The sequence below is a fragment of the Nocardia sp. 852002-51101_SCH5132738 genome (assembly GCF_001665695.1).
Taxonomy (GTDB): Bacteria; Actinomycetota; Actinomycetes; order Mycobacteriales; family Mycobacteriaceae; genus Nocardia; species Nocardia nova.
On record NZ_LZML01000108.1, the window covers coordinates 1 to 56,652 of the forward strand.

At 69.2% G+C, this 56,652-nt stretch carries 56 protein-coding genes, 1 tRNA gene and 1 riboswitch (1 of these 58 only partly in view); of the genes, 39 read left to right on the top strand and 18 right to left on the bottom strand.

Annotated features, from left to right (window positions below; all coding sequences use genetic code 11):
• Positions 1–107: 107 nt before the first annotated feature.
• Positions 108–2,264: a glycogen debranching protein GlgX gene (gene glgX / locus A5789_RS16215; RefSeq protein WP_064904678.1), complete on the bottom strand. Its 2,157-nt coding sequence runs from the start codon at positions 2,262–2,264 to the stop codon at positions 108–110.
• A 128-nt stretch (positions 2,265–2,392) separates the two neighbouring features.
• The gene (locus A5789_RS35670) at positions 2,393–3,478 is read right to left on the bottom strand and encodes a bifunctional helix-turn-helix transcriptional regulator/GNAT family N-acetyltransferase (RefSeq protein WP_227463177.1); all 1,086 of its coding nucleotides are present in this window, start codon (positions 3,476–3,478) and stop codon (positions 2,393–2,395) included.
• A gap of 120 nt (positions 3,479–3,598) precedes the next feature.
• Here A5789_RS35670 and A5789_RS16225 point away from each other — a divergent pair, with 120 nt between their 5' ends.
• The 7 genes from A5789_RS16225 to A5789_RS16255 all read left to right on the top strand — a co-directional run bounded on the left by A5789_RS16225 (position 3,599) and on the right by A5789_RS16255 (position 10,835).
• On the top strand, positions 3,599–4,870 hold the full coding sequence (locus tag A5789_RS16225; protein ID WP_064904676.1) for an adenosylmethionine--8-amino-7-oxononanoate transaminase: 1,272 nt from the start codon (positions 3,599–3,601) through the stop codon (positions 4,868–4,870).
• 148 nt (positions 4,871–5,018) lie between these two features.
• Positions 5,019–5,864, top strand: a complete 846-nt coding sequence (locus tag A5789_RS16230) for an SAM-dependent methyltransferase (protein WP_197516621.1) — start codon at positions 5,019–5,021, stop codon at positions 5,862–5,864.
• 74 nt (positions 5,865–5,938) lie between these two features.
• Positions 5,939–7,291, top strand: coding sequence for an FAD-dependent monooxygenase (locus A5789_RS16235; protein ID WP_064904674.1), 1,353 nt, complete (start codon positions 5,939–5,941; stop codon positions 7,289–7,291).
• A gap of 67 nt (positions 7,292–7,358) precedes the next feature.
• Positions 7,359–8,507 (top strand): 8-amino-7-oxononanoate synthase, encoded by a 1,149-nt coding sequence (locus tag A5789_RS16240; RefSeq protein WP_063012942.1) that lies wholly within the window; start codon positions 7,359–7,361, stop codon positions 8,505–8,507.
• 31 nt (positions 8,508–8,538) lie between these two features.
• Positions 8,539–9,219 carry a dethiobiotin synthase gene (bioD, locus tag A5789_RS16245; RefSeq protein WP_030514668.1) on the top strand — a complete coding sequence of 227 codons (681 nt, stop codon included), beginning with the start codon at positions 8,539–8,541 and terminating at the stop codon, positions 9,217–9,219.
• 58 nt (positions 9,220–9,277) lie between these two features.
• On the top strand, positions 9,278–9,616 hold the full coding sequence (locus A5789_RS16250; RefSeq protein WP_064904672.1) for an MmcQ/YjbR family DNA-binding protein: 339 nt from the start codon (positions 9,278–9,280) through the stop codon (positions 9,614–9,616).
• Between the two features lie 73 nt (positions 9,617–9,689).
• Positions 9,690–10,835, top strand: a complete 1,146-nt coding sequence (locus A5789_RS16255) for an alpha/beta fold hydrolase (RefSeq protein WP_063012947.1) — start codon at positions 9,690–9,692, stop codon at positions 10,833–10,835.
• A gap of 9 nt (positions 10,836–10,844) precedes the next feature.
• Here A5789_RS16255 and A5789_RS16260 read toward each other — a convergent pair whose 3' ends face one another.
• From A5789_RS16260 to A5789_RS16275, 4 genes are all read right to left on the bottom strand, one after another.
• Entirely contained in the window at positions 10,845–11,867 is a 1,023-nt protein-coding gene (locus tag A5789_RS16260; protein ID WP_064904707.1) for an ABC transporter substrate-binding protein, read from the bottom strand.
• 220 nt (positions 11,868–12,087) lie between these two features.
• Positions 12,088–12,951 carry an ABC transporter ATP-binding protein gene (locus A5789_RS16265; protein ID WP_082940752.1) on the bottom strand — a complete coding sequence of 288 codons (864 nt, stop codon included), beginning with the start codon at positions 12,949–12,951 and terminating at the stop codon, positions 12,088–12,090.
• Positions 12,948–13,979 carry an iron ABC transporter permease gene (locus A5789_RS16270; protein ID WP_064904670.1) on the bottom strand — a complete coding sequence of 344 codons (1,032 nt, stop codon included), beginning with the start codon at positions 13,977–13,979 and terminating at the stop codon, positions 12,948–12,950. Before A5789_RS16270 ends, A5789_RS16265 begins: the two co-directional genes overlap by 4 nt.
• A 55-nt stretch (positions 13,980–14,034) precedes the next feature.
• Positions 14,035–14,115: riboswitch (cobalamin riboswitch) on the bottom strand.
• A 48-nt stretch (positions 14,116–14,163) separates the two neighbouring features.
• On the bottom strand, positions 14,164–14,748 hold the full coding sequence (locus A5789_RS16275; RefSeq protein ID WP_030514662.1) for a TetR/AcrR family transcriptional regulator C-terminal domain-containing protein: 585 nt from the start codon (positions 14,746–14,748) through the stop codon (positions 14,164–14,166).
• Positions 14,749–14,920: 172 nt separating this feature from the next.
• On the opposite strand from A5789_RS16275, the gene bioB reads away from it, so the two are divergent.
• From bioB to A5789_RS37345, 4 genes are all read left to right on the top strand, one after another.
• On the top strand, positions 14,921–15,934 hold the full coding sequence (gene bioB, locus A5789_RS16280; protein WP_064904668.1) for a biotin synthase BioB: 1,014 nt from the start codon (positions 14,921–14,923) through the stop codon (positions 15,932–15,934).
• 83 nt (positions 15,935–16,017) lie between these two features.
• Positions 16,018–16,242, top strand: coding sequence for a hypothetical protein (locus A5789_RS16285; RefSeq protein WP_030514660.1), 225 nt, complete (start codon positions 16,018–16,020; stop codon positions 16,240–16,242).
• A complete protein-coding gene (locus A5789_RS16290) occupies positions 16,242–16,868 on the top strand; it encodes a DUF2567 domain-containing protein (protein WP_064904666.1) in 627 nt (208 codons plus the stop codon). The genes A5789_RS16285 and A5789_RS16290 overlap by 1 nt, the downstream gene beginning before the upstream one ends.
• A 154-nt stretch (positions 16,869–17,022) precedes the next feature.
• Positions 17,023–17,199, top strand: a complete 177-nt coding sequence (locus A5789_RS37345) for a hypothetical protein (RefSeq protein ID WP_181065140.1) — start codon at positions 17,023–17,025, stop codon at positions 17,197–17,199.
• Between the two features lie 16 nt (positions 17,200–17,215).
• On the opposite strand, the gene A5789_RS16295 is transcribed toward A5789_RS37345, so the two are convergent.
• Positions 17,216–17,860: a DedA family protein gene (locus A5789_RS16295; protein ID WP_030514658.1), complete on the bottom strand. Its 645-nt coding sequence runs from the start codon at positions 17,858–17,860 to the stop codon at positions 17,216–17,218.
• A 110-nt stretch (positions 17,861–17,970) separates the two neighbouring features.
• Entirely contained in the window at positions 17,971–18,747 is a 777-nt protein-coding gene (locus tag A5789_RS16300; protein ID WP_030514657.1) for an NUDIX domain-containing protein, read from the bottom strand.
• A gap of 94 nt (positions 18,748–18,841) precedes the next feature.
• Between A5789_RS16300 and nadA the strand changes: the two genes are divergently transcribed.
• Genes nadA through nadC form a run of 3 tightly spaced genes read left to right on the top strand, consistent with a single transcriptional unit; the run spans position 18,842 to position 22,549 of the window.
• A complete protein-coding gene (gene nadA / locus A5789_RS16305; RefSeq protein ID WP_030514656.1) occupies positions 18,842–19,873 on the top strand; it encodes a quinolinate synthase NadA in 1,032 nt (343 codons plus the stop codon).
• Positions 19,874–19,917: 44 nt separating this feature from the next.
• Positions 19,918–21,654 carry an L-aspartate oxidase gene (locus A5789_RS16310; RefSeq protein WP_064904705.1) on the top strand — a complete coding sequence of 579 codons (1,737 nt, stop codon included), beginning with the start codon at positions 19,918–19,920 and terminating at the stop codon, positions 21,652–21,654.
• 34 nt (positions 21,655–21,688) lie between these two features.
• Positions 21,689–22,549, top strand: coding sequence for a carboxylating nicotinate-nucleotide diphosphorylase (gene nadC / locus A5789_RS16315; protein WP_030514654.1), 861 nt, complete (start codon positions 21,689–21,691; stop codon positions 22,547–22,549).
• 7 nt (positions 22,550–22,556) lie between these two features.
• Here the strand turns inward: nadC and A5789_RS16320 are convergent, their stop codons facing one another.
• Positions 22,557–23,729, bottom strand: coding sequence for a winged helix DNA-binding domain-containing protein (locus tag A5789_RS16320; RefSeq protein WP_064904664.1), 1,173 nt, complete (start codon positions 23,727–23,729; stop codon positions 22,557–22,559).
• Between the two features lie 173 nt (positions 23,730–23,902).
• On the opposite strand from A5789_RS16320, the gene A5789_RS16325 reads away from it, so the two are divergent.
• The 8 genes from A5789_RS16325 (at position 23,903) to hisH (ending at position 33,317) form a co-directional block, all read left to right on the top strand.
• Positions 23,903–24,769 carry an arylamine N-acetyltransferase gene (locus tag A5789_RS16325; RefSeq protein ID WP_064904662.1) on the top strand — a complete coding sequence of 289 codons (867 nt, stop codon included), beginning with the start codon at positions 23,903–23,905 and terminating at the stop codon, positions 24,767–24,769.
• 65 nt (positions 24,770–24,834) lie between these two features.
• On the top strand, positions 24,835–26,601 hold the full coding sequence (locus tag A5789_RS16330) for a penicillin-binding transpeptidase domain-containing protein (protein WP_064904704.1): 1,767 nt from the start codon (positions 24,835–24,837) through the stop codon (positions 26,599–26,601).
• 233 nt (positions 26,602–26,834) lie between these two features.
• Entirely contained in the window at positions 26,835–28,400 is a 1,566-nt protein-coding gene (locus A5789_RS16335; RefSeq protein ID WP_063012985.1) for a serine/threonine-protein kinase, read from the top strand.
• Positions 28,401–28,494: 94 nt separating this feature from the next.
• Complete coding sequence (locus A5789_RS16340; RefSeq protein ID WP_063012987.1) at positions 28,495–29,100, top strand: maleylpyruvate isomerase family mycothiol-dependent enzyme; 606 nt, start codon at positions 28,495–28,497, stop codon at positions 29,098–29,100.
• Positions 29,101–29,594: 494 nt separating this feature from the next.
• Positions 29,595–30,932, top strand: coding sequence for a histidinol dehydrogenase (gene hisD, locus A5789_RS16345; RefSeq protein WP_030514647.1), 1,338 nt, complete (start codon positions 29,595–29,597; stop codon positions 30,930–30,932).
• Positions 30,929–32,062, top strand: coding sequence for a histidinol-phosphate transaminase (locus A5789_RS16350; RefSeq protein ID WP_063012988.1), 1,134 nt, complete (start codon positions 30,929–30,931; stop codon positions 32,060–32,062). Before hisD ends, A5789_RS16350 begins: the two co-directional genes overlap by 4 nt.
• The gene (hisB, locus tag A5789_RS16355; protein WP_030514645.1) at positions 32,059–32,691 is read left to right on the top strand and encodes an imidazoleglycerol-phosphate dehydratase HisB; all 633 of its coding nucleotides are present in this window, start codon (positions 32,059–32,061) and stop codon (positions 32,689–32,691) included. Before A5789_RS16350 ends, hisB begins: the two co-directional genes overlap by 4 nt.
• Positions 32,688–33,317, top strand: a complete 630-nt coding sequence (gene hisH, locus A5789_RS16360; RefSeq protein WP_063012990.1) for an imidazole glycerol phosphate synthase subunit HisH — start codon at positions 32,688–32,690, stop codon at positions 33,315–33,317. The genes hisB and hisH overlap by 4 nt, the downstream gene beginning before the upstream one ends.
• A gap of 11 nt (positions 33,318–33,328) precedes the next feature.
• Here the strand turns inward: hisH and A5789_RS16365 are convergent, their stop codons facing one another.
• Positions 33,329–33,805: a hypothetical protein gene (locus A5789_RS16365; RefSeq protein ID WP_064904660.1), complete on the bottom strand. Its 477-nt coding sequence runs from the start codon at positions 33,803–33,805 to the stop codon at positions 33,329–33,331.
• Positions 33,806–34,036: 231 nt separating this feature from the next.
• Here A5789_RS16365 and priA point away from each other — a divergent pair, with 231 nt between their 5' ends.
• From priA to hisI, 4 genes are all read left to right on the top strand, one after another.
• Positions 34,037–34,768 (top strand): bifunctional 1-(5-phosphoribosyl)-5-((5-phosphoribosylamino)methylideneamino)imidazole-4-carboxamide isomerase/phosphoribosylanthranilate isomerase PriA, encoded by a 732-nt coding sequence (gene priA / locus A5789_RS16370; RefSeq protein ID WP_030514642.1) that lies wholly within the window; start codon positions 34,037–34,039, stop codon positions 34,766–34,768.
• A 1-nt stretch (position 34,769) separates the two neighbouring features.
• Positions 34,770–35,612 carry an inositol monophosphatase family protein gene (locus A5789_RS16375; RefSeq protein WP_063012994.1) on the top strand — a complete coding sequence of 281 codons (843 nt, stop codon included), beginning with the start codon at positions 34,770–34,772 and terminating at the stop codon, positions 35,610–35,612.
• Entirely contained in the window at positions 35,609–36,382 is a 774-nt protein-coding gene (hisF, locus tag A5789_RS16380) for an imidazole glycerol phosphate synthase subunit HisF (protein ID WP_030514640.1), read from the top strand. The genes A5789_RS16375 and hisF overlap by 4 nt, the downstream gene beginning before the upstream one ends.
• Before the next feature lie 61 nt (positions 36,383–36,443).
• The gene (hisI, locus tag A5789_RS16385; protein ID WP_064904658.1) at positions 36,444–36,791 is read left to right on the top strand and encodes a phosphoribosyl-AMP cyclohydrolase; all 348 of its coding nucleotides are present in this window, start codon (positions 36,444–36,446) and stop codon (positions 36,789–36,791) included.
• Positions 36,792–36,796: 5 nt separating this feature from the next.
• Here hisI and A5789_RS16390 read toward each other — a convergent pair whose 3' ends face one another.
• From A5789_RS16390 to A5789_RS16400, 3 genes are all read right to left on the bottom strand, one after another.
• Positions 36,797–37,321, bottom strand: coding sequence for a MarR family winged helix-turn-helix transcriptional regulator (locus tag A5789_RS16390; RefSeq protein WP_227463178.1), 525 nt, complete (start codon positions 37,319–37,321; stop codon positions 36,797–36,799).
• A gap of 149 nt (positions 37,322–37,470) precedes the next feature.
• Positions 37,471–38,067, bottom strand: coding sequence for a hypothetical protein (locus A5789_RS16395; RefSeq protein ID WP_063012996.1), 597 nt, complete (start codon positions 38,065–38,067; stop codon positions 37,471–37,473).
• 131 nt (positions 38,068–38,198) lie between these two features.
• Complete coding sequence (locus tag A5789_RS16400; protein ID WP_064904654.1) at positions 38,199–38,675, bottom strand: peroxiredoxin; 477 nt, start codon at positions 38,673–38,675, stop codon at positions 38,199–38,201.
• A 96-nt stretch (positions 38,676–38,771) separates the two neighbouring features.
• On the opposite strand from A5789_RS16400, the gene A5789_RS16405 reads away from it, so the two are divergent.
• From A5789_RS16405 to A5789_RS16445, 9 genes are all read left to right on the top strand, one after another.
• Positions 38,772–40,349 (top strand): anthranilate synthase component I, encoded by a 1,578-nt coding sequence (locus A5789_RS16405; protein WP_369817545.1) that lies wholly within the window; start codon positions 38,772–38,774, stop codon positions 40,347–40,349.
• Positions 40,350–40,399: 50 nt separating this feature from the next.
• Entirely contained in the window at positions 40,400–41,362 is a 963-nt protein-coding gene (locus A5789_RS16410) for a TIGR02234 family membrane protein (RefSeq protein WP_321190276.1), read from the top strand.
• 151 nt (positions 41,363–41,513) lie between these two features.
• Complete coding sequence (trpC, locus tag A5789_RS16415) at positions 41,514–42,338, top strand: indole-3-glycerol phosphate synthase TrpC (RefSeq protein ID WP_030514633.1); 825 nt, start codon at positions 41,514–41,516, stop codon at positions 42,336–42,338.
• A complete protein-coding gene (gene trpB, locus A5789_RS16420; protein WP_064904652.1) occupies positions 42,335–43,609 on the top strand; it encodes a tryptophan synthase subunit beta in 1,275 nt (424 codons plus the stop codon). The genes trpC and trpB overlap by 4 nt, the downstream gene beginning before the upstream one ends.
• Positions 43,606–44,397 (top strand): tryptophan synthase subunit alpha, encoded by a 792-nt coding sequence (gene trpA, locus A5789_RS16425; RefSeq protein WP_064904650.1) that lies wholly within the window; start codon positions 43,606–43,608, stop codon positions 44,395–44,397. The genes trpB and trpA overlap by 4 nt, the downstream gene beginning before the upstream one ends.
• An 83-nt stretch (positions 44,398–44,480) precedes the next feature.
• On the top strand, positions 44,481–45,716 hold the full coding sequence (gene lgt, locus A5789_RS16430) for a prolipoprotein diacylglyceryl transferase (protein ID WP_155525933.1): 1,236 nt from the start codon (positions 44,481–44,483) through the stop codon (positions 45,714–45,716).
• Positions 45,717–45,747: 31 nt separating this feature from the next.
• On the top strand, positions 45,748–46,233 hold the full coding sequence (locus A5789_RS16435; RefSeq protein ID WP_064904649.1) for a TM2 domain-containing protein: 486 nt from the start codon (positions 45,748–45,750) through the stop codon (positions 46,231–46,233).
• Between the two features lie 103 nt (positions 46,234–46,336).
• Positions 46,337–47,758, top strand: coding sequence for a pyruvate kinase (gene pyk / locus A5789_RS16440; protein ID WP_082856921.1), 1,422 nt, complete (start codon positions 46,337–46,339; stop codon positions 47,756–47,758).
• Between the two features lies 1 nt (position 47,759).
• Positions 47,760–48,665 (top strand): acyl-CoA thioesterase II, encoded by a 906-nt coding sequence (locus tag A5789_RS16445; protein WP_062966168.1) that lies wholly within the window; start codon positions 47,760–47,762, stop codon positions 48,663–48,665.
• A gap of 24 nt (positions 48,666–48,689) precedes the next feature.
• Here A5789_RS16445 and A5789_RS16450 read toward each other — a convergent pair whose 3' ends face one another.
• The 4 genes from A5789_RS16450 to A5789_RS16465 form a co-directional block, all read right to left on the bottom strand.
• Positions 48,690–49,094: a hypothetical protein gene (locus A5789_RS16450; protein ID WP_030514626.1), complete on the bottom strand. Its 405-nt coding sequence runs from the start codon at positions 49,092–49,094 to the stop codon at positions 48,690–48,692.
• Between the two features lie 107 nt (positions 49,095–49,201).
• A complete protein-coding gene (locus A5789_RS16455; RefSeq protein ID WP_369817544.1) occupies positions 49,202–49,927 on the bottom strand; it encodes a low molecular weight phosphatase family protein in 726 nt (241 codons plus the stop codon).
• 51 nt (positions 49,928–49,978) lie between these two features.
• Entirely contained in the window at positions 49,979–50,560 is a 582-nt protein-coding gene (locus tag A5789_RS16460; RefSeq protein WP_063013012.1) for a phenylacetaldoxime dehydratase family protein, read from the bottom strand.
• 113 nt (positions 50,561–50,673) lie between these two features.
• A tRNA-Leu gene (locus tag A5789_RS16465) sits at positions 50,674–50,760 on the bottom strand.
• 196 nt (positions 50,761–50,956) lie between these two features.
• On the opposite strand from A5789_RS16465, the gene A5789_RS16470 reads away from it, so the two are divergent.
• The 4 genes from A5789_RS16470 (at position 50,957) to A5789_RS16485 (ending at position 56,283) form a co-directional block, all read left to right on the top strand.
• Positions 50,957–51,583 carry an ANTAR domain-containing response regulator gene (locus A5789_RS16470; protein ID WP_030514623.1) on the top strand — a complete coding sequence of 209 codons (627 nt, stop codon included), beginning with the start codon at positions 50,957–50,959 and terminating at the stop codon, positions 51,581–51,583.
• A 302-nt stretch (positions 51,584–51,885) separates the two neighbouring features.
• Entirely contained in the window at positions 51,886–54,666 is a 2,781-nt protein-coding gene (polA, locus tag A5789_RS16475) for a DNA polymerase I (RefSeq protein WP_369817543.1), read from the top strand.
• 138 nt (positions 54,667–54,804) lie between these two features.
• Complete coding sequence (locus A5789_RS16480) at positions 54,805–55,449, top strand: bifunctional 2-polyprenyl-6-hydroxyphenol methylase/3-demethylubiquinol 3-O-methyltransferase UbiG (RefSeq protein WP_064904645.1); 645 nt, start codon at positions 54,805–54,807, stop codon at positions 55,447–55,449.
• A 405-nt stretch (positions 55,450–55,854) separates the two neighbouring features.
• On the top strand, positions 55,855–56,283 hold the full coding sequence (locus A5789_RS16485) for an alpha-isopropylmalate synthase regulatory domain-containing protein (RefSeq protein ID WP_064904643.1): 429 nt from the start codon (positions 55,855–55,857) through the stop codon (positions 56,281–56,283).
• An 89-nt stretch (positions 56,284–56,372) separates the two neighbouring features.
• On the opposite strand, the gene trxA is transcribed toward A5789_RS16485, so the two are convergent.
• Positions 56,373–56,652: the 3' portion of a thioredoxin gene (gene trxA, locus A5789_RS16490; protein ID WP_030514619.1), read on the bottom strand. Its footprint extends 86 nt past the window's final position; 280 of the gene's 366 nt are visible here — the last part of the coding sequence; its start codon lies beyond the right edge, outside the window; its stop codon occupies positions 56,373–56,375.

A 56,652-nucleotide genomic window follows, 5' to 3' on the forward strand; every position in this document is an offset into this window, starting at 1 on the left:
GCTGCGCAACGGCAAGAATTCGAAATTCGCGCATTTCTTCGACATCGACTGGAGCCCGGGTAACGGCGCGGGCGGGCCGGTGCGGTGTTCAGGGGAAGGGGTGTCTGTCATCTCGATATCGGTGTGGATTCGGTACGGCGGAGAACGAGCAGGCAGCGAGCGGGTACGGCGACCGTAGCCGCTGCGGGGTAGGTGGCATCTGTGCGCCCGGTGGGTGTCGAGCAGTCCAGCGCCACCGTCCAGTGCGCGCCGAATTCCGGTCCGGGTACGGCGAATTCGAGGGGTGCGTCGTGGGCATTGAAACACAGCAGGAAGGAATCATCGCGCACTCGTTCCCCGCGCGGGCCCGGTTCGGCGATCGCCTCGCCGTTGAGGAACACCGCCAGGGAGCGGGCGAAGCCGGTATTCCAGTCGGCGGTGGTCATCTCCGTGCCGCCGGGGGTGAACCACGCGATATCGCCGGCGCTGGGGAGTTCGTCGGGTGCGGCGTCGGGGAGTTCGCCGGGGCGTCCGTCGAAGAAGCGCCGGCGCCGGAACACCGGATGGGCGTGGCGCAGCGCGAAGGCGGTGCGGGTGAACGTCAGCAGGTCGGCGTATTTCTGCGCGGCGCCCCAATCCATCCAGGACAGTGGCGAATCCTGGCAGTAGGCATTGTTGTTGCCCTGCTGGGTGCGCCCGATCTCGTCGCCGTGCAGCAGCATGGGTGTGCCTTGCGACAGCGCCAGCGTGGCGATCATGTTGCGGCTCTGGCGATCTCGCAGCGCACAGACCTCCGGATCGTCGGTGGGACCCTCGATACCGCAGTTCCAGGACCGGTTGTAGTCTTCGCCGTCGCGATTGTCCTCGCCGTTGGCGTGATTGTGTTTGTCGTTGTAGGACACCAGATCTCGCAGTGTGAACCCGTCGTGGGCGGTCACGAAATTGATGCTCGCGCCGGGGCGGCGGCCGGTGGCCTCGTACAGATCGGAACTGCCCGTGAACCGGGAGGCGAATTCGCCCAGGGTCGCCGGTCGGCCGCGCCAGTAGTCGCGCACGGTATCGCGGTACTTGCCGTTCCACTCGGTCCACAGCCCCGGAAAGTTCCCGACCTGGTAGCCGCCCTCGCCGACATCCCACGGTTCGGCGATCAGTTTGACCTGGCTGACCACCGGGTCCTGCTGCACCAGATCGAAGAAGGTGGAAAGCCGGTCCACATCGTGTAATTCGCGCGCCAGCGTGGCCGCCAGATCGAAGCGGAAGCCGTCGACGTGCATCTCGAGAATCCAGTACCGCAGCGAATCCATGATCAGCTGCAGGGTGTGCGGATGGCGCACATTGAGGCTGTTGCCGGTGCCGGTGTAGTCCATGTAGTGCGCCGGATCGTCCTCGGCCAGACGGTAATACGCCGCGTTGTCGATCCCGCGCAGGCCGATCGTCGGTCCCAGGTGATTCCCCTCGCCGGTGTGGTTGTAGACCACGTCGAGGATCACCTCGATGCCCGCGCTGTGCAGCGCCCGGACCATCGCCTTGAATTCGGTGACCGCGGCCCCGGCCCGCGGGTCGGCGGCGTATTCGTGGTGTGGTGCCAGATAGCCGAAACTGTTGTACCCCCAGTAGTTTCGCAGTCCGCGGTCGAGCAGGATCCGGTCGTGCAGGAACTGGTGGACCGGCATCAGTTCGATCGCGGTGACGCCCAGCGACAGCAGATGGTCGATGATCGCCGGATGCGCGATGCCCGCGTAGGTGCCGCGCAGTCGCTGCGGAATCGCCGGATGCGTCATCGTCATACCCTTGACGTGGGCTTCGTAGATGACGGTTTCGTGATAGGGCCGCCGCGGTGCGCGGTCACCGGCCCAGTCGAAGTACGGGTTCACCACCACGCCGGTCATGGTGTGTCCCAGCGTATCCGCGCCGTAGGTGTGCAGGGTGGCGTCGGCGGCGAATCGGCCCGCGAAGGCCTTGCCGTAGGGATCGAGCAGTAGTTTGCTGCTGTCGCAACGCAGACCGCGGGCGGGATCGTAGGGGCCGTGCACGCGGAACCCGTAGCGCTGCCCGGGGGCGACGGTGGGTAGATAGGCGTGCCAGACGTATCCGTCGACCTCGTCGAGCGGGATGCGGTGCTCACCGCCCGCACGATCGATCAGGCACAGCTCGACCCGCTCGGCAACTTCGGAGAACACCGAGAAGTTGGTGCCGGCGCCGTCGTAGGTCGCGCCCAGCGGATAGGCGGCACCCGGCCAGACGCCGAGAGGCGTCATCTCACCGGATGTATCGGGCCGAACCATATATCGACAGTAACCGTCGCGCCGGAGCCGCCGGTGCGGGTGGGCCGGGTCGAGCCGGGCCGGTAATCCGGTGGCTATCGATGGCCCGGCCGCGGCCGACGGTCCGCGCGGGTTGCGCGGCACCGTGGTTACCGCAGGCTGCGCCGCCAGGTCTGCCCGACCAGGTCGGCGCCGAAACTGTGGTGTGGCCGGGAATCGACGAGCTCGAATCCGGCGCGCTGGTAGATCCGCCGCGCCGCGGTGAGCACATCGTTGGTCCACAGCACCATGTCCCGATATCCGGCCTCGGTCGCGAATCGCAGGCACTGCTCGACCAGTGCGGTGCCGACGCCGAGCCCACGCGCCGACGGTTCCACGAGCAGCAGCCGCAGCCGGGCGGTGGTGTCGTCCTCGCGCACGCAGAACACCGCACCGGCCGCCGCGCCGCCGGTCTCGGCGATCCACGCCCGCTCGCTTTCCGGATCGTGCCCGGCCAGGAAGTCGGCCACGATCTTCGCGACCAGCGCCTCGTAGTCGGTGTCCCAGCCGTATTCGGCGGCGTAGAGCACCGCATTGCGCTGGATGATCCAGCCGTAGTCGCCGGGACGGGGAGATCGGAGACGGACCTCGCTCCCGCCGCTCGCGCCTCGTGAGCCGGCGCGGCCTGCCGCTGGGATGTTCGGGCTGCTCGCCGTTGCCGTGTTCGCGCGGCCCGCCGCTGGTGAATCTGCGCGGCTCGCCGCTGGTGAACTTGCGCGGCTCGCCGCTGGTGAACTTGCGCGGTTCGCCGCGGTGGCCGGGTCGAGCAGTTGTTCGATCGTGCGCATCGCGGTGCGCAGGCGACGCCGGTCCGCGGCGCTGTGCCCGGCCAGCAGCGCGGCGATGTCGTGCGCGGAGCGGCGGTCGAGATCGTCGGCCGCGGCCCGCCCGGCGTCGGTGAGCTGGACGAGTTGCAGGCGAGCGTCGGAGCCGGAGCGGTGCCGGCGCACCAGCCCGGCACTCTCGAAGCGGGCGAGGATCCGGCTCAGATAGCCGGGGTCCAGGCCCAGGTCGGTACGCAGTGTGCGGACGCCCAGCGGTCCGGAGTGCGCGAGTTCGAACAGGATTCGCGCCTCGGTGAGCGAGAAGTCGCTGTCGAGCAGATGTTCCTCGAGGACGCCGATCAACCGGGTGTAGCGGCGGTTGAACGCGCGCACGGCGCCGACGTCGTCGTGATCGAGCGCGGGGATCGTCACGACCCTCCCTTCGCAGTTCTTTGACCGAGTCAAAGATATCGCGCGGCGGCCCCGCGCACACCCGATTCGCCGCGGTGATAACTTGAACGGCGTTCAAGACCATTTCGTGAAGGGATCCGCGTGGCCCTGACAGCCGACCAGATCGCCGCCCTCGACGCCGCGCACGTCTGGCATCCCTACGGCGGCTTCCCGGCGAGCACCGAACCGCTGGTGGTCGCCTCGGCCGCGGGCACCCGCCTGACCCTGGCCGACGGCCGCGAACTGGTCGACGGGATGAGTTCGTGGTGGGCGGCGGTGCACGGCTACCGGCACCCCGTGCTGGATGCCGCGCTGCTCGAGCAGTCGCAGCGGATGAGTCACGTCATGTTCGGCGGGCTCACCCACGAACCGGCCGTGCGGCTGTCCCAACTGCTGGTGGAGCTGACTCCCGACGGTCTGGACAAGGTGTTCCTCTGCGATTCCGGTTCGGTCTCGGTCGAGGTCGCGGCCAAGATGTGCCTGCAGTACTGGCGGGCGCTCGGACAGCCGGAGAAACGGCGGCTGTTCACCTGGCGCGGTGGGTATCACGGCGACACCTTCACCCCGATGAGCGTGTGCGATCCCGAGGGTGGCATGCATTCGCTGTGGACCGATGTGCTGACCGAGCAGATCTTCGCGCCCGTACCGCCGGTCGACTTCGATCCCGGCTACGTCGCGGAGCTCGACCGGATGCTGGCCGCGCATGCGCACGAGACCGCGGCGGTGATCGTCGAACCGGTCGTGCAGGGCGCGGGCGGAATGCGTTTCCATCATCCGCGCTACCTGAACGAGCTGCGCCGCCTGTGCGACGAGCACGGCGTGCTGCTGGTCTTCGACGAGATCGCCACCGGATTCGGCCGCACCGGAACGTTTTTCGCCGCCGAGGCCGCCGGGGTGGCGCCCGATGTGATGTGCGTGGGCAAGGCCCTCACCGGCGGATATATGACCCTGGCCGCCGCCTTGTGCACCACCCGCATCGCCGAGACCGTCAGCGCGGCCCACGGCGGGCTCATGCACGGGCCCACGTTCATGGGCAATCCGCTGGCCTGCGCGGTCGCGGTCGCCTCGGTGGAACTGCTGCTCTCGCGGGATTGGGCGGGCGAGGTCGCCGCGATCGAAGCGGGTCTGAAAACGGGACTTGCTGCGGCACAGGATAATCCGCGCGTGGTGGACGTGCGCGTGCTCGGCGCGATCGGGGTGGTGGAGCTCGACCACGCGATCGATATGGTCGCCGCGACCCGCGCCGCCGTCGAGGCCGGCGTGTGGCTGCGGCCGTTCCGCAATCTGGTCTACACCATGCCGCCGTTCATCAGCAGTGCCGACGATATCGCCCGCATCGCCGCCGGTGTGGTCGCCACCGCCGCGGCCGGTTGAGCCGAATTCCATTCCGGCGCGCGGTTCGTCGTATATCGGAAATTTATTTTCGTGTGATATGGTGACAGCGGGCACGAAAATTCCTGTCTATCATCGGCATTCGCGCGGTGATATCCACCGGCTCCTTCGGACGGTGAAAGGGAATTCGATGATCGGCACCGAACCCAGTCGCACGGCGATGATGGCGGCCGCGGCCCGTGCGGCCCACCTGCTGATCGACAGCGAGCCCTATCTGTTCCGCGACACCATGGCATCCGCCCTGCTCGGCCCGCATGCGGAGGAGCTCATCGGCTACCACCTGCAGCACGGCGACCATCCGCTGCTCGCCGCGGTCCGGGCGCAGGCGACGGTGCGCAGCCACTGGGTCGAACAGCGCCTCGCAGAATCGGCTGCGGCGCAATATGTCGTTCTCGGGGCGGGACTCGACAGTTTCGGATATCGCGATGCGGCCGAAGGGATCCGGGTATTCGAGGTCGATCATCCCGGCACCCAGCGGTGGAAAAGGGAAATTCTCGCCATCGGCGATATCCGCCCGGTCGGGGAGGTGGTTTTCGTACCCGTCGATTTCGAACGCGACGATCTGCCGCGGCATTTGGCCGATGCCGGATTCGAGCCCGCACGTCCCGCGCTCATCAGCTGGCTCGGCGTCAGCATGTATCTCACCGCCGAGGCGATCGGCACCACGCTGGCCGGCCTCTCCGGTCTGGCCCCGGGCACGGAACTGGTGATGGAGTACATGCTCGATCCGGCACTGCGCGACGGCAACGGACACGCCTACGCCGAATCCGTCCAGCCCGTCACCAGTGCCCAGGGCGAACCGTGGCTGAGCACCTTCACTCCGGAAACCCTCGACGACGTCCTGCATCGGTACGGATTCACCACCGTCGAGCACATCAGTCACCGCGCGGCGGTACCGGCAGGCTGGTGGAGGCGCGCCGATGCGCTGCAACCGGTGGATCTGTGCCGGCTGGCATATGCGCGCGTCGGCGGGTGACCCCGCCGTGGCCTGCGGCGGTAGGCGCGGTGTGTTTGGCTGGACTCCGACGCCTAGGAGCCGAGGAGTGGGGAATGCGGGCACTGCGAGTGATCGTCGTCGGCGGGGGAATCGGCGGAATGGCCGCCGCGATCGCGCTGCATCGGGGCGGGCACGACGTCGAGGTCTGGGAGCGGGCCGCCGATATCGGCGAGGCGGGGTCGGGATTGACACTGTGGCCCAACGGATTACGTGCCCTGGACGCGATCGGAGTGGGCGCGCGGGTGCGCTCGCGCGCGATGGCCGACACCGGGGGCGGAATCCGTGACCGCTCCGGCCGCTGGCTGACCCGCACCGACACCGGGAAAGTGGCCGAGCGGTACGGCTCGGTGGTGGCCGTGCATCGCGCGGACCTGTTCGATATCCTGCGCACCGCACTCGGCGACGACCGGCTGCGCCTGGGACGCACCGTCACCGGCGTCGACACCGAAGGTAGTTGGGAGACAACGGCATCGGGAAACGGCGGCCCGGCGCCGGCAACGGGTGTGCCCGGGCACAACGCCGCGGAAGACGAGACTCCGGAGGCGCGTGACACCACCGGAGATGTCCGGGCGTCCGATGGTGGACAGGGGCCGAATACCGCCGCGAACGCGCGGGAGCCGGTGCGGGATGTGCCCGCGGAGCGCGCGGCGAGCGAACATGGCGGGCGGGGAGCGCGGGTTCTGTATGCCGGGGGAGCGGAGACGGCGGATCTGGTGATCGGGGCCGACGGCCTGCGCAGTGTCGTGCGGGCCGCGGTCTGTCCGCACGCCCACCCGCCCCGCTATGCCGGATACACCGCCTGGCGGATGGTCACCGCGCCGCGGCCCGAACTTCGCCAGGGCGGCCAGATATGGGGTAGCGGTGAGATTTTCGGCATCGTCCCGCTGTCCGACCATCGGGTGTACATGTTCGGCGCGGTGAACGCCGCCGAAGGTGAGCGCGGGGCAGACGGCGAATTCGCGGAAGTGCACAGGCGTTTCGGTGAGTGGCCGGATCCGGTGCCGCGGCTGCTGGCGGCGGTGTCGCCGGAATCGGTGATGCGTCACGACATCTACGAGCTTCCCGATCTGCCGACATTCGTGCGCGGTCCCGTCGCGCTGCTCGGCGACGCCGCGCACGCGATGACGCCGAATATGGGACAGGGCGCCAATCTCGCGCTCGAGGATGCCGCCACCCTGGCCGCGCTGCTCGACGATCGCGGGGTCGAGGACGCACTGCGCGGCTACGACTCGCTGCGCCGCCCGCGTACCCGCGCGCTCGCTCATCGCTCGCGGCGGATCGGGACGGTCGCGCAATGGTCGTGGCCGCCCGCCGTCCGGGCTCGCGACACCGCGCTGCGGCTGATGCCCGGCTGGGCCATGCTGCGTGCCTTCGATCGGGCCCTCGACTGGAACCCGCCGCGGTGACCTGTACAGGTTCGATCGAGGCCCCGCCGCAATCGTCCTGAACGGCGTTCAAGTATGCTTCCGAGCTGTGAACGAGGATCCGTTGAGCTGGTTGGACGAGCGTGCGGGTGACCGGGTGCGCGCCGGATTGCGGCGGCAGCTGCGGGCGCGACCGGCGCACAGCGATCTCATCGACCTCGCCTCCAACGACTACCTGGGCCTGTCGCGGCACCCCGAGGTGATCGCGGGCGCGGTCGAGGCGGTCCGGACCTGGGGCGCCGGTGCGACCGGATCGCGGCTGGTCACCGGCACCACGGTCGCGCACGAGGAATTCGAGGCCGACCTGGCCGACTTCGTGGGGGCGCAGGCGGGCCTGGTCTTCGCCTCCGGCTATGCCGCCAACCTCGGCATCGTCACCGCCTTGGCCGGGCGCGGCGCGCTGGTGGTCTCCGATGCCGGTAGCCACGCCTCGCTGGTCGATGCCTGCCGACTCTCGCGGGCGCGGGTGGAGATCGCGCCGCATCGCGATGTCGAGGCGGTCGACCGGTTGCTGTCGCAGCGCACGGAGGACCGCGCGCTGGTGCTCACCGACTCGGTGTTCAGCGCCGACGGCGACCTCGCGCCGCTGGCCGATCTGCATCGGGTGGTCCGCGCGAACGGTGCGGTGCTGATCGTCGACGAGGCGCACGGCATCGGCGTGCGCGGCGACGGTGGTCGCGGCCTGGTGCAGGAACTCGGCCTGGCCGGGCAACCGGATCTGATCGTCACAGCCACCTTGTCGAAAGCCCTTGCCGCGCAGGGCGGAATCGTGTTGTGCGACGAGCGGGTACGCGCCCACCTCATCGATACCGCGCGCACGTTCATCTTCGACACCGGATTGGCGCCCGCCGCGGTGGGCGCCGCACATGCGGCCCTGCGGCTGCTGCGCAAGGAACCGGAGCTGGGCGGGCGAGTGCTCACCCGGGCCGCCGATATCGCGCGCATCGCCGGTGTGCCGCAACCGGATTCGGCGGTCGTCTCGGTGGTGCTGGGACAGGCGCAGGTCGCCTACGACGCCGCGCAGCAGTGCCGGGAGCGCGGTCTGAGCGTGGGCTGCTTCCGGCCGCCGTCGGTGCCGGAAGGCACCTCGCGGCTGCGGCTGACCGCGCGTGCCGACCTCACCGATGCCGAGATGGAGACCATCGCCACGGTGCTGGACGAGGTGCTGACCGCGGCGCGGGATCCGCAGGCCGCCTGAGTGATGCGAGGAACGACAGGAGCGAGACGCTATGAGCAGGTTGATCGTCACGGGAACCTCGACCGACGTCGGGAAGACCGTCGTCACGGCCGCGCTGGCCGCGGCGGCGCGGTCGGCCGGGCGCACGGTCGCGGTCTGCAAACCCGCACAGACCGGCGTGGCTCCGGACGAACCGGGCGACCTCGCGGTGATCGAGCGGCTGTCGGGCGTGACCCGCACGCTCGAACTGGCCCGCTATCCCGAACCGCTGGCCCCCGACACGGCCGCCCGCCGCTGCGGGCAACCGTTGCTCACTCTCGGTGAGACGGTGGCCGGAATCGACTCGCTGGCCGATGCCGACCTCACGCTGATCGAGGGCGCGGGCGGACTGCTGGTTCGCGTCGGGGAGTTCACGCTGCTCGAACTGGCGCAGAAACTGGACGCACCGGTACTGGTGGTGGCGGCCGCGGGCTTGGGGACCCTCAACCACAGCGAACTCACCACCCGAGCCCTCGCCGCCGCCGGTGTGCGCTGCGCGGGACTGGTCATCGGATCCTGGCCGAGCGCACCGGATCTCGCCTCCGAATGCAACCGCACCGACCTGCCCGAGGTCACCGGTGTCGAGGTCGTCGGGGTGATTCCCGAGGGCGCCGGACAGTGGCTGCCCGAGCGATTCGCCGATACCGCCTCCGGCTGGTTCCATGCGGACTGGATGCGGCGATACCTCGGCTGAGCCGGCCGAGGCGGCGACGCCCCGGTTCGTGTCGGTGGGGCCTGGCAGGATGCGGGGTATGAGCGCAACCGGGGAGGATGCCCGCGACTATGCCCTGTCGCTGCCGGAGACGTCGGAGCAATTCGCTTGGGGGATGCCGACTTTCCGGGTCGCGGGCAAGCTGTTTCTGACGCTGCCCGAGGCAGAGACCTCGATGGCGGTGCGCTGCCCGATCGTCGATCGCGACGAACTGGTCGTGGCCGAGCCCGGGAAATTTTGGATCGCCGCGCACGAGGCCGGTAACGCGTGGGTGCGCGCCCGGCTGGCCGCCCTGGACGACCGGGCCGAACTCGAGGCGATCATCCTCGATTCGTGGCGCCAGGCCGCACCTCGCCACCTCCTCGACGACCAGCGGTAATCGATATCGGGTATCACCGCGGCGCGGCGCGGAGGGGATGCGCCGGTCGCGAACGCCCTTACAGTGGGTGGGGATGTCCATGCGAGATCGGCACCCTTCCACGGTCGCGGATTACGACGATGCGCGACGGCGGGCCCGGCTGGCCGAAACCCGTGTGGGGCACCGCTGGCGGACGCTGGGGCGGACGCGGCGCGTGCTGCTGCGGGCGGCACTGGTCCCGATCGTCGTTCTGGTCGTGTTCGCGCAGTACTGGCATTACGACGTTTCCCCCGAGCAGGCACGGCTGGCGCGCACCGATCCCGCGGTGCTGCCCATCTCCGGCCCGGCCGCGGCGAGCGACCGCGACACCGCGGTGTTCGACCTCGTCGGCCTGGGTTCGCTCGATGCCTCCGATACCGCGCGCGCGTTGCCCTCACTGCGGCAACTGGGTTCGGTGTGGGCGGTGCGATACGACAACACCGGTATCGACACCAAGGTCATCAGCGATCTGATCATCCGCGTCACCGAGGCCGCCCGCATCCACAAGGTGGTGCTGGTCGGCCACAGCATGGGCGGGGTGATCGCCCTCGAGATCGCCAAACACATCCACACCCACAGCACGCGCACCCTGTCGGGGGTGATCCTGGACTGCACGCCGGTCGACCTGGCCGCGGTGCGGCCGGAAAGCCGCGACCAGGGCGAGGATCTGCTGCGCTGGTTCGGCTGGTTCCCGGGCACGCGGGAGAGCCGGGGGCTGCGACTGCTGGCGGAAACCTATTCCCGGCATGACCAATTCGTCGACTACGGTTCCAGTCCGCCCGGCATCCGGACCGCGTCGCTGCGCCGTACCGTCACCGATGTGCTGCGGCAGAAGATCTTCAACACCGACGCCGCCAGCAACGGCCTCATCGAAGATCAGTTCAAGGCCATCGTCGCCAGCGGCGCGATCGACGACCTGCGCGCGCTGGCGAAACCGGCGGCCGGCAAACCCCGCCCGGCCGTCGTGTTCATCCGACCGCACAATCCGTACCGGGATTCCGTCGTGGACGACGTATACACCCATCGCGCACTGATCGACACCGTCGGCGGTGTCGACGGCACACTCCTGGTGGTGCTGACCCGCAGCACGGGCCACGCCGATCCGCGCCAGCATCCCCGCGAATACAACACGGTGATCGCGCAGCAGGTCGTGCCGTTCATCGGGCTGGTTCACTCCGAGCAGTCCATGGGCATGCCGTGAACCGGCGGTTCAGCGCACGGCGTCGTCGAAGGCCGGGCGAATTCCCGAGGGCGGCACCATGTTCCACCGCTCGAGGTGGGCCCGCACCTGCTCGGCGGCATCGATGTTGAGTGGGCTCGACGTCCACAGCACATAGGGCAGATCGAGAAACCGCTGGTGCGTGACGGCGCGCAGCCGGTTGATTCCGGGTTTGGCGCGCAGCGCTTCCACCTTCTGGGCGAAGTTCTGCCCCGGATAGTCGACGAAGACGATGGCGTCCGGGTCGGCGGCGGCCAGGCGTTCCCACGACACCGTAGTCCACGTGTCGGCCACATCGTCGAGTGCGTTGCGGGCACCCGCGGCCTCGAGTACGGCCTGGGGTCCGCCGAATCTGCCGCTGGAGAAGATGGTGTCGCTCGCGCTGTCGAAGACGAACACGGTCGGGGGTGTCGCGGCCCGCGGTGCCGCGCGCAATCGCTCGAGGCGGGTATCGATGTCGGCGACGAGTGCGGTGGCCCGATCGGGACGGCCGGTGATCGCACCCAGATTCGACAGATCCGCGCGCAGCGCCGCCCACGGCTCGACGGTGCCGCGCTGCCGCTGACCGGCGTGCGGGCGGCAACTCTCGGTGAGGATGTAGGGCGCGATGCCGTGGGCGCGCAGCGTATCCGGGGTGAGGTCGGTGGCCTCGCTGTAGCCGTAGTTCCAGCCGGCCACCATCACATCGGGGCGGTGGGCGAGCACCGTCTCCCGCGACGGCGAGGTCGGCGCGACATTGTTCAGGCGATCGACCACGTCACCGTAGTGGCGCCGCAGGGTCGCGACGCCCTGTTGCAGACCGGCCACGGCGGCCACCGAATCCTGTGCGCCCAAGGCCAGCGTCATCGCGACCATATTGGTGTCGTTGACGAACATGCGCTGTGCCGGAGCCGGAAAGCGTGCCTGTTCACCGCAATTGGTCAGGGTCAGGTTGCCGTCCGAAGGCTGCGCGGGGCCGCACGCCACCAAGCACGCGACGGTCGACCCGACGGCGAGCCAACGCAGAAGTTGCATATCGTCCACCTTCAACGGTTTTCGGGACTACAGCTGCCGGGTTCGCGGCGCCGGCGAGGTTCGTGCACGGTGGACGGCCGGCATATGCGCCGCCGTTTCCGGGCAGCGGTGAGCCGGGTGGTGCCGGAATCACGATGACCGACGTCCGCGAGCGGCGGGTGGGCCCCGGGCGGCGTCGGGCGGTGCGGTCGGCTCGGGTCACCGCAGCAGTGCCGGTACCTCATCCCGCAGCCTCGGAATTCGGTTCCAGCAGTAGATGTGTCGCACCCGTCTCCGGATGTCGCACGCGCGCCGCCCGCACACCGAAGACGGCGGCGAGGACCTCGGAACTCAACGCCTCCCGGGGCGGACGCGGATCCGATGCGGATCCGTCGTGCACGACCAGAACCCGATCGCAGTAACGGTCGGCCAAGGTCAGATCGTGCAGGGCGACCACGACCGTGCGGCCCAGTCCCCGAACCAGATTCAGCAGCGCGAGCCGGTGGGTGATGTCCAGGTGATTGGTCGGCTCGTCGAGCAACAGCAGCGGACTCGCCTGCGCCAGCGCCCGGGCCACCAGCACCCGCTGCCGCTCACCGCCGGACATCCGCCGCACCGGGCGCTCTGCGAAGCCGTCGAGATCGACCGCCGCCAAGGCCTCGCCGACCGCGCGGCGTTCGGCCGGACTACCGGCGCCCCACGACGGCAGATACGGCGTGCGCCCCAAGGCGACCACCTCACCGGCGCACAGATCCGCCGGCGGCTGGTCGTCCTGTCCGACCATGGCGACCAGGCGAGCGCGCCGTCGCGGTGACATCGCGTGCAGCGCTTCGCCGTTCACCAGGACCCGGCCCTGCCGTGGGCGCAGCAGTCCGCCCAGCGTGCGCAGCAGCGTGGATTTCCCGGCGCCGTTCGGCCCGACGATGCCGACCACTTCACCGGGCTCGACGCCGAAATCGACGCCTGTCAGCACGTCCCGGTGGCGGGGCCCGCATGCCAGCTGCCGGATCCGGAGAACAGCGGGCGCGGACTCCGCCGCCTTCGCAGTGGGCAGCCGCACACCGGCCACAGGTTCGGGCTCGCGGGTCCGGAGACGGCGGATCATGCCGGACCGAACCGGTAGTGCCGCCGACCCATCAGCAGCAGGAACACCGGTGCGCCGATCAGCCCGGTGAGCACACCGACCGGAATTTCGGTGGGCCGCACCAGGATCCGGGCCGCCGCGTCGGCCACGACCAGGAACAGCGCACCGCACAGCGCGGCGACCGGCAGTAATCGCCGATGGGTGGAGCCCACCAGCATCCGCGCCACATGCGGTACCACCAAACCCACGAAACCGATCCCGCCGGACACCGCCACCAGGACGCCGACCAGAATCGCCAGCCCGGTGAACAGCCCGTAGCGCACGGCCCGCACCGGCACTCCCACCGATGCGGCGGTATCGGCGCCCACGCTCAGCGCGTCGAGCCAGCCGTGCACGGCGAACAGCGCCGCGCCCGCGCCCGCGACCACGGTGGCGGGCATCGCGATTCGGGTCCAATCCGCCCCGGCCAGGCTGCCGAGCAGCCAGAACAGCACCGACTGCGCGGCCTTCGGATCGGCGCTGCGGAAGATGAGATAGCTGCTCAGTGCCGAAAACGCCGATCCCAGCACCGTTCCGGTCAAGACGAGACGCAGCGGCGTCAATCCGCCCTGCGCCATCGCGATCGCGAAAACCGTTGCCGCCGCGACCAAGGCGCCGACGAGCGCGCCGCCCGACAGCGCCCAGATGCCCGCACCCGCGAACAGGCCCGACGTGATCACGGCCGCGGCGCCCACCCCCGCGCCCGAGGACACACCCAGCAGATAGGGATCGGCCAGCGGATTGCGCACCAAGGTCTGCATGGCGGCACCGGCGAGCGCCAGTCCCGCGCCGACCACGGCGGCCAGTATCGTGCGCGGCACCCGCAACTGCCACACGATGGTGTCGAAGGCGGGATCGACCGCACCGCCGCCGTTCAGATGTCCGCCCAGCACTTCGATCACTGCTCGAATCGGCAGCGGTTCGGCGCCGCACGCGGTCGCCACGACCATAGCGACGAGCAGCGACGCCAGCGTCAGGGGAACGACGATCGTTGTCCGGACGCGGTTCATCGCCGGAACTCCACAGGCATCACGCGACCTTTTCAGAGCAGTGCCCGGCGACCGAGGTCTGACTCCCGCACCGGTCCGCATCAGCGGCCGCCGCGGTCACAGTGGCGCGACCGTCCCGGATTCCCACCGGATTCCCGCGCCGCCGGGGATGACGGTCCCGAATACTACCGTCCGAAATGTCCGGCTAGCGCACCCGGCTCCCGAGCAGATGCAGTACCCCGCCCACGAACAACTGCAGTCCGAAGTCGAACCGCTCGGTGGCCGAGGTGTTCTCGTAGAGCGGGGAATCCTCCTCCGCCAGTGCGCCCGCGGAGTCCATCTGCATCCGCGACTGCTCGTCCACCGTCTCGCCGAGTACGTAGTAGAGCAACGTGTAGGCGGCCAGATCGGCCTCCTCGCGCGTCATGCCGCCGCGAATCATCGCACTGGCCAAGCGTTCCCGGCCCTTGCTGGTGGTCAGCCGGGAAGCGTAGGTGGCCGAGACCACCTCCGCGCCGTCGCGATACGCCAGCAGGCACGAACGCAGCCGATGCGCCAGTTCGCTGATCTGGCCCGGCCAGTCCTCGGCGGCGACGGGCTCGTCCATCGGGGTGAGGATGCGGTCGGCGACCGCGCCGAGCAGCGCCTGTTTGTTCGGGAAATGCCAGTACAGCGCGCCCGGCTGCACGTGCAGAGCGGTAGCGAGGCGGCGCATGGTCAGATCGGCGAGCCCGTACTGATCGAGGATGGCGATGGCGCCGTCGATCACATCCGCCCGATGTAGCTGCACTTCTACCCCTCGTATGTTTTGACTCACTGACCCCGCTACCCTAGCCTGAACACCGTTCAAGTTGCACGGCATGGACGCGCAGGCCCGGAGGCGGCAGCCTGCGTAACCACGGAGGGCCCAGTCCATGCCACTACGGGCACGGCCGCACCGGCCGAAAGAAGGGATTCGTGCTGTGACGCAGGCACCCGTGAAGACCGACATTCTGGCCACCGCGCGTGAGCAGGTTCTCGAACGTGGCGTCGGGCTGACTCAGGAGCAGACCCTCGAGGTGCTGCGCCTGGGCGACGACCAGCTCGAGGCGCTGCTGGAGCTCGCGCACGAGGTGCGGATGAAGTGGTGCGGCCCCGAGGTCGAGGTCGAGGGCATCATCTCGCTCAAGACCGGCGGCTGCCCCGAGGACTGCCACTTCTGCTCGCAGTCGGGTCTGTTCCAGTCGCCGGTGCGCGCCGCCTGGCTCGACATCCCGAGCCTGGTCGAGGCCGCGAAGCAGACCGCCAAGACCGGCGCGACCGAATTCTGCATCGTCGCCGCCGTGCGCGGTCCGGACGAGCGCCTGATGGCGCAGGTCGCCGCCGGCGTCGAGGCCATTCGCAACGAGGTCGACATCCAGGTCGCCTGCTCGCTGGGCATGCTCAACCAGGAACAGGTCGATCAGCTCGCCGCCATGGGCGTGCACCGCTACAACCACAACCTCGAGACCTCCCGCTCGCACTTCCCGAACGTGGTCACCACCCACACCTGGGAGGAGCGCTGGGACACCCTGCGCATGGTGCGTGAGGCCGGTATGGAGGTGTGCTGCGGCGGCATCCTCGGTATGGGCGAAACCCTGGAGCAGCGGGCCGAATTCGCCGCCGATCTGGCCGAATTGGAGCCCGACGAGGTTCCGTTGAACTTCCTCAACCCGCGCCCGGGCACCCCCTTCGGTGACCTCGAGGTGCTGCCCGCGGCCGACGCGCTGCGCGCCGTCGCCGCGTTCCGGCTCGCGCTGCCGCGCACCATCCTGCGCTTCGCCGGCGGCCGCGAGATCACCCTGGGCGACCTCGGCGCCAAGCAGGGCATCCTGGGCGGGATCAACGCCGTCATCGTCGGCAACTACCTGACCACCCTCGGTCGTCCCGCCGAGGCGGATCTGGACCTGCTCACCGATCTGAAGATGCCGATCAAGGCGCTCAACGAGACCCTCTGAGCGTCCGCGGCCGCGGCGGTTCGGGTATTGTCGAGCAGCTGGAGAGCTGCACTTCATAAGGGGTTTCGCGAATGGTGGTCCAGATGCCACAGCCTGATATGCAAGAGCGCTACAACCCGTACACGGGGAAGCGGATCGTCGTGGGTCTCGACGATCCGGTGCCGGCGGCCGCGGCCCTGGGCCTGGAACCGCCGCGTTACTGCGAGCACTGCGGCCGCCGGATGATCGTGCAGGTGAGTCCGGACGGCTGGTGGGCTAAATGCTCCCGGCACGGGGTGATCGATTCCCACAGCCTGGACCATCGCTGATGACCTCCCGCGGCGCCGCCGCAGCCTCTCCCGCACCGCGCGAGCTGCGGGCGGCGCTGGGAATCGTCGCGGCGGTGCTGGTGGTCAGCATCATCGGCGGCGGAGTGTGGGCCATGCTCGCCCCGACCGAGAAGGTCTTCGTCGTCGAACCCGGTAGCGGTATGGCGCTCACCGGCGAAAGCGCGCACCGCTTCGACGCGGTCGCGATCTTCGGCTGCGTCGGTTTCGTGGTCGGCTTGCTCACCGCCGCCGCGGTGTGGCGCTGGCGCGTGATGCGCGGGCCGATCATGCTGGCGAGTCTGCTGATCGGCTCGCTGGCCGGGGCCTGGGTGATGTCGTGGTTCGGCGAACAGGTCGCGCGCTGGATCCACCCCCGCTCACACAACCCGCCCGTGCACACCGTCGTGGAGCTCGCGCCCACCGTCGAAGGCTGGACCGCTCTCCTGCTGCAACCGCTGATCGCCGGACTGGTCATCCTCCTGCTGTCGGCGCTGAGCACCTCCGAGGACCTCGGGAGCGGCCGCGGTGACACGGCGGAACCCGCACCCCACACGCCACTTTCCGAGGTGACCTACGGCCCCTACCATCGGCCCGGGTCCTATCAGAACGCCGATTCGCAGCGCTGAATCCCGCCGACCACGTTGCGCCACTGGGTGAATGCTGTCGTGCGCGGCATGGCTGACCGCTGCCGGCAGCCCGGATCGCCGCTTATTCGATGGCGATCCGGGCTCGCGGTGGTTACCGTTGCGGCGGATCAGCCAGGAGGGGAGGTGTATACGAATGGCAGGAGCGAACGCGCGAATCGGAAGTGATTGCGCGGCAACCGAACAGCTCGAACGGCCCGATCTCACCGCGTGGCGGCGTCGGCACGAACTTCGCCGGTCCGCTGCGGCGCAGCCGGTGGCGAACAAGCGCACCTATCGGCGCACGGTCAAGCATCGGGATCGGCAGTGGTGAGCCGGCGGTAGGGGATTCACCGACCGTCGTGGGTGGCGTGGTATTCGGATTCGATCTTCTTCTCCTGGCGTCGTTCCCGCAGCTTCCACACGATCAGCGCCACGACGACGATCACCACGACCGCGATCGCCATATCGCGGCCGACGGTCTTCGCCACCTTCTCGTAGGAATTGCCGGCGATGTAGCCGAGGACCACGAAGGTCGTTCCCCAGACGATGCCGCCGAAGGCGTTGAACGAGAGGAACCTCGGGTAGGGCATGCGGGAGGCGCCCACCAGGGCCGGCATCACCGCGCGGAAGAAGGCGGTGAAGCGGCCGAGGAAGACCGCCCAGCCGCCGCGGCGGGCGAGGAACTCCTGAGCGTTGTCCAGGCGACCGCGGTGCTTGTCCAGGTAGGAGGCGGCGAGCAGGCGGCTGCCGAAATGTTTGCCCACCTCGTAGCCCACCGAGTCGCCGATGATCGCTGCGGCCACCACCAGCAGGATCATCACCCACAGCAGGACATGCCCCTGGCTGGCCGCGACACCGCCGAGGACGGCCGCCGTCTCGCCCGGAATCACGAAGCCGACGAAGATCGCGTCCTCGGCGAAGACGAGCAGGCCCACCGTCAGGTAGATCCACACCGGCGCGATATCGAGAATCCGGTGCATCAGCGATTCCATTCCGCCGACGCTACCGTGCGCGGACCACAGGCGTCGGCGGCGGTCGGCGCACATCGTTCGCAGTGACCCCGCTGCCGCGGGCGGTCCGCTCACACAGCGGCGGAGACCGCTCACCCCGGGGGGCGCAACGCCGCGAATTCGTCGGTGACCCGAATCTCGTCGTCGGTGAACCGATAGACCGCCGCCGGCCGCCCGCCCGATTTACCGGGCGCGGCGGTCTCCCCGGTCGGCGTGATCACTTTGCGGCGACTCAGCACGCGCTGCAGATTCGTGGTGTCGACCTCGTAACCCAGAGCGGTGCAATAGATTTCGCGCAAGGTCGACATGGTGAACGTCGAAGGCGCCAGGGCGAAGGCGATATTGGTGTACGACAGCTTCGCCGCCAGCCGGGTGCGGGCGTGATGGACGACGGTGCCGTGGTCGAACGACATGTTCGGCAGCGCGGAAACCGGATGCCAGCGGGTGTCGGCGGGCAGTTGCGGGTCCGCGGTCAGCGGCACCAGACCCAGATAGGCCGAGGCGATGCGGCGCACCCCGGGCACGCGATGCGGATCACTGAAGACCGACAGCTGCTCGATATGCCACAGCTCCCGCACGTCGACCTTCTCGGCCAGCTGACGGCGGGCGGAGGTGTCGAGATCCTCGTCGTCGCGCAGCCGGCCGCCGGGCAGCGACCAGGTGCCGGTCTGCGGTTCCATCGCCCGCTGCCACAGCAGCACCCCGAGTTCGGTGCGTCGCCCGTGATTGCCGCGCGGACTCTGTGGATCCACCGGTTCGCTCGCAATCACCGAGCGATCACCCTCCGGACCTGCGGTGACGGTGTCCATGAAGCGACGAACCTGGAACACCGCGGTGAGCGATTCGTGAATGGTGCTACTATGGGCCACGTTTTCGATTGTAAGTCGAAAACCGGGTTGAAGCTAATCGGCCCGGGGTGATGCGACCGGTGAGGGTGCCGGGCGCATGAGGAAGGAGCATGCCATGGCGTCACCGACGCAGGCATTCGCAGCGCAGGTCGTCGACGGTCCGGCCGGTTACGGCGGAGTCGAGGCCACACCGGAGTGGGCGGCCGAGATCAAGCGACTCGCGCGCGAGCGCAACGCCACCATCCTGGCGCACAACTACGAACTACCCGAGATCCAGGACATCGCCGATCACGTCGGCGATTCCCTCGCACTGTCGCGGATCGCCGCCGATGTCCCCGAGGACACCATCGTGTTCTGCGGTGTGCACTTCATGGCCGAGACCGCGAAGATCCTGAGCCCGGACAAGACCGTGCTGATTCCGGATCAGCGCGCCGGATGTTCGCTGGCCGACTCCATCACCGCCGACGAGCTGCGCGCGTGGAAGGCCGAGCATCCCGGCGCCGTGGTGGTGTCGTATGTGAACACCACCGCCGCGGTGAAGGCCCTGACCGACATCTGCTGCACCTCGTCCAACGCCGTCGACGTGGTCGCGTCGATCGATCCCGGCCGCGAGGTGCTGTTCCTGCCCGACCAGTTCCTCGGCGCGCACGTCAAGCGCGTCACCGGTCGCGAGAACATGCACATCTGGGCCGGTGAATGCCACGTGCACGCGGGGATCAACGGCGACGAGCTCACCGAACAGGCCCGCACCCATCCCGATGCGGAACTGTTCGTGCACCCCGAGTGCGGGTGTGCCACGTCGGCTCTCTACCTCGCCGGCGAGGGTGCCTTCCCGGCCGACCGGGTGCACATCCTGTCCACCGGCGGCATGATCGACGCCGCCAAGAACGCGCAATCGAAGCAGGTGCTGGTCGCGACCGAGGTCGGCATGCTGCATCAGCTGCGCAAGGCCGCGCCGGACATCGACTTCCAGGCGGTCAACGATCGCGCCGCCTGCAAGTACATGAAGATGATCACCCCGGCGGCGCTGTTGCGATGCCTGACCGACAACGTCGACGAGGTGCACGTCGATCCGGAAACCGCAGCGCTGGCACGCAATTCGGTGCAGCGCATGATCGCCATCGGCAATCCCGGCGGCGGCGAATAGCACCGGCACCCGCCTCCGGGCGGGCCGGAAAGGTTCGATCGATGATGATGACGCCTTCGATCGGCTGGGAAGCCGAAGCTGATCTGGTGGTGATCGGTGGCGGTGTCGCGGGTTTGACCGCGGCCCGCACCGCCTCGCTGCGGGGGTTGCGGGTCCTGACCCTGAGCAAGGGCGGCCCGACGGATACGTCCACGCAATACGCACAGGGTGGGATCGCGGTCGTCGCGCCCGACGGCGACACCGTCGACTCCCATGTCGCCGACACCGTCGACGCCGGGGCGGGACTGTGCGACGCGCAGGCGGTGCGCTCCATCGTGGCGGGCGGCCGGGATGCCGTCGCGGCGCTGACCGACCTGGGCGCGGTCTTCGATCTCGGCCGCGACGGCCAGGTGTCGCGCACCCGCGAGGGTGGGCACAGCACTCGCCGCATCATCCACGCCGGTGGTGACGCCACCGGCGCCGAGGTGCAGCGCGCGCTCAACGCCGCCGGCCTGCCCGTGCTGTTCGGCACCGCGGCCCTCGACATCGTCACCGGGCCCGACGGTGTGCGCGGTGTGATCGTGGTGTCGGACCAGGGGTTCGGCATCGTGCACACGCCGGCTGTCCTGCTGGCCACCGGCGGTCTCGGCCAGCTCTACGCCTGCAGTACCAATCCGCCCGGGGCCACGGCCGACGGCATCGCGCTGGCGCTGCGGGCCGGTGCGCTGGTCGCCGATCTGGAATTCGTGCAGTTCCACCCCACCGTGCTGTTCAGTCCCGGCGGGCTGGGCCGGCGACCGCTGATCAGCGAGGCGGTGCGCGGCGAGGGCGCGGTGCTGGTCGATTCGAACGGTGATTCGGTGACCGCCGGTGTCGATCCGCGGGGGGATCTGGCGCCGCGCGATATCGTCTCCAAGGCCATCGCCGCCCGGATGCGACAGCTCGGCACCGATCATGTGTATCTCGACGCTCGCGCGATCGACGGTTTCGCACAACGATTTCCGACGATCACCACCTCGTGCCGCGCCGCGGGCCTGGATCCGCGTGCCGACCTGATCCCGGTCGCGCCGGCCGCGCATTTCCAGTGCGGCGGGGTCGTCACCGATACCCACGGGCGTACCGCCGTCCCCGGCCTGTACGCGGCCGGCGAGGTGGCGCGCACCGGTCTGCACGGCGCGAACCGGCTGGCATCGAACAGCCTGCTCGAGGGCCTGGTCGTCGGCGAGCGAGTGGGTGCCGCCGCGGCCGAGCGGAGCGCCTCCGCATCGGAGGTGACCACGGTGCCGGAGCTGTCGTTGCCGCGCATCGACCGCACCGCCCTGCAACAGTTGATGTCGGCACACGCCGGCGTGGTGCGCGACGGTGACGGGCTGCGCGGGGCGATGCTGCGCGTCCTGCATCTGCGCGGTGGCGGATCCGGGAAATCCGAGGCCGCGGATGCTGCGGAAGGCGCTGTGACACAAGGGGTTACCGGCGCGGAGCCGTCCGATCCCGCGGACGACGGAGGCGGCCGCGCGCCGGAAACAGCCGCAGTGCAGGCGATTTCGCGGCTCCACGGCGAGCAGGCCGGCGTGCTGGCCGCGGTGGAGGACGCCGCCCTGACCCTGACCGCGCGGACCCTGCTCCTCGCGGCCACCGCCCGCGCCGAAAGCCGCGGCTGCCATACCCGATCCGATTACCCCGATCCGCGCGAGGAGTTGCGGCGCAGCGTCGCGATCCGGCTCGGTGACGACGGCCGTCCGCAGGTCGTCGCCGATCCGCTCCCCGCCGCGGACCCGCTGCCGGCGGTGAGCACCCGATGACCGCCGCCACGCACCACCTGCTGAGGAGTAGATGATGGCATTGGACCCGCAACTCGACCCCGGGGAACTGCGCACCCTGATCCGCACCGCCCTCGACGAGGATCTGCGCTACGGGCCCGACATCACCTCGGCCGCAACGGTTCCCGCCGAGGCGACCGTCAAGGCCGCGATGGTCTCACGCCAGCCGGGCACGGTGGCCGGCATCGACGTCGGGCTGCTGGTGCTCGACGAGGTGATCGGCGCCGGGAACTACGAGGTGACCGATCGCGTCGCCGACGGCACTCGCGTCGGCCCGGGCGACGCGGTGCTGACGGTCGTCGCGCCGACCCGGCAGTTGCTGACCGCCGAGCGCACCATGCTCAACCTGGTCACCCACATGTCGGGAATCGCCACCGCCACCGCCGCCTGGGTGGACGCCGTCGAGGGCACCGAGTGCCGCATACGCGACAGCCGCAAAACCCTGCCGGGGCTGCGTGCGCTGCAGAAGTATGCCGTGCGCGTCGGCGGTGGCGTCAACCATCGGATGGGCCTCGGCGACGCCGCCCTGATCAAGGACAACCACGTCGTGGCCGCCGGATCGGTGGTCGCCGCGCTGCGTGCGGTGCGCGAACTGGATCCCGATATCGAATGTGAGGTCGAGGTCGACAGCCTCGATCAGCTCGACGCCGTACTCGCCGAGGATGTGGAACTGGTGCTGCTGGACAACTTCCCGTTGTGGGCCACCCAGGCAGCCGTCCAGCGCCGCAACAGCCGCTCGCCGCGCACGAAACTCGAATCCTCCGGCGGGCTCTCCCTCGAGTCCGCCGCCGACTACGCGCGCACCGGCGTCGACTATCTGGCGGTCGGCGCTCTCACTCATTCGGTGCGGGTGCTGGATCTCGGCCTGGACATGTGAGGGCGGATCAGCTGGTGAGTTCGCGCTCCAACGGGGTGCGGAAGCGGGGGATGGCGCGCACGTCGCCGTACCAGGCGGCGGTGCGCTCGACCTCGGCGTCGATCAGCGCTTTCGCATCGGCGCCGACGTCCTCCAGCAGCCGCCAGGCGATCTCGCCGTCGGCGCGCTGAGCCCAGCCGCCGACGATGCGGCCGTCCACCCAGATGCTCGGGCCGATGTTGCCGTTGGTGTCGAACAGGGCCGGGGCGTGCGGGCCGAGGAACCAGTCGCGCGACTGCCAGCCCATCGGAGTCGGATCCAGGGCCGGCAGGAGCGCCGCCCACGGTTCGGTCTCGGGTTCGGGATCCGTATCGTCGGACAGCATCACTCCGGGCCTGCCGTCGAGGTCGACTTCGGTGAGGTCGAGACTCGAAAGCGTCTTGCGCACATCCGTTTTCGTCCACCCCGTCCACCAGGTCAGATCCTCGACGGGAGCCGGTCCGAAGCTGCGCAGCCAGCGGCGGGCCAGTTCGGCGCGCGCCGCGTCGAGTGCGATCGGCTCGGCGTCGGCGGGTAGCCACGCCTCGCGCGGCGCCCAGGTGTACTGGCTGCTGGTCCAGCCGCCGTTGGGACGGCCGCGCACGATCAGCCCGTCGCACCCGAGGATGAGCAGCACCCAGGTGGTGATGTTGGTGGGTTTCGAATACGGCTTGCCGGGTGCGGTGTCGACCTGGGTGCGCAGCCGGGGCACGGCGGCCGACAGTTGCGCGCCGGTCGCGCTGCCTCGGGCCAGCAGTTCCCGATGGGTCTCGTCGGCCACGTCGGCCAGCCAGGCATCGATATCGCCCTCGACGGCCTGGGCCAGATACTTCCCGTAGGCGCGGCGCTGCTTGATCGCGAGCGCGTCGGCCACCGCGGCCTGCAGGACGGGAACCATGACGACCGGCGCGACGAACATGGTCCGGCGCATCGCCAGCAGCCGCAGCAGCGACCGATCCTCGTAGAGGGCGTGCTCCACGTCCGCCGGAGCCAGGCCACGCGTGCGGGCGCCGACCGCGAGGAACACCGTCGCGGGATCGGTGGCGTGCAGGGCGACCATCGAATCGGCGATATCCGCGGGATCGGTACCGCGGGATTCGACAGCGAGCCGATGCCGCCGCGCCAGCCGCGCGCGTCGCTGAGCGACCGTAATCGAACGCATGGGCGAATCCTAGCCTGCTCGGGCCGCGTCGAGGACGACATCCGCACCCCGCAGTAGTGGGAAGGATGTGGGACACGCTGTCGTTGATCATGAGGCGAACGACAGTCACCGAGACCGCACCTGCACGCGGGCGGCTGCGCGCCCTCCGGACGCGAGACCACACAGGAGAACTCATGACGGAAAACCCGGCCCCGGTCTCGAACTGGGACGGTGCGGCACTGGATCTGCCGGCGTATTTCGCCCGCATCGGCTTCACCGGAACGCCGGCGCCGACCCTCGACACCCTGCGCGCGCTGCAGTACGCGCACACCACCACCATCCCGTTCGAGAACATCGAACCGGTGCTGAAACGTCCGGTGCTGCTGGATCTTCCGTCGTTGCAGGACAAGATCGTCCGATCCCGCCGCGGCGGCTACTGCTACGAGAACGTGGGCCTGTTCGCCGCCGCGCTGGAACGGATCGGCTTCGGCGTCACCGGTTTACACGGGCGCGTGAGTATGGGCGCGGGCGGTGAGATCCGCCCGGCGACGCACGCCCTGCTGCGCGTGACCACCGCCGACGACGAGCGGGTATGGCTGTGCGATGTGGGTTTCGGTTCCGGGCCGTTGGCCCCGCTCGAGCTGAATCCCGATGCGGGGGAGGTGCGCGCCGGCGACTGGCGATTCCGGCTGGAACGCACGCGCGGCGAACTCGATTCGCAACTGTGGGTGCTGCATCACTTCGCCCGCGACGGCTGGATCGACCGCTACAGCTTCACCATGAATCCGCAGTACCGCATCGACTACGCGGTCGGCAACCACTTCGTCTCCACCTTCCCGCGCTCGCCGTTCGTGACCCGGCCGTACGTGCAGCGATTCCGGCCGGACCGGCACGACGTCATCGACAACACCACCTGGATCACCGAATATCCGGACGGCACCTCGCACAGCCGCGATCTGCCGCCGGCCGATCTGCCGAAGATCCTGGCGGCCGAATTCGATATCGACCTCGACGACGCGGACGCGGCGACACTGGCGGCGGGGGAGTGGCTGCGCCGCTGACCGGCGGCCCGCGCGGGGCGGGCGATTACCGCACCGCGGCGGCGCACGGCGGTAGTGTCGGCCGCGTGCGCACCGGATCGAAGTTGTTCGCCCTGCTCGCCGCCCCGATTCTCGCTGCCGCCGCCTGTTCCGGAGACAGTTCCGCCGACCGGCTCGACCGCAGCGTGCACACCTTCGCCGAGGCGTTGAGTCACGGTGATCCCGCCGCCGCGGCCGCCGTGACCAGCGATCCGGCGCAGGCCACGACCACCCTCGGCGCCCTCTTCGACAGCCTCGGCAAGAAGGTGCGCGTCGACGTGCGCTCGGTGGACCGGTCCGACCACCACGCGACGTTCGGCCTCGCCACCACCTGGACCTTCGGCACGGCCGGAAATCAGTGGACCTACACCACCACCGGCACCGCCGACGAATCCGGCGACCAGTGGAAGGTCCGGTGGAATCCGGCCACCGTGGCGCCCGGCCTCGAGACCGGGCCGCTGTCCTACGACACCGTGGCCCCGCAACTGGCCGCGCGCGTGCTCGACCGTGACGGCGCGGAATTGATGACCCAGCAGGTCGTCACCCTGGTGCAACTGGCGCCCGGCGCCGACCCGAATGCCGTTGCGGCCGTACTGGGACCGATCGATCCGAGTATCACCGCGGCGAGCCTGCGCCAGGACATGGACAAGGCGCAGGGCAAACCCGTCACCGCGATCGCGTTGCGGGCCGATGATCTCGCCCCGGTGCAGGATCGGCTCGCCGCGCTGCCGAACGTCACGCTGGCACCGCAGACCCGGCTGCTCACCGTCGACAAGACGCTGACCTCGCCGGCCCTGTCCGGCGTGAGCGACCTCTGGCAGCACAGTACCGACGCCGCGGCCGGCTGGGCCGTGCGCGCGCAGGCCGCCGACGGCGTCCACACGGTGGGCGGACAGGACCCGAAACCCGTCGCCGACATCAGGACCACTCTCGACACCGGAATGCTGCGCCGCGCCGAGGCCGCGCTCGCGCCGATCCCGACTCCGGCCGCGATGGTGGTGCTGAGACCGTCCACGGGTGACGTTCTCGCCGTGGGGCAGAACGCGCCCGCCGACGCGCAGGGGCCGATCGCGCTGACCGGGCTGTACCCGCCGGGTTCGACCTTCAAGACGGTCACCGTGTCGGCCGCGTTGCAAGCCGGGCAGGTCACCGCCGACACGATGCTCGCCTGCCCCGGCACCGAGAACATCGAGGGCCGGCAGATCCCCAACGACAACAACTTCGATCTCGGCACCGTCGCCTTGCACACCGCTTTCGCGCGGTCCTGCAACACCACCATGGGACGGCTGGCGGTGAACCTGCCGCCCGATGGGCTGACCCGCGCGGCCGCGCAACTCGGCCTCGGTGTGGATTTCACCGCCCCCGGCATGACCACGGTGACCGGAAAGGTGCCCACCGCAGACACTTCCGCGCTGCGGGTCGAGGAGGGCATCGGCCAGGGCCGGGTGACGGCGTCGCCGTTCGGCATGGCGTTGGTCGCCGCGACCGTCGCTCACGGTTCGGTGCCGGCGCCCACCATCGTGGCGGGATCGCCCGGGACCGCGGACCGGACGCCGGAGCCGGTGCCCGCGCCGGTGCTCGATCAGGTGAAATCCATGATGCGCGAGACGATTACGAACGGCACGGCCACCAGTCTCGCCGACATTCCCGGCATGCTCGGCAAGACGGGCACGGCCGAATACATCGACGACACCCACGCGCACGGCTGGTTCGTCGGCATCGACGGCGATCTGGCACTGGCGGTGTTCGTCGCCGATGCCGGCAGCTCGACGCCGGCGGTCGAGGCGGCCGGACGTTTCCTGCGGAATCAGTAGTAGCACGCCCTGCGATCGAGTGAAGTTCGTCACATATACTCTCGCTGTATAGCGGATTGATCTCGACCGCATCGCATGGTGGTCACACATATTCGGCACAGATCTCGCTCCGGCGTCAAAGCGGCCCGTCACGCCCGCTACACTCGTCCGGGAACACGCGCGGGACCTGACCCCGCGCGCGGTAAGTCACGGATCGCGGAGAAACTCGGAGTAGTGCCATCGAAACCGGCCAAGTGATCGCAGGGCATTACCGCCTGGTCGAGCGGATTGGTAGCGGCGGCACAGGCGTCGTCTGGCGTGCCGTCGACGAACGACTCGAACGGTCGGTCGCGATCAAGCAGATCCTCACCCAGCCCAGTCTGCCGCCGGGTGAGAAAGAGATCGTGCGTCAGCGCGCGTCTCGGGAGGCCCGCAACGCGGCCCGCTTCCAGCACCCCAACGCGATCGTGGTCTTCGATATCACCGACCACGAGGGCGATCCCTGCCTGATCATGGAATATCTGCCGTCGCAGAGCCTGGCCGTGGTGCTGTCCTCGCAGGGGACGCTGCCGCTGCTGCAGGTGGCGCGCATCGGCGAGCAGATCGCCTCGGCGCTGGTGGCCGCCCATCGCGCCGGCATCGTGCACCGAGACATCAAGCCCGGCAACGTGTTGCTCGGCGACAACGGCACCGTGAAGATCACCGACTTCGGTATCTCGAAGGCCAAGGGTGACGTCAACCTCACTGCCACCGGCCTGATCTCCGGCACCGCCGCCTACCTGGCTCCCGAGGTCGCCCGCGGGGCGGAACCCAGCCCGGCCGCCGACGTATTCGCCCTGGGCGCAACGCTTTTCCATGCCCTCGAAGGGGAACCGCCCTACGGCACCAATCCGAATCCGCTGGCGCTGCTGTACGCCGCGGCCAACGGTCAGCTGAGCCAGCCGCGCAACGCCGGCCCGCTCACCGATCTGCTGCTGGATCTGCTGAGCTTCGAGCCGGAGGACCGGCCGAGCATGACCGACGTGCGCGATCAGCTGGCCGATTTCGCGGATCAGGCCGCCGATGCCGAATCGACCCGGATGCTGGCCACCCACCGCGGCGGTGGTCGCCGCCAGGCCACCCGCACACTGGATCGCCGTGCGGCACAGGCGGATATCTCCACTGCGGAGATGATGGCCACCGCGGCGGTGCTCTCCGAGCCGGAGATGCAGCCGGTGCGGCCCGCCGCGGCCGCCGCGCATCCCACCCGCTCCCATCCGGTGCCCCCGGCTGCCGAGCCCGCACCGACCCGCAATGCGAAGCCGTGGGTGTTCGCCGGTGGTTTCGCCGCCGGTCTGGTGATCGTCGCCGCGGCGCTGTATCTGATGTTCGGCGGCGCCAAGACGGAATCGCCGGGCTCGCAGGCACATTCGCCGGCGGCGACCGCCACCGCGCAGGCGGGTACCTCGACGCAGAGCGTCGCGGCCGTGGGACAGACCAAGAGCGCCGGGAAGACGGATGTCGGCTCGGCGGCCGGTGTCATCCAGAACTTCTACGACGCCCTCGTCGACCAGAACACCGGCACCGCGTGGAATCTGCTCACTCCCGCGGCGCAGCAGGTGTACGGCAGCCAGCAGGCGTTCGCGACCTATTGGAAGCAGAACCAGATCACGGCGTACAACACCATCGAGGGCGCACGCGGCGGCGGCAGCGCCAATTCCGACGGCTCGGTGGATATGTCGGTCGCCAGCATCACCTACGGCGGTCAGTCCAAGTCGATCGAACTCCGCGTCGTGGTGGGCAGCAGCGGGAAGCTGCTGATCGACAGCGACACCCACTGATTCCGCCGCGCGCGGTGCCTCCGCCCACGGGCGGAGGCGTCGATCCGTCCGCGGTAGCTGTCACCTCCGGTGTGCCCCCGGTAGGGTCGAGGCGGTGAGCACTCGGCAGCTGCTGAACGACGAACGGGCCGAACTGATTACGCTTCTGCGTGATCTGAGCGACGACGAATGGGAGGCGCCCTCCCTGTGCGCGGGGTGGCGGGTGCGTGATGTGGTGGGGCACCTGCTCTACGACGAGATCTCCCTGCTGGGCTACGCCCGCTTCGCCCTCGGCTACCGCCTGAACACCGACCGGGTCAACAACGGTCTCGTCGACCGGGTGCGCGACCTCACCCCGGCGCAGCTCATCGAGCGATTCGAGAACTCCGGACAGCGCATCACCGGCAAGTGGCCGAGCCTGGGCCTGGCCGACATCCTGGTGCATCAGCAGGACATCCGCCGTCCGCTCGGCCGGCCCCGCACGATTCCCGCCGACCGCCTGGTCGCGGTGCTGCGCCATCCCGACCCGTTCGCCGGCCCGCGCAAATACACCCGCGGCCTGCGCTTCGTCGCCACCGACGTGGAGTGGTCCGCCGGCACCGGCCCGGAAGTCCGTGGGCCGGGCGAGGCGCTGGCGCTGGCCGTAGTGGGCCGCCCCGTCGCCCTGGAAGACCTCTCCGGTGAGGGAGTGGCCACGCTGCGCCGCCGTCACGGCGTGTGATCCGCCGCAGCGACCGCCGACCGCGAATGCCGCTGTCGCGCAGCGGTTTCGGTCTCGGCCGGCCAGTCGGCGAGTAGGCGCGGAGCGGTCGCGCTCGGCGAGTCGGGCTCGACCGTGTAAGTGATCGACGCCTGATCGAAGTCGTCGGGCAGTCGGCGAAGACCGGGCCGTACGTGTTGTGCGGCCGGCCCGCATGGTGGTTGTGGAGCGCCGGCATGGGCCCGACGCCCTCGAGGCCCGTTTCGCCACGCCGCCCTTCCGCCATATCGCCGAGGTCCCGGACGTGATCCTGGCCGGGCCGGTGCCGCCGTATCGCCTGGTGCCGAAACGAGTCGCGGCGGCCGCGGCCGGAGGTGGGGGCGTGCCGCCGCGTCCGGCTCGGGCGGCGGATATCCACTGGCGCCGACCCGATAGGCTGGTAGGCGGTCCGGAGCTTTCGCTTCGATGTGATGACCAGCACAGACCGGCCGGACAGACAAGGATTTCACACCGCTATGACTAGCCGCATCGAGCTCGCCCGCGTGGATCTGCGCGGACGTACGCCCTCCGCTGCCGAACTGCGCGCGGCCCTGCCGCGCGGGGGAGTGGACGTGGACTCGGTGCTGCATCATGTGCGGCCGGTGGTGGAGGCGATCCGTGATCGCGGGGTCGAGGCGGCGCAGGAATTCAGCGCGAAATTCGACGGCATCGCCCCGGCGAGCGTGCGCGTCCCGGCCGCCGAACTCGACACAGCCCTCGCCGAGCTGGATCCGGCCGTGCGCGCGGCGCTCGAGGTGGCCATCGAACGCACCCGCAAGGTGCATGCCGATCAGCGCCGCACCGACACCACCACCGAGGTGGTGCCCGGCGGTACCGTCACCGAACGCTGGGTGCCGGTCGAGCGCGTCGGTCTCTACGTGCCCGGCGGCAATGCCGTCTACCCGTCCAGTGTCGTCATGAACGTCGTCCCCGCGCAGGCCGCGGGCGTGGACTCGCTGGTGGTGGCCTCGCCGCCGCAGGCGCAGTTCGGCGGACTGCCGCATCCGACGATTCTCGCCGCCGCGAAACTGCTCGGCGTCGAGGAGGTGTGGGCCGTCGGCGGCGCCCAGGCGGTCGCGTTGCTGTCCTACGGCGGCACCGACACCGACGGCGCGCAGCTCGCGCCCGTCGACATGATCACCGGCCCGGGCAACATCTATGTCACCGCCGCCAAGCGGCTGTGCCGCGGCCTCGTCGGCATCGACGCCGAAGCCGGCCCCACCGAGATCGCGATCCTCGCCGACGCCACCGCCGACCCGGCGCACGTGGCCGCCGATCTGATCTCCCAGGCCGAACACGATGTGCTCGCCGCCAGCGTGCTCGTCACCGACAGCGCGGCGCTGGCCGATGCGGTCGACGCCGCGATCACGACCCAGCTCGAGGTGGTCAAGCACCGGCAGCGGGTGTCGGAGGCGCTGTCCGGCAAGCAGTCCGGCGTCGTGCTCGTCGACGATGTCGAGCAGGGGTTGCGGGTGGTCAACGCCTACGCCGCCGAACACCTCGAGATCCAGACCGCCGACGCGGCCGCCGTCGCCGGACGGGTCCGCAGCGCGGGTGCGGTGTTCGTCGGCGCGTGGTCGCCGGTGAGCCTCGGCGACTACTGCGCCGGATCGAATCACGTGCTGCCCACCGCCGGGTGCGCGCGCCACTCCTCGGGGCTGAGCGTGCAGACCTTCCTGCGCGGTATCCATGTCGTCGAATACAGCGAAGCCGCGCTGAAAGACGTTGCCGGACACGTGGTCTCCCTGGCCAACGCCGAGGATCTGCCCGCCCACGGGCAAGCCGTGCAGGTGCGTTTCGAGGCCCTGTCATGACCGCCACCGCCGATATCCCGGGCGCCGCGGCGACCCTCGACGATCTGCCGCTGCGCGAGAACCTGCGCGGCAAGAGCCCGTACGGCGCACCGCAACTGGCGGTGCCGGTTCAGCTGAACACCAACGAGAATCCGCATCCGCCGAGCCGCGCGCTGATCGACGACGTGGCCGAATCCATTCGCGCCGCCGCCGCCGACCTGCACCGCTACCCCGATCGCGACGCGGTCGCGCTGCGCACCGACCTGGCCGCGTACCTGACCCGTCAGACCGGCGTCGCCGTGCAGACGGCGAACGTGTGGGCGGCCAACGGATCCAACGAGATTCTGCAGCAGCTGCTGCAGGCCTTCGGTGGTCCCGGCCGCAGCGCACTCGGCTTCGTGCCCTCGTATTCGATGCACCCGATCATCTCCGAGGGCATCGACACCGAGTGGATCGAGGCCGAGCGCAACAGCGACTTCTCCCTCGACATCGACTACGCCGCCGCGGTGATCGCCGACCGCCGCCCCGATGTGGTGTTCGTGACGAGTCCGAACAACCCGACCGGACATTCGATCGCCCTCGCCGATCTGGAGCGTCTGCTCGAGGCGGCGCCGGGCATCGTGGTGGTCGACGAGGCGTACGGCGAGTTCTCCGCCGCGCCCAGCGCGCTCGCGCTCATCGACCGATATCCGGCGAAGCTGGTGGTCAGCCGCACCATGAGCAAGGCCTTCGCCTTCGCCGGTGGGCGGCTCGGCTATCTGGTCGCCGCGCCCGCGGTGATCGAGGCGATGCTGCTCGTGCGACTGCCGTACCACCTGTCGGTGGTCACCCAGGCCGCCGCCCGCGCCGCGCTGCGCCACGCCGACGAAACCCTGGCCAGTGTCGCCGAACTCGCTGCGCAGCGGGAACGGGTGGCTACGGCGTTGCGCGAGATGGGGTTCGAGGTGGTGACCTCGGATGCGAACTTCCTGCTGTTCGGCTACTTCGCCGACGCATCCCGCACCTGGCAGCGCTATCTGAACGAGGGCGTGCTGATCCGCGACGTCGGCATTCCCGGCTATCTGCGCACCACCATCGGACTGGCCGCCGAGAACGACGAATTCCTGCGCGTGAGCGAGATGCTGGTGGCCACCGAGGTGATCTCCCGATGAGTACGGAAGCGAGTATGAATCGAACCGCCCGGGTGGAACGCACCACCCGCGAATCCAGCATCGTGGTCGAGCTGAATCTCGACGGCACGGGCCGGACCGACATCTCCACCGGCGTCCCGTTCTACGACCACATGCTCACCGCCTTCGGCCAGCACGGCAGCTTCGATCTGACCGTGCAGGCCAAGGGTGATATCGAGATCGAGGCCCATCACACGGTCGAGGACACCGCCATCGTCATCGGGCAGGCGCTCGGTGAGGCGCTGGGCGACAAGAAGGGCATCCGCCGCTTCGGCGACTGCTACATCCCGATGGACGAAACCCTCGCCCACGCCGTCGTCGACGTGTCCGGCCGCCCGTACTGCGTCCACGACGGCGAGCCGGAACGGCTGCTGCACACCGTGATTCCCAGCGCCGGTCCCGGTGCCTCGTATTCCACGGTGCTGAACCGGCACGTCTTCGAATCGATCGCCCTCAACGCCCGTATCGCGCTGCACGTGCGCGTGCTGTACGGCCGCGACCAGCACCACATCACCGAGGCCGAATTCAAGGCAGTCGCACGGGCTTTGCGCGCCGCCGTCGAACCGGATCCCCGGGTCACCGGTGTGCCGTCCACGAAGGGAACGCTGTGAAATCGGTTGTGCTGCTGGACTACGGCTCCGGCAATCTGCATTCCGCGGCGCGCGCGCTGGCCCGCACCGGCGCGGAGGTCACCGTCACCGCCGATCCCCAGGCCGCGCTCGATGCCGACGGCCTGGTCGTACCCGGTGTCGGCGCCTTCGCCGCGTGCATGGCCGGACTGACCCAAGTGCGCGGGGAGCGGATCATCGGCACCCGGCTCGCCGGCGGCCGTCCGGTGCTCGGCATCTGTGTGGGCATGCAGATCATGTTCGAGCGCGGCGTCGAATTCGGGGTCGAGTCCGAGGGCTGCGGGCAGTGGCCGGGCACGGTGGAACGGCTTCCGGCGCAGATACTTCCGCATATGGGTTGGAACACCGTGCAGGCGCCCGCCGACAGCGTCCTGTTCGCCGGGATGGATCCCGAGACGCGCTTCTACTTCGTGCACTCCTACGCGGCGCAGAAGTGGGAATGGGACGACAACGGCACCATCGCCCCGGCGAAGCTGATCTGGGCCGAACACGGCGGGCCGTTCCTCGCCGCGGTGGAGAACGGGCCGTTGTGCGCCACCCAGTTCCACCCGGAGAAGTCCGGCGACGCGGGTGCGCAGCTGCTGCGCAACTGGGTCGGCTCGCTGTAGGGGCTGTAGAGCTACGTCTGCGGCGGCAGGGTGTCGACCCGCCCGGCGAGCCAGCGGCCGTCGACGTTGTCCAGGAACACCCGCAGCTGGGACCGTTCGGGGCGGGGCAGGCCCAGCGTGGCATCGCTACGTTCGGATCGATCCACGGTCACCACGACCTGCGAATGTTCGGGGTCGGCCACATCGGTGCGGCATTCCACCGAGTTGGCCTCGGAGCGGACGTGCACCGAGGTCACGTGCGCCTGCCGATCGGCCGCCGACGCGGCGAACTGGTCGTGGAACGCGCCGGTGGACAACTCCAGCACACGGCGGTCGTAATCGTCGTAGCCCGCCCAGTCGTAGGTGGTGAACTGTCGCCCGAAGTCGCAGGCCGCCAACTGAATCGGGTCGGTGGGCGCGGCCACTGCCGTCGGGGGCACGAGCATCGCGGCGCCTGCGGCCCCGCACGACAACGCGAACATGATGGGCCGCAACGTGATCCGCGACATGGGTGAAGATCCTCTTCGTCGACAACGATGGCAGTACGTGCCCCCGACCCAGGGTACGTACGCGGAGACCGTCGGTCCGGACCTCCTGCGCACAGTGACACACGCAGTCTTCGGATTGCCCGGCGTTGTCCAGTTCAAACGTGTGATGCGCCTCCTCGCAGGCAGTGACCGGCGTCCCATTTGCGCCATCCCGGCACCGCGACGCCAACCGGTAGCCAGTAGGCTGCACACGTGAGTCTTGTGCTGCTACCCGCCGTCGATGTCGCCAATGGTGAGGCCGTGCGCCTGGTTCAGGGGGAGGCCGGCAGCGAAACCAGCTACGGCGCGCCCCGCGATGCCGCGCTGGCCTGGCAGGAGGCGGGCGCCGAATGGGTGCATCTGGTGGATCTGGACGCGGCCTTCGGGCGCGGCTCCAACCGCGAACTGCTCGCCGAGGTCGTCGGTGAGCTGGATGTGAAGGTCGAGCTGTCCGGCGGCATCCGCGACGACGACTCGCTGAAGGCCGCGATGGCCACCGGCTGCGCCCGGGTCAACCTGGGTACCGCGGCACTCGAGGATCCGCAGTGGTGCGCCCGCGCCATCGCCGAATACGGCGATCGGGTCGCGGTCGGGCTGGACGTGCGGATCATCGACGGCGACTACCGGTTGCGGGGCCGTGGCTGGGTCAGCGACGGCGGTGACCTGTGGGAGGTGCTCGAGCGCCTGGAGCGCGACGGCTGCGCCCGCTACGTGGTCACCGACGTGAGCAAGGACGGCACGCTGCAGGGGCCCAACCTCGACATTCTGCGGCAGGTGTGCGCGGCCACCGAGGCGCCGGTGATCGCCTCCGGCGGTGTCTCCACTCTCGACGATCTGCGTGCCATCTCCGGGCTGGTGTCCGACGGGGTGGAAGGCGCGATCGTCGGAAAAGCTTTGTACGCCGGGCGTTTCACGCTGCCCGAGGCGCTGGACGCGGTTCGCTGACGTGACCTCCGCCGTCTCCGACCCGGCCGCGCTGCTCGCGACGGCGAGCGAGATATTGGACGGTGCGGCACCGCGTTTCGTCGAAGGGTTGGGGGCGCCGAGCGCGGTCCAGAAGGGCCGCGGCGACTTCGCCACCGCACTGGATCTGGAACTCGAGCGCACCCTGTCGCAGCAGCTGGCCGACCGCACCGGAATCCCGGTGCACGGCGAGGAATTCGGCGGGCCGGAACTGAGCTCGGGCACCGCCTGGGTGCTCGATCCCATCGACGGCACCTTCAACTACTCTGCGGGCCATCCGCTGTCGGCGATGCTGTTGGCGCTGGTGGCCGACGGACAGCCCGTTCTCGGTCTGACCTGGCTGCCGCTGCTGGACCGCCGGTACGCCGCGGCGGCCGGCGGGCCGCTGCTGCTCAACGGAAAACCGTTGCCGCCCTTGGAACCCGGCCGTCTCGCGGAGGCGATGATCGGCTTCGGCGCGTTCAACATCGACGCCCACGGCCGGATCCCGGGCCGGTTCCGCTTCGACCTGCTGGGCGCGCTGAGCCGGCTGTCGAGCCGGGTGCGCATGCACGGATCCACCGGCATCGACCTGGCCTACACCGCGTCCGGGGTGCTCGGCGGCGCGGTCGTCTTCGGGCACCATCCGTGGGACAACGCCGCCGGAGTGGCGCTGGTACGCGCCGCGGGCGGTGTGGTGACCGATCTGCGCGGCGACGAATGGTCGATCACCTCGCGGTCGGTGCTGGCCGCCGCGCCCGGGGTGCACGAAGAGTTACTGGACATGATCGACAGCGCCGTCGACCGCGCCTCCGAGCGCAACGAGAATTCGGAAGGGACGCAATGACACTGGCGGTACGCGTGATTCCGTGCCTGGACGTCGACGCCGGCCGGGTGGTCAAGGGCGTGAACTTCGAGAATCTGCGCGATGCGGGCGACCCGGTGGAACTGGCCGCCGCCTACGACGCCCAGGGCGCCGACGAGTTGACCTTCCTCGACGTCACGGCCTCGAGCGGTGATCGCGGCACCATGATCGACGTGGTGACCCGCACCGCCGAGCAGATCTTCATCCCGCTCACCGTAGGCGGTGGCGTGCGCACCGTCGAGGATGTGGACCGGCTGCTGCGCGCGGGCGCGGACAAGGTATCGGTGAACACCGCGGCGATCGCGAACCCGGAGATCCTGCGCGAGATGTCGCAGCGCTTCGGTTCGCAGTGCATCGTGCTGTCGGTCGACGCGCGCCGCGTGCCCGACACCGGCTCGCCCACCCCGTCCGGCTGGGAGGTGACCACTCACGGCGGTAAACGCGGCACCGGCATCGATGCGGTCGAGTGGGCGGTGCGCGGCGCCGAACTCGGTGTCGGCGAGATCCTGCTCAACTCGATGGACGCCGACGGCACCAAGGGCGGTTTCGACCTGCCGATGATCAGCGCGGTGCGCGCCGCGGTCTCGGTGCCGATCATCGCCAGCGGCGGCGCCGGCGAGGTCGACCATTTCGCGCCCGCGGTGCGGACGGGCGCCGACGCGGTACTGGCCGCGAGCGTCTTCCACTTCGGCGATCTGACGATTCCTCAGGTCAAATCCGCGATGCGGGCCGAGGGCATCACCGTCCGCTGAGGCCGGACGGCATCCTCCGCCCAGCACGCTCAGTTCCGACAGGACAGGTATAACGATGGCTATGAGTTTGGATCCCGCCGTCGCCGCCCGGCTCAAGCGCAACGAGGCGGGGCTGGTCGCGGCGATCGCGCAGGAACGCGGCACCGGCGATGTGCTGATGATGGCGTGGATGGACGACGAGGCCCTGGCCCGCACCCTCGCTACCCGCAAGGCCACCTACTATTCGCGCTCGCGGCAGCAGTACTGGGTCAAGGGCGAGACCTCGGGACATACGCAATACGTGCACGAGGTGCGGCTGGACTGTGACGGCGATGCCGTGCTGCTGATCGTCGACCAGCAGGGCGCGGCTTGCCACACCGGCACCCACACCTGCTGGGACGTGGATCTGCTGCTCGCCGACGCGAGCTGAACCGGTCAGCGGGCGGCGCCGGCCGTCGCCTCGGTGGCCGGCGGGTCGGGGAGTCCGTCGGCGCGCCCGATGCCCCGGGACAGGCCCGCGTCGAGCTGCGCTACCAGCGCCTCACCGAGAGTGAGCAGCTGTTCGACCTGCTCGTCGTCGATGCCGTCGAACACCAGCCCCCGCACGCCTTCCAGGTAGGCCGGGGTGGCCTTCTGTACCTGTTCGAAACCCTCGTCGGTGAGCACCGCATAGGCGCCGCGGCGGCCGCGCACCACGTCGCGGCGCGCCCAGCCCAGCCGTTCCAGCTTCGTCACCACATGCGACAGCCGTGATAGCGAAGCATTTGCCCTATTGGCCAGTTCGCTGAGTTGCAGGCGATGTCCGGGCTCCTCGGACAGCAGTGCCATGAGGAAATACTCGAAATGCGTCATACCGGCTTCGCGTTGCAGCTGGGTGTCCATTGCCGCCGGTAATCGCGTCGTCAGCGCGACCAGAGTCCGCCACGCTCGCCGTTCGGTGGGATTGAGCCATTCCGTCACTTCGCGCCCTCTCTTGCAGCCCAGTGACGCAAATCTCGGTTCACCGTCACTCGCGACCAACAAGTTTGCCACGACTTCGCTCGCTGGTCAGCCGGGTTGCCGATGACGTGACAGCGATCACGCCGGGGCGCGATCACGACGCTGTCGGTTCACTCCCTGATATCGCCTGGTGGACGCGTGTCGTTAGCAGTGTCCGGCGCGGTGACCACGCCGGCTTCGGCGCGGCGGGCCGAGCGTGCTCGCCATTGTTTGCGTAGCAGTAGCACGAGCAGCACCACGAAGATCGCGGCCGCCACGACGGCGCCGACCAGTGAGGCGCCGCGGAAGCCGGGCGCGTCGACGTCGAGCACGCGTTCCCCGGCGTGCGCGGCGCTGTTACCGCCCAGCACGATGGTCAGCGTCATCAGATTGGGCAGGGCCACGATCAATGCCAGCACCGCCGCGGCGCCGGCAGCGAATTTGCCGGCTCGGGTGCGCCATACCCGCACCGCGCCCAGCAGGAGCAGCAGGGGGATCAGCGTGCACAGGAACCCGATCGCCAGGCCCGACCAGATGCCCTGGGCGAAGCTGCCGTGCCCGGACATACCGGCGATCCGCTGCGCCCACCAGCGCGGAATGAAGGCCGACAGCACGAAATAGGCGACGACCAGCACGATGATGACCGCGAGCAGGCCGAGGGCTCGATTCCGCCACACGGTGGCTCGGGGTTTGGTCCCGGAGTTCGTGAGGGAGCTCGTCGATGTCATGAATCCAGCGTATGCGCGAGGCGCGCGCCGACGCCGGGAGAATCGTGTCGTATCGGGCCGTCAGTGCGCTCTCACCAGGGCAAAGGCGGCCGTGCACCCGGAGGCGGCCCAGGGTGTGTCCAGTAGTCGATTCAGGCCCGGCGCTCGCGCAGGGCGGCCAGCGCGGCGTCGGCGTGGACGTTCGCGCGCAGTTCGCCCGAGATCACCGCGAGTACCGTGCGGTCGGTGTCGATCACGAAGGTCTGCCGCTTCACCGGCAGGAAGTTGCCGAGCAGACCGCCGATCGCCCCGGAACGCTTGACGCCGAACCGTTCCGCCACCGCGCCGTCGCGATCGGACAGCAGCGGATAGCCGAGGGTCTGCGCCTGCGCGAAACCGGCTTGGGTGTCGACCGAATCGGTGCTGATTCCCGCGCAACTCGCGCCCAGGGCCGCGAATTCGCTTGTCAGATCACGGAAATGGCAGGCCTCGGCGGTGCACACGGGAGTATTGGCGGCGGGGAAGAAGAACAGCGTCAACGGCCCGTCGGCCAGCAACGCATCGAGCGACCGGACGGTGCCGGTCTGATCGGGAAGTTCGAACCCGGGTGCGCGCTGGCCTTTTTTCACAGTCGCGAGGGTACCGGGCGGCACGGTCGCCCGGTACCCGCCGCGGATCGCGGGGGTCGCGGCGGGGCCAGGAAATCTCGGTTGCGGCCGACTGGAATGATGAGCGATATGCACGGCGCCGCATTCGACCGTCCGGAAACCGCAACCACCACCACTCGGGACCAGTTCCGCGTGCTCGCGGCCGCGCACCGGGTGGTGCCGGTGACGCGCAAGGTGCTGGCGGATTCGGAGACCCCGCTGTCCGCCTATCGGAAGCTGGCCGCGGACCGGCCGGGCACCTTCCTGCTGGAGTCGGCCGAGAACGGTCGTTCGTGGTCGCGCTGGTCGTTCATCGGCGCCGGCAGCCCCACCGCGCTGACGGTCGTCGACGGCCAGGCGGCCTGGCTGGGCGCCACCCCCGCCGACGCCCCGGCCGGCGGCGATCCGCTGGAGGCGCTGCACGACACCCTGGAACTGCTGCGCACCGAGCGCCTGCCCGGCCTGCCGCCGCTGACCGGTGGGCTGGTCGGCTATCTGGGCTACGACATCGTGCGTCGTATCGAACGGCTGCCGGAACTGACCGCCGACGATCTGCGGGTCCCGGAGATGGTGCTGCTGCTGGCCGCGGATCTGGCCGCCTTCGACCATCACGAGGGCGCCATCACCCTGATCGCCAACGCGGTGAACTGGAACGGCACCGACGAGCGTGTCGACGAGGCCTACGACGACGCCGTCGCCCGGCTCGACCGGATGACTGCGGCGCTGGCCGCACCCGCCGAATCGACCGTGTCCGTCTTCGATCGTCCCGAGCCGGACTACATCCGCCGCCGCACCAGCGAGGACTTCGGTGCGGGCGTGCGGCGGCTGGTCGGCGAGATCGAGGCCGGCGAGGCGTTCCAGGTGGTGTTGTCGCAGCGGTTCGAGATGGACTTCGACGGCGAACCGCGCGATGTGTACCGGATGCTGCGCGCCTCGAATCCGAGCCCGTACATGTATCTGATGCACATTCCCGACGGTGCGGGCGGCACCGCCTTCTCCATCGTCGGATCGAGTCCGGAATCGCTGGTGACGGTCAAAGACGGTGTGGCGACGACACATCCGATCGCCGGCACCCGGTGGCGTGGCGCCACCGAAGAGGACGATGTGCTGCTCGAGAAGGATCTGCTCTCCGACGAGAAGGAGAACGCCGAACACCTCATGCTCGTCGACCTGGGTCGCAACGACCTGGGCCGGGTGTGCGAGCCGGGCACCGTGCGCGTCACCGAATACCGCCACATCGAGCGCTACAGCCACGTGATGCATCTGGTGTCGACGGTGACCGGGCGGCTGGCGGCCGGTCGTATCGCCCTCGACGCCGTACGCGCCTGCTTCCCGGCCGGCACGCTCTCGGGTGCGCCCAAGGTGCGGGCCATGGAGTTGATCGAGGAGAACGAGCCCACCCGCCGCGGCGTCTACGCCGGGGTCGTCGGCTACCTCGACTTCGCCGGCGACGCCGATACCGCGATCGCGATCCGCACCGCGCTGCTCAAGGACGGCATCGCCTATGTGCAGGCCGGTGCCGGCATCGTCGCCGATTCCCAGCCCGACTACGAGGACGAGGAATCGCGCAACAAGGCGATGGCCGTTCTCAAGGCCGTCGCGGCCGCCCGCACCGTACGCACCTTCACCTCCGAACCCGACGGCACCCTGCTATGAGTAACCCGGAATCCGAACCAGCCCAACGACATTCGCAGGACCAGCCGGAGGTGAGGCCCGCGCCCGGCGCGAACGACGCGTCTGCGGCCGATGCGGCAGTGCGCCCGCGGCAGTCCGATGCCGACATCTCTGCGGCACAGCGCGCGCCGATGCAGAGCGGCCCCGAGGGCGGGGGCGTCCGGTCGGGTGCCGGACAAGCCGATGGCGGCTCCCGCCTCGACGACGCCGCCGCGCAGGTGCCTCCCGGCGGTGACCCCGACCGCTATGTCCCCGAGACGGATGCGGGCGGCGCCGACAGCGTGCCCGGCAAACGCGCCCGCCCGGTGCTGCCGGTCCTCCTGCTGGCCGTCGGCGCGGCCGCGCTGTGGGGCGCCTCGCGCATGACCTGGGTGACCCTGCGGTCCTCCGACGGTCTGACCGAACCGCGCACCCAGCATCTCAACGGCGGCCTCTGGTTCGGCGCGCTCACGCCGCTGGCGCTGGTGCTGCTGGCCTCGATCGCGGCCGTGTTCGCCACCAAGGGCTGGCTGCGCCGGCTGATCGGGGTGGTGGTGGCGCTGGTCGCCGCCGTCGCAGCGGTGCCCGGCCTGGCGCTGCTGACCCAGCACGGCAAGATCGCCGAACGGGCCGCCCGGCTCGCCGAACTGCCCGCCCGCGCGCACGTCGACGCCGCCACGGCGGCCACGTTCCCGGCCGCACTCAGCGTCGTCGGTGCGCTCGCGGCCTTCGCCGCCGGAGTCCTGCTGGCCCGCATGCCCGAAACGACCGCCCGCATGTCGGGTAAGTACGACAATCCGGTGTTCCGCCGGGCCGCGGCCGCCGAACAGGTCGCCGAATTGCGCCGCACGGGTGATCCGGAATCGGCCGCCGCGGCCACCGACGCACCGCGGACGGCGACGCCGAAGTCCTCGCCGCACACCCCGGAACCGGAGTCGGGCGAACTCTCGCAGCGCGTGCTGTGGGACGCGCTCGATGCGGGCGCCGACCCGACCGACGACGAGCCGGGCCGATGAGCGCCCTACCACGCCACGCCGGGCGGCAGGCGTCACACCCCGCCGTCGGCTCGGCTTACCCTTCCATTTACTCTTTATCAGCATCGGTGAGACAGCACCTGGGGGGATTCTCAGGTAGCAAGTCCGTCTCCCCAGAAAGGATTCGAGCCAGATGACGGTACTCGACTCGATTCTCGACGGGGTCCGTGCGGATGTGGCCGCTCGGGAAGCCCTCCTGGATTTCCAGGCCGTCAAGAAGGCCGCCGCCGCGGCACCCTCGCCGCGCGACGCGCTGGCCGCTCTGCACGCGGACGGGATCGGAGTCATCGCCGAGGTCAAGCGCGCCAGCCCCTCGAAGGGTGAGCTCGCCGACATCCCGGACCCGGCCAGCCTGGCGAAGTCCTACGAGGACGGTGGCGCGCGCATCATCAGCGTGCTCACCGAGGGCCGCCGCTTCCACGGCTCGCTCGACGATCTGGACGCGGTCCGCGCGGTCGTCGACGTGCCGATCCTGCGCAAGGACTTCGTCGTCGGCCCGTACCAGATCCACGAGGCGCGCGCCCACGGCGCGGACGTGATCCTGCTGATCGTGGCCGCCCTGGAACAGGACGTGCTGGCCTCGCTGATCGATCGCACCGAATCGCTGGGCATGACCGCGCTGGTCGAGGTGCACACCGAGGAGGAAGCCGACCGGGCACTGACCGCCGGCGCCTCGGTCATCGGCGTGAACGCCCGCAACCTGAAGACCCTCGAGGTCGATCGCGACGTCTTCGCCCGCATCGCGCCCGGACTGCCCACCGAGGTCATCCGGGTCGCCGAATCCGGCGTCAGCGGCACCGCCGACCTGCTCGCCTACGCCGGTGCCGGCGCCGACGCGGTTCTGGTCGGCGAGAGCCTCGTGACCAGCGGCGATCCGCGTGCCGCCGTCTCCGAGCTGGTGACCGCGGGTACCCATCCGTCCTGCCCGCGTCCGCTGCGGCGGGGTGTCACCCGATGACCGGCGTGCACGAGCCGCTGCCCCAGGCCAGCGAGGGCGTCACCCACCGCAGCCACGAACCGGATCTCGGCGGCCACTTCGGCGTCTACGGCGGCCGGCACGTGCCCGAGGCGTTGATGGCGGTGATCGAAGAGGTCACCGCCGAATACGACAAGTCCCGCCTGGATCCCGATTTCTTGGCCGAACTCGACCGGCTGCAGCGCGATTACGCGGGCCGGCCCTCGCCGGTCTTCGAATGCAAGCGGCTCTCCGAACACGCCGGCGGCGCTCGCATCCTGCTCAAGCGCGAGGATCTGAACCACACCGGCTCGCACAAGATCAACAATGTGCTGGGCCAGGCGCTGCTCGCCCAGCGGATGGGCAAGACCCGGGTGATCGCCGAAACCGGCGCCGGTCAGCACGGTGTCGCGACGGCCACCGCCTGTGCGCTGCTCGGCCTCGAATGCGTGATCTACATGGGCGCGGTCGACACCGCGCGCCAGGCGCTCAACGTCGCGCGGATGCGGCTGCTCGGCGCCGAGGTGGTCTCGGTGACCACCGGCTCGCAGACGTTGAAGGACGCGATCAACGAGGCGCTGCGCGACTGGGTCACCAACGCGTCGGAAACCTACTACTGCTTCGGCACCGCGGCGGGCCCGCATCCGTTCCCGCTGATGGTGCGCGATTTCCAGCGCGTCGTCGGCCTCGAGGCGCGGGTGCAGGTGCAGGCGCAGACCGGCCGGCTGCCCGATGCCGTCGTGGCGTGCGTGGGCGGTGGATCGAACGCGATCGGCATCTTCCACCCGTTCCTCGACGACGAGGGCGTGCGGCTGATCGGCTACGAGGCGGCCGGCGACGGCGTCGAAACCGGCAGGCACGCGGCGACTTTCGCCGGCGGCCGGCCGGGAGCATTCCAGGGCGCCTACTCGTACCTGCTGCAGGACGAGGACGGCCAGACCATCGAATCGCATTCCATCTCCGCCGGTCTGGACTATCCCGGCGTCGGCCCCGAACACGCCTACCTGAAGGACATCGGCCGCGCCGAGTACCGGCCGATCACCGATACCGAGGCGATGGACGCGCTGCTGCTGCTCTCGCGCACCGAGGGCATCATCCCGGCCATCGAATCGGCGCACGCGGTGGCCGGCGCGTTGCAGCTGGGCCGTGAATTGGGTTCCGGCGCAATCATTCTGGTGAATCTGTCCGGACGCGGCGACAAGGACATGGATACCGCGGCGCGCTGGTTCGGCCTGTTCGACGACGCTGCCGCCACGGAGGAGAATCGCTCGTGAGCCGTCTGGAATCGACCTTCGCGGCCAGCCGCGGCGAGGGCCGCGCCGCGCTGATCGGATATCTGCCCGCGGGCTACCCGGACCTGGCCGGATCCATCGACGTGTGCACCGCGATGGTCGAATCCGGTTGCGACATCATCGAAGTCGGTATCGCCTATTCCGATCCGGTGATGGACGGCCCCACCATCCAGGCCGCCACCGAGCAGGCCCTGCGCGGAGGCGTACGGGTGCGGGACGTCTTCGGTGTCGTCGAGGCGATCACCGCCGCCGGGGGCAATGCCGTGGTGATGACCTACTGGAATCCGGTGCTGCAATACGGCGTCGATCGTTTCTCCCGCGATCTCGCCGCGGCCGGCGGTCTCGGGCTGATCACCCCCAACCTGATTCCCGAGGAGGCGGGGGAGTGGTTCGAGGCCTCCCGCGCCCACGATCTGGACCGCATCTTCCTGGTTGCTCCCTCCTCCACCGAGGAGCGCCTGGTCAAGACCATCGAGGCCAGTAGCGGATTCCTCTACGCCGCCTCCACCATGGGCGTCACCGGCGCCCGCGACGCGGTGTCCTCCGCCGCGCCGGAACTGTGCGCGCGGGTGCGTGCCCACTCCGATATCCCGGTCGGTGTCGGCCTCGGCGTGCGCAACGGTGCGCAGGCGGCCGAAATCGCTTCCTACGCCGACGGAGTGATCGTCGGCTCGGCGCTGGTCACGGCCGCGGGACAGGGACTGGACCAGGTCCGCAAGCTCACCGCGGAACTGGCCGAGGGCGTGCGTTCGGCGACTGTCGCCAGCTGATCGGAGACGCGAACTGGGCGGCGCGCGCCCCCTCCGTTACGGTGGGGCCCGTGACTTTTCCAGTCCTGGCAGACGGCGTCGATGTGCACGGTGGGGCAATACTGGCCTATATTCCCAGTCCGCCGCGAGGCGTATGGGATGTGGGGCCGTTCCCGCTGCGCGCCTATGCGATCTGCATCATCATCGGCATCATCGTCGCGATCTGGTGGGGTGAGCGGCGCTGGCGCGAGCGCGGCGGCGAGCAGGGCAAGGTGCTCGACGTGGCGATGTTCGCGGTGCCGTTCGGACTCGTCGGCGGCCGGCTCTATCACGTGGCCACCGACTGGGAGAAGTACTTCGGCGCCGGCGGGCATCCGATCAACGCGCTGAAGATCTGGGAGGGCGGTCTCGGCATCTGGGGTGCCGTGCTGCTCGGCGGTGTCGGCGCCTGGATCGGCTGCCGGGTGTATCGAATTCCGTTGCCTGCCTTCGGCGATGCCATCGCCCCGGCGATTCTGCTCGCGCAGGCCATCGGCCGCCTGGGCAACTACTTCAATCAGGAGCTCTACGGCCGCAAGACCGATCTGCCGTGGGGCCTCGAGATCTATCTGCGGTTCGATTCCGACGGCCGGCTGGACATGATGAACGGCGTTTCCACCGGCGTGGTGGAGAAGATCGTGCAGCCGACCTTCCTCTACGAGCTGATCTGGAATCTGCTCGGCGTTCTGGTGCTGGTGATGGTCGACAAACGCTGGCGGATCGGCCACGGTCGCTTGTTCGCCCTGTACGTGGCGATCTACACCTTCGGCCGCTTCTGGGTCGAGCTGCTGCGCGACGACGAGGCCACCCACATCTTCGGCATCCGGGTCAACTCCTACACCTCGGCGATCGTATTCCTCTGCGCGCTGGCGTATTTCGCCCTCGCCACCAAGGGTCGCGAGACCGCCGCCCAGCTCGCCTCCGGCGGTGAGCGCCCCTGGCCGTGGCAGTGGGGTGCGTTGCGTCGGTACGGCGCCGCCGGACAGGAAGCCGCCGCCGACAGCGCACCTGCCGCCTCGGCCGGCGAATCCGCCGCCGGCGAGAAATCGGACGAAGACGCGAAAACGGAGAAAGCTGCCGAATCCGAATCCGCGCCCACCACCTCCGCATCCGGCGAATCGGGCGAGTCCACCGCCGGCCCGTCCGATTCGGTGACGACCGGTACCGAGGCGACCGGCAACGAACTGGATCCGCCCGCCGATGACAAGGATGCGGCCGGTGTCACCACCGCCGGGAACAGCAAGCAGCGGGCCGAGGGCGAGTCGGGTAAGCCGGGCCGGAAGAAGGCGGACAAGAGCTGAGCGGGCCCACCGCTCGAATCAGGAGGACTTCGTGACCGACCCCTATCAACCGCAGCCCGGCTACGGCCCGCAGTACGGGGCTCCGGGTACCGGGCCGGGAAATCCGGGCGGCTACGGCCAATCCGGCCCCTACGGAGGCGGGCAACCGGGCCCCTACGGGCCGGCCGGCTACAGCCAGCCCTACGGCCAGCCCGCCGACCCGTACGCCCAGCCGTACGTCCCGGGCCCCGGCTACCCGCCCGCGCCCTACGGCATGGACCCGGAGGCGCCGTACGGGCGCAACATGTACGGCGAACCGTTCTCGGACAAATCGAAGCTGACCGCCGGGCTGCTGCAACTGTTCGTCGGTGGCCTCGGGATCGGCCGGTTCTATCTCGGCTACACCGGCATCGGCGTCGCCCAGCTCCTGGTCACGCTGTTCACCTGCGGTCTGGGCGGAATCTGGCCGTTCATCGACGCGATTTTGATCCTGACCGGCAAGGTTCGCGATCCGTACAACCGTCCCTTGCAGGAGTGACGACCATGTCGGTCGAATATGTGATGTGCGTCATATTTTCGTCGATTGACAGTGGCGGGAGTGCCGATCAGCGCCACTGCGGCGGCAGGACTAGGCTCGGCTCGTGATGCGACGGACAAAGATTGTGTGCACCCTCGGGCCGGCCACCGCCACCGAGGACCGGATCCGTGAACTTGTCGACAGTGGCATGGACGTGGCCCGGTTGAATTTCAGTCACGGAGAACACGCCGATCACGCCGAGAACTATCACAAGGTGCGGCACGCCGCCGAGCAGATGGGTCGTGCGGTCGGCATCCTGGCCGACCTGCAGGGGCCGAAGATCCGCTTGGGCCGGTTCATCGAGGGCCGCACCGTGTGGGCGACGGGCGAGGAGGTGCGGATCACGGTCGACGACGTGGAAGGCACCCACGATCGCGTCTCCACCACCTACAAACAGCTGTCCGAGGACGCCAAGGCCGGTGACCGGCTGCTCGTCGACGACGGCAAGGTCGGGCTGACCGTGGTCCGCGTCGAGGGCAACGACGTGGTGTGCCGCGTCACCGAGGGCGGCCCGGTCTCCAACAACAAGGGTGTCTCGCTGCCGGGTATGGACGTTTCCGTTCCGGCGTTGTCCGAGAAGGACATCGAGGATCTGGAATTCGCCCTGCGGCTCGGTGTGGACTTCATCGCCCTGTCGTTCGTGCGGTCGCCGTCGGACGTCGAGCTGGTCCACGACATCATGGATCGCGTCGGCCGCCGGGTGCCGGTGATCGGCAAACTCGAAAAGCCCGAAGCCATCGACAATCTCGAGGCGATCGTGCTCGCCTTCGACGCGATCATGGTGGCTCGCGGCGACCTCGGCGTCGAACTGCCGCTCGAGCAGGTGCCGCTGGTGCAGAAGCGCTCGATCCAGATGGCAAGGGAGAACGCCAAACCCGTCATCGTCGCCACCCAGATGCTGGAGTCGATGATCGGCAACTCCCGCCCGACCCGCGCCGAGGCCTCCGATGTCGCCAACGCTGTGCTCGACGGCGCCGACGCGGTCATGCTCTCCGGCGAGACCTCGGTCGGCCAGTATCCGATCGAAACGGTGCGGACGATGGCGCGCATCGTGCACGCCGTGGAATCGGAATCCTCGACCCGGGTGCCGCCGCTGACCCACGTCCCGCGGACCAAGCGCGGCGTGATCTCCTACGCGGCCCGCGATATCGGCGAGCGGCTCAACGCCAAGGCGCTGGTGGCCTTCACCCAGTCCGGTGACACCGTGCGCCGGCTGGCCCGCCTGCACACCACGCTGCCGCTGCTGGCGTTCACTCCGCTGCCGGAGGTCCGCAGCCAGCTGGCGCTGACCTGGGGTGTGGAAACCTTCATCGTCCCGCCGGTCGGTACCACCGACGAGATGATCGGCCAGGTCGACAAGGAACTGCTGTCGCTGAATCGCTACGCCAAGGGCGATCTCGTGGTGATCGTGGCCGGCTCCCCGCCGGGTACCGTCGGCTCCACGAACCTGATCCACGTGCATCGCATCGGCGAGGAGGACCACTGAGGTGAGTGCATCACTGGGCGAATCGGTCGGCACCGGCCGTGAGAGCGGCGGCGATCTCGCCGTCCTGCTCGGCCTGCTCGAACTCGAGGAGATCGGCGAGGACGTCTTCCTCGGTCACCATCCGGAGAAGGTGTGGAGTCGCACCTTCGGCGGCCAGCTGGTGGCGCAGGCGATCATCGCGGCCGGCCGCACGGTCGGACCGGGGCGCCCGGTGCATGCGGTCAACGCTCATTTCGTGCGCGGCGGCGACGTGCGCAAACCGATCGAATACCGGGTCGAACGCCATCGGGACGGACGTGCGTTCGCCAACCGCACGGTCACGGCGTATCAGGACGATCAGGAACTGTTCGTGATGCTGGCGGCGTTCCAGGACTGGGCCAAGGGCCTGGAACACGCCAGCCCGCAGCCGCAGGTGCCCGATCCGGACGGCCTGCCCCGGGTGGAGGAGTCCTTCTCCGGGTTCGAGGACAAACTGCAGATGTTCGTGCAGGCACCGCATCCGATCGACATGCGCTACACCAACGATCCGGCCTGGATCCTCAAGGGCACCGGCGGCACCCTCAACCACAATCGTGTGTGGATGAAGGCCGACGGTGAACTGCCCGACGATCCGCTGATCCACGTGGCGACGCTGGGTTATTCGTCCGACACCACGGTGCTGGATTCGATCATCACCACGCACGGGCTGTCGTGGGGCCACGACCGGATCGTGGCCGCCACGGTGAATCATTCGATCTGGTTCCACCGTCCGTTCCGCTTCGACGATTGGGCCCTGTACGCGACGCAGTCACCGGTGGCCGCCGGTTCGCGCGGCCTGGCCACCGGTCACTTCTATTCGCGGGCCGGCGAGCTGCTGGCCACCGTCGTGCAGGAAGGCGTGATCAGGCACTTCCCGGCGCGCAAGTAGCGCTGGGCGCCGGGAGCGCCGGTATCAGAGGCGTTCGCGGTTCTCGTCGAAGTCGTAACTGTCGCGATGGAGCGCGTGAATCGTGTAGGGGACGGCGTCGGCGGTGGTGGCGATCCCGAGGACCAGTCGATGCTCGAGTGCGGCCAGGCCGGATTCGGTCAGCTGATCGGGATCGCCCACCAGGCTGAGCGCTATCTCGTAGGTGCGCCGCGAGCCAGGGTCGCGGTGGGGGTGTTCCAGGCGCCACTGGGTCTCCAGGACCGTATGGCCGGGTTGATCGGCGTCGACGGGCAGGGTGAAGCGCCAGGCGAAAACATCGTGCTCGGCGAGGTGGTCGTCGACCACGCAGCGCACGGTGTGCACGACGCGGTCGAGCGTTTCCGGTGTGACGTAAACATGGAGTGAAACATCCGAAATTCGTTTCGGCATGTCTGTGTCCTGTTCCGGTGTCGAACCATCGGCGTCGGCAGTTACCGCGGGGAGTCTAACCCCGGATCCCGCTCCGCGGGAGGGCGGCATGCCCGGCGCCGGATTGTTCAGGCGTGGCGGCCGATTCGCACGGGCTCGATACCCCAGGGCGGGGTTTCGATACGTCCACCGGGCAGCAGCACCAGCCGGGGCCGGCCGGACTCCGTGCGGCCCGCGTCGCGATGGGGGTGCAGGGCGAGCAGCAGCGGGACCAGCGTTTCGGCGATCCGATCGCCGACGGCACAGTACTTTTCGCTCGACAATCCCACCGGGTCGGCGATGTTCTCCCGGCCCACCAGCGCGAGATCGTTTCGCGCACTGTCGATCTGGGCGATCGTGCGGGCGCCGGAGACCTTCGTCACCCGGTAGGCCTCGAGCAGTGTGAAGGTCCGCGGCCGGGCGGCCGGAACCAGGTCGATGATGTGGTCGCGGATCTGCTCGGTCATCGCCAGCACGAGGTCCGCGCGCGTGACCATCTCCGGCTTCAACTTGCGTGCTGAGAAGTTGCCGGGATCCGCGCCGAGGCCTGTGATGGTCTGTGCCGCAAGCGGATCGACGCCGAAGCCGACGAGCGCGCGGGTACCGGCGCTCTCGGCGGTCAGGTCGTCGAGACCGTGTTCGGCCGCGACGGCGCGGGTCAGACGTTCGGCGATCACCGAGCGGCAGACGTTGCCGGAGCAGACGAACAGGACGTGCATGACCGATACGGTAGGTCGCCGCGGGCCCCGGCAGAAGCCGAGGACGGCCGAAAACCGCTTATTTAACGCGATGTTCAGCTGCCGGTAGCGCGTCACGTTCGACCGTTTGCCGAATTTTCGCTGACCGGCTGGGCGACGGATGTGGCGCTACGGCTGCCGATCCGTGTCGGAACCCTCGGCGCCGTAAGCGTTTCGATAGTAGGAGGCTTCCTCGACGACCGGGGCGACCGTCGGTTCGGTGCCGAGATGCGCGTTGTCCGCGCCGGCGCGCGTGGCGTTGTCCTGGGCCCGGCCGCGCGCACTGAACAGCGGTCCGCGCATGGACCGGGTCGGAGCGAAGGCGCCCAGCCCGGTGGGCGTGGTCATATCGTCGTACATGGTGTCGATGCCGCCGCGCAGGAAATAGGCCTCGTGCCAGAACCCGGTGCCGCCGGAGTCGCGCAGAAACCGCTGCCACCAGTCGCGATGCGGCTGGGAACGGGTCCAGCGCTCCAGGCTGTCCAGATCGCGCCAGTATTGGCGGGCGCCCCAGTGCGGCGGGAACAGCGACCAGATGATGTCCTCGTGCCGCAAGAGGCCATCCGGCCGATCACGATGGGAGCGATACAGTTTCGGCCCCAAGCCGAGCAGACGCAACACCCCCCGCGGGGTCCGCACCCGCATCCCCAGATAGATCACCACCAGATCGGGATATCCCGAAAGATCCGCGGTGAGCCGGTTCACCCGCATACGCGCGACCTCCTCCTGCCCGGGGTCGTGTGCACCACCCTACGCGTAGTCACGGGTCATCCTGCCGATTCGGTTCGAATACGACAAAAGCGGCCCGATCGGACCGCCGACGATGGTGCCGAGTGTGGGACTCGAACCCACACGTCCGTGAGGACAACGGTTTTTGAGACCGTCGCGTCTGCCAGTTCCGCCAACTCGGCGCACCGGGAGGAAATGATAGCCGGTGGGTGCCCAGGTTACCGAATCGGTGCCGCGCGGGCGGGTTCCCGCTGGGTAGATGGGTTGTGAGCGAAGTTGAACGGTACGCTTTAGGACACTCGGCGTGCGTGACCGGTGACAGGGTGGGACCGGAGGCGCACATCGGGTGTCGGCATCGGAATATCGAGGGGTCTGTCTATGGGAACGAATGCAGGGGGCGCGGGCGCGAAGCAGGACGCGCCGGCTGCCGCGAAGCGTGTCGTGGTGGCCGAGGACGAGGCGCTCATCCGGATGGACCTTGTGGAGATGCTCTCCGAGGAGGGCTACCAGGTGGTGGGTGAGGCCGGCGACGGCCAGCAGGCGGTCGACCTGGCCGTGGAACTGCGCCCCGATCTGGTCATCATGGATGTGAAGATGCCGCGGCGCGACGGTATCGATGCCGCCGGTGAGATCGCCTCCAAACGTGTTGCGCCCGTAGTGATCCTGACCGCGTTCAGCCAGCGTGACCTGGTCGAGCGGGCGCGCGACGCGGGTGCGATGGCCTATCTGGTGAAGCCGTTCACGAAATCGGATCTGGTGCCCGCGATCGAGTTGGCGGCCAGCCGTTTTCACGAGATCTCGGCGCTGGAACAGGAGGTCGCGAATCTGTCCGACCGCCTGGAGACCCGCAAACTGGTCGAGCGTGCCAAGGGCGTGCTGATGCAGACGCAGGGGCTGTCGGAACCGCAGGCGTTCAAATGGATCCAGCGCACCGCGATGGATCGTCGCACCACCATGAAGGCGGTCGCGGAGGTCGTCCTGGAGAATCTCGCGCCGAAGTCCTGATCGCCCCTGTGGTCGGCCGCGGCTCGCGTGCCGGTCGAGCGCGGGAGTGGTCGGGTCGCGGCCCGCGCCGTCGGCGGGCTCGCTCGTGGGCTTCGGGTGAGCTCCTCGGGCGAACTCCGGCACCGACGCGGGAAAACCGCGGACATCGGCGAGCTTGTGCACGCCTCGCTGTCGGTCCGGTGGGGCGGATGTGGCCGGCGTGAAAGCGGGCACCGTATCCGCGTGTGCGAATTCGAACGCGACACATGTCGGTCCGTGCCCGGTGGCCGGGGATGTCGGTGGATATCCCTAGACTCTGTGCCGTGACTCCAGCCTCCACCGATCAGCGTCAGGGCAGTGTGTCGTCCACCACCGCCGCAGCGGCCGCGCCGAAAGCCGGCAGTACGGCGCCGGGTGCTCCCGGCGAGCGGCCTACGCTGTTGTTGCTGGACGGCCATTCCCTGGCCTACCGCGCCTTCTACGCGCTACCGGCGGAGAACTTCAAAACCGTCACCGGGCAGACCACCAATGCCGTCTACGGCTTCACCGCCATGCTGATCAACCTGCTGCGCGACGAACGGCCCACCCATGTGGCGGCCGCGTTCGACGTCAGCCGGAAGACCTTCCGGGTCGAGGCCTATCCGGAGTACAAGGCCAACCGCATCACCACCCCCGACGAATTCCGCGGGCAGGTGGAGATCACCCAGGAGGTGCTGGGCGCGCTCGGCATCCCGGTGATGGCCATCGAAGGCTACGAGGCCGACGACATCATCGCCACCCTCGCGACTCAGGCTGTGCCGCAAGGCTTCCGGGTGCTCATCGTCACCGGCGACCGGGATTCGCTGCAGCTGGTCAACCCCGACGTCACTGTGCTGTACCCGAAGAAGGGCGTCTCCGAACTCACCCGTTTCACGCCGGAGGCGGTCGAGGAGAAGTACGGCCTGACCCCCGCCCAGTACCCGGATTTCGCGGCCCTGCGCGGCGACCCGAGCGACAACCTGCCCGGCATCCCGGGTGTGGGGGAGAAGACCGCCACCAAGTGGATTCGCGAATTCGGCGATCTGCCCACCCTGGTCGAGCGGGTCGACGAGGTGCGCGGCAAGGTCGGCGACGCCCTGCGCGCGAACCTGTCCAGTGTGGTGCTCAACCGGCAGCTCACCGAGATGGTCAAGGATGTTCCGCTGCCGTACACCCCGGAGCAGCTGGCGCAGCAGCCGTGGGACCGCGACAAGATCCACCGCCTGTTCGACGATCTCGAATTCCGGGTGCTGCGGGACCGGCTGTTCGAGACGCTGGCGCCGCCGGAGCCGGAGGCCGAGAGTGGTTTCGAGATCAGCGGCGGTCCGGTCGCGCCCGGCGCCGTCGCCGACTGGCTCACCGAACACGCGAAAGCCGGTGTGCGCCACGGTGTGTCGATCGTGGGCACGACCACGCCCGTACAGGGGGATGTGAAGGCGATCGCGATCGCCGCCGCCGACGGGGAGGGTGGCTACTTCGACGTGGTCGCGCTGACCCCGGAGGACGAGCTCGCCCTCGGCCGCTGGCTCGCCGACGCCGGCACCCCGAAGGCGGTGCACGAGGCCAAGGCCGCCATCCACGCTCTACGCGGGCGCGGCTGGCGGCTGGCGGGGCTCACCAGCGATACCGCGCTCGCGGCCTATCTGGTCCGCCCCGGGCAGCGCACCTTCAACCTCGACGATCTGTCGCTGCGGTACCTGTCGCGGGAGTTGCGGGTCGAAGCCGCCGAGGACGCCCAGCTGTCGCTGCTCGACGACGAAGACCAGGTCGACACCGAACTGGCCCAGGCCGAGATCCTGCGCGCCCGCGCGGTGGCCGATCTGGCCGAGGCGTTCGATGCCGAACTCGACCGCATCGAATCCGTGCCGCTGCTCACCGAGATGGAACTGCCGCTACTGGGCGTGCTGGCCGAACTCGAGCACGCCGGCATCGCTGTCGACTGCGACGAACTGGACGAGTTGCAGCGCGAATTCGCCGACCGGGTGGCCTCGGCCGCGGAGGCGGCCTACGAGGTGATCGGTGAGCAGATCAACCTCGGTTCGCCGAAGCAGCTGCAGGTGGTGCTGTTCGACAAACTGGATATGCCCAAGACGAAGCGGACCAAGACCGGTTACACCACCGATGCCGACGCGCTCGAGTCGCTGTTCGAGAAGACCCAGCATCCCTTCCTCGAACATCTGCTCGCGCACCGCGACGCCACCCGCCTCAAGGTCACCGTGGACGGGCTGCTGAAGTCGGTGGCCGACGACGGCCGCATCCACACCACGTTCAACCAGACCATCGCCGCCACCGGCCGGTTGTCCTCGACCGAGCCCAATCTCCAGAACATCCCGATCCGCACCGACACCGGCCGGCGCATCCGCGACACCTTCGTCGTCGGCCCCGGCTACGAGTCGCTGATGACGGCGGACTACAGCCAGATCGAGATGCGGATCATGGCGCACCTGTCCAAGGACGCGGGGCTGATCGAGGCGTTCAACTCCGGCGAGGACCTGCACAGCTTCGTCGCGTCCAAGGCGTTCGACATCCCGATCGCCGACGTGCACCCGGAGATGCGCCGCCGCATCAAGGCGATGTCCTACGGTCTGGCCTACGGCCTGTCCGCCTACGGACTCTCGCAGCAGCTGCGGATCAGTGCCGAAGAGGCGAAGGCGCAGATGGAGGTCTACTTCTCCCGCTTCGGCGCGATTCGCGACTACCTGCGCGACGCCGTGGATCAGGCGCGCAAGGTGGGCTACACCGAGACGCTGTTCGGCCGCCGCCGCTACCTGCCCGATCTGGATTCCAGCAATCGCCAGCGCCGCGAGGCCGCCGAGCGGATGGCGCTCAACGCGCCCATCCAGGGCACCGCCGCCGACATCATCAAGGTCGCGATGATCAACACCCAGGCCGCCATCGCCGAGGCCGGGCTACGTTCGCGCATGCTGCTGCAGATCCACGACGAACTCGTCTTCGAGGTCGCGTCCGGTGAGCGGGAGGCGCTGGAATCGCTTGCCCGCGAACAGATGTCGAGCGCCATCGACCTTTCGGTACCGCTCGAGGTCTCCGTCGGCGTCGGCCGCAGCTGGGACTCGGCCGCCCACTGACCGAGGCGCCGAAGGCTCCGGCCGGCCCGGTCTCGCGCGGATTATGGCGCCACAGACGGGGATGTGCCGCGCACGGTGCCGGTAATCGCTCCCGGGCGGTCGGCGCGCGGTCGACCGGCCGCATCGTAGGGTGGCGCGATGGGTGCAGTGGATTGGGATCACAACGCCTTCTACCACCGGACGCTGCTGCGGCAGCTGCCGCAGCGCTGTGAGCGGATCCTCGAAGTCGGTTGCGGGGCAGGCGCTTTGGCGGTCGAGCTGGCGCGGCGTGCCGACCGGGTCGACGCGGTGGACCGCTCGCCGGAGATGATCGAGGCGGCCCGCGGTGTCGTCCCGGGCAACGTCGAATGCACCCGAGCCGACATTCTCGAGTACCCGCTGCCGGAAGCCGCCTACGACGCCGTCGTGTCGCTCACCACGCTCCATCACCTGCCCCTGGAACGGGTGCTGCCGCGGCTCGCGCACACGCTGCGGCCGGGCGGGGTGCTCGCGGTGATCGCGCTGCCGCGGGCCGATCCGCTGCGTGAACTGCCCGCGGAGATCGCGGGCGTACTCGGCCATCGCCTCTTCGGTGCGACGTTCGCGATGCTGCGTGCCACGGGCCGCGGCGCCTGGTACGCGCACGAACCCACGCATGCGGTGATGCCGGTCGTGCTCGATCCGCCACTGACCACACGCGAGGTCGTGCGCCGGGCGGGCGGCATCCTGCCGGGCGCGCGCGTGCGGCGGCTGGTGTTCTGGCGCTATCTGTTGCGGTGGGACAAACCCGGGCAAACCCGGTGACGACACGCCGACCATGTCCGGGGCGCATCCTGTGCACCCGCTGTGGCCTGCGTGAATGCGGCGTTCACCACGGCACTGTCCGTTGGGATGCCGTTCACTCGAAAATGTGACGAAGTTACTCGTTGGTTCCGCCGCAATATTGTTGCCATCGACGCGGTGAGTCCATATTCTCGAAGCCGTGCCGAATCCCGCCGCAAGCCACAGCGCCGCGCGCAACGTCGCCGACCGCGACCGCGTGGTGCTCCTTCCGCTTACCGCGATGGTGGCTGCGGCGCGACTTCTCGTAGTACCTCGCCGTAGCGGGAGCTGATTCGGACCGGCCCCCTCGCTGCGGCCGTTACAAGTGTTTGCGCTGGTCCCCTCTGTCATCCGACCAACGACAAAGCTTCGGGAAGACCTAGTCCAATGACGATCACTATCGATACACATGCCTTCATCGCGGCCGCGCCCAAGGGGCTGCGCGCCGAATCCGCCGACCTGTCGCCCGCGGAGTTCTACGACCGCTACTGCGCGCACACCGGCCCGGTCAAGCTCAGCGACTGGGCGCGGGCCGAACAGCGGGCGACCTACACCGCGACCATCGAACTGGCCGGACATGCGCGGACCGTGGTGTCCGCGGGCAGCCCGGTCGCCGCGCTGACCTCGGCGCTCTACGACGAGGGTTACCCGGTGGAGATTCTGCAGTTCCACCAGCGGCGTACCGGCGCCGGCACCGCCACCTTCGTGCAATGTGAATGCAACGGCCGCCGAGGCTGGGGCGCCGCGCTCGCCGGGGACGGCCCGGAGTCGACCGTTCGGGCCATGATCGCCGGCATCAACAAACTCGGGAACTGAGCCGGTTCGGCAACCGAGCCGACACACGAAAACCACAGTGCCGCATCCCCTTTCGTGAAGAATCGGGATGCGGCACCGGTTCGTGCGGGTCAGCCCTGCTGCTGTTCGGCGAGCTGCTTGCGCACCTCTTCCATATCGAGCGCCTTCACCTGGGAGACCAGATCTTCCAGCGCGGCCGGCGGCAGTGCGCCGGGCTGCGCGAAGACCAGGACACCCTCGCGGAAGGCCATGATCGTGGGGATGGAGCGGATGTTGGCAGCGGCGGCGAGGCTCTGCTCGGCCTCGGTGTCGACCTTGCCGTGGACGACATCGGGATGCTGTTCCGAGGATGCCTCGAAGGTGGGCGCGAACGCCTTGCAGGGCCCGCAC

What these genes read in the sequence shown, in the direction of transcription:
- glgX (WP_064904678.1), bottom strand. Translation starts at nt 2,264, where the DNA reads ATGGTTCGGCCCGATACATCCGGTGAGATGACGCCTCTCGGCGTCTGG.
- A5789_RS16230 (WP_197516621.1), top strand. Translation starts at nt 5,019, where the DNA reads ATGATCGGCACCGAACCCAGTCGCACGGCGATGATGGCGGCCGCGGCC.
- A5789_RS16235 (WP_064904674.1), top strand. Translation starts at nt 5,939, where the DNA reads ATGCGGGCACTGCGAGTGATCGTCGTCGGCGGGGGAATCGGCGGAATG.
- bioD (WP_030514668.1), top strand. Translation starts at nt 8,539, where the DNA reads ATGAGCAGGTTGATCGTCACGGGAACCTCGACCGACGTCGGGAAGACC.
- A5789_RS16250 (WP_064904672.1), top strand. Translation starts at nt 9,278, where the DNA reads ATGAGCGCAACCGGGGAGGATGCCCGCGACTATGCCCTGTCGCTGCCG.
- A5789_RS16255 (WP_063012947.1), top strand. Translation starts at nt 9,690, where the DNA reads ATGTCCATGCGAGATCGGCACCCTTCCACGGTCGCGGATTACGACGAT.
- A5789_RS16260 (WP_064904707.1), bottom strand. Translation starts at nt 11,867, where the DNA reads ATGCAACTTCTGCGTTGGCTCGCCGTCGGGTCGACCGTCGCGTGCTTG.
- A5789_RS16265 (WP_082940752.1), bottom strand. Translation starts at nt 12,951, where the DNA reads ATGATCCGCCGTCTCCGGACCCGCGAGCCCGAACCTGTGGCCGGTGTG.
- A5789_RS16270 (WP_064904670.1), bottom strand. Translation starts at nt 13,979, where the DNA reads ATGAACCGCGTCCGGACAACGATCGTCGTTCCCCTGACGCTGGCGTCG.
- A5789_RS16285 (WP_030514660.1), top strand. Translation starts at nt 16,018, where the DNA reads ATGCCACAGCCTGATATGCAAGAGCGCTACAACCCGTACACGGGGAAG.
- A5789_RS16290 (WP_064904666.1), top strand. Translation starts at nt 16,242, where the DNA reads ATGACCTCCCGCGGCGCCGCCGCAGCCTCTCCCGCACCGCGCGAGCTG.
- A5789_RS37345 (WP_181065140.1), top strand. Translation starts at nt 17,023, where the DNA reads ATGGCAGGAGCGAACGCGCGAATCGGAAGTGATTGCGCGGCAACCGAA.
- A5789_RS16295 (WP_030514658.1), bottom strand. Translation starts at nt 17,860, where the DNA reads ATGGAATCGCTGATGCACCGGATTCTCGATATCGCGCCGGTGTGGATC.
- nadA (WP_030514656.1), top strand. Translation starts at nt 18,842, where the DNA reads ATGGCGTCACCGACGCAGGCATTCGCAGCGCAGGTCGTCGACGGTCCG.
- A5789_RS16310 (WP_064904705.1), top strand. Translation starts at nt 19,918, where the DNA reads ATGATGACGCCTTCGATCGGCTGGGAAGCCGAAGCTGATCTGGTGGTG.
- nadC (WP_030514654.1), top strand. Translation starts at nt 21,689, where the DNA reads ATGGCATTGGACCCGCAACTCGACCCCGGGGAACTGCGCACCCTGATC.
- A5789_RS16320 (WP_064904664.1), bottom strand. Translation starts at nt 23,729, where the DNA reads ATGCGTTCGATTACGGTCGCTCAGCGACGCGCGCGGCTGGCGCGGCGG.
- A5789_RS16325 (WP_064904662.1), top strand. Translation starts at nt 23,903, where the DNA reads ATGACGGAAAACCCGGCCCCGGTCTCGAACTGGGACGGTGCGGCACTG.
- hisD (WP_030514647.1), top strand. Translation starts at nt 29,595, where the DNA reads ATGACTAGCCGCATCGAGCTCGCCCGCGTGGATCTGCGCGGACGTACG.
- A5789_RS16350 (WP_063012988.1), top strand. Translation starts at nt 30,929, where the DNA reads ATGACCGCCACCGCCGATATCCCGGGCGCCGCGGCGACCCTCGACGAT.
- hisB (WP_030514645.1), top strand. Translation starts at nt 32,059, where the DNA reads ATGAGTACGGAAGCGAGTATGAATCGAACCGCCCGGGTGGAACGCACC.
- A5789_RS16365 (WP_064904660.1), bottom strand. Translation starts at nt 33,805, where the DNA reads ATGTCGCGGATCACGTTGCGGCCCATCATGTTCGCGTTGTCGTGCGGG.
- hisF (WP_030514640.1), top strand. Translation starts at nt 35,609, where the DNA reads ATGACACTGGCGGTACGCGTGATTCCGTGCCTGGACGTCGACGCCGGC.
- hisI (WP_064904658.1), top strand. Translation starts at nt 36,444, where the DNA reads ATGAGTTTGGATCCCGCCGTCGCCGCCCGGCTCAAGCGCAACGAGGCG.
- A5789_RS16395 (WP_063012996.1), bottom strand. Translation starts at nt 38,067, where the DNA reads ATGACATCGACGAGCTCCCTCACGAACTCCGGGACCAAACCCCGAGCC.
- A5789_RS16405 (WP_369817545.1), top strand. Translation starts at nt 38,772, where the DNA reads ATGATGAGCGATATGCACGGCGCCGCATTCGACCGTCCGGAAACCGCA.
- trpC (WP_030514633.1), top strand. Translation starts at nt 41,514, where the DNA reads ATGACGGTACTCGACTCGATTCTCGACGGGGTCCGTGCGGATGTGGCC.
- trpB (WP_064904652.1), top strand. Translation starts at nt 42,335, where the DNA reads ATGACCGGCGTGCACGAGCCGCTGCCCCAGGCCAGCGAGGGCGTCACC.
- A5789_RS16450 (WP_030514626.1), bottom strand. Translation starts at nt 49,094, where the DNA reads ATGCCGAAACGAATTTCGGATGTTTCACTCCATGTTTACGTCACACCG.
- A5789_RS16460 (WP_063013012.1), bottom strand. Translation starts at nt 50,560, where the DNA reads ATGCGGGTGAACCGGCTCACCGCGGATCTTTCGGGATATCCCGATCTG.
- A5789_RS16470 (WP_030514623.1), top strand. Translation starts at nt 50,957, where the DNA reads ATGGGAACGAATGCAGGGGGCGCGGGCGCGAAGCAGGACGCGCCGGCT.
- A5789_RS16480 (WP_064904645.1), top strand. Translation starts at nt 54,805, where the DNA reads ATGGGTGCAGTGGATTGGGATCACAACGCCTTCTACCACCGGACGCTG.
- A5789_RS16485 (WP_064904643.1), top strand. Translation starts at nt 55,855, where the DNA reads ATGACGATCACTATCGATACACATGCCTTCATCGCGGCCGCGCCCAAG.